At 37.8% G+C, this 56092-nt stretch carries 56 protein-coding genes and 1 pseudogene; 36 read left to right on the forward strand and 21 right to left on the reverse strand.

What is annotated here, in order from left to right:
• The first annotated feature begins 290 nt into the window (after positions 1–290).
• On the forward strand, positions 291–629 hold the full coding sequence (locus I6F53_RS12965; protein WP_165729431.1) for a carbon starvation protein CstA: 339 nt from the start codon (positions 291–293) through the stop codon (positions 627–629).
• A 132-nt stretch (positions 630–761) separates the two neighbouring features.
• On the opposite strand, the gene I6F53_RS12970 is transcribed toward I6F53_RS12965, so the two are convergent.
• Positions 762–1442, reverse strand: a complete 681-nt coding sequence (locus I6F53_RS12970) for an SDR family oxidoreductase (RefSeq protein WP_166421025.1) — start codon at positions 1440–1442, stop codon at positions 762–764.
• A gap of 275 nt (positions 1443–1717) precedes the next feature.
• Between I6F53_RS12970 and I6F53_RS12975 the strand changes: the two genes are divergently transcribed.
• From I6F53_RS12975 to I6F53_RS12985, 3 genes are all read left to right on the forward strand, one after another.
• Positions 1718–2572 carry a mechanosensitive ion channel family protein gene (locus I6F53_RS12975; protein ID WP_197239807.1) on the forward strand — a complete coding sequence of 285 codons (855 nt, stop codon included), beginning with the start codon at positions 1718–1720 and terminating at the stop codon, positions 2570–2572.
• Between the two features lie 353 nt (positions 2573–2925).
• Entirely contained in the window at positions 2926–5184 is a 2259-nt protein-coding gene (locus I6F53_RS12980; protein WP_231616594.1) for a thrombospondin type 3 repeat-containing protein, read from the forward strand.
• A gap of 5 nt (positions 5185–5189) precedes the next feature.
• Positions 5190–6239 (forward strand): hypothetical protein, encoded by a 1050-nt coding sequence (locus tag I6F53_RS12985; protein ID WP_197141914.1) that lies wholly within the window; start codon positions 5190–5192, stop codon positions 6237–6239.
• A gap of 44 nt (positions 6240–6283) precedes the next feature.
• Here the strand turns inward: I6F53_RS12985 and astB are convergent, their stop codons facing one another.
• The 3 genes from astB to I6F53_RS13000 form a co-directional block, all read right to left on the reverse strand.
• Positions 6284–7630: an N-succinylarginine dihydrolase gene (gene astB, locus I6F53_RS12990; RefSeq protein ID WP_197239809.1), complete on the reverse strand. Its 1347-nt coding sequence runs from the start codon at positions 7628–7630 to the stop codon at positions 6284–6286.
• 634 nt (positions 7631–8264) lie between these two features.
• Positions 8265–9371: an L-dopachrome tautomerase-related protein gene (locus I6F53_RS12995; protein WP_197239810.1), complete on the reverse strand. Its 1107-nt coding sequence runs from the start codon at positions 9369–9371 to the stop codon at positions 8265–8267.
• A 47-nt stretch (positions 9372–9418) separates the two neighbouring features.
• Positions 9419–9853, reverse strand: coding sequence for a MarR family winged helix-turn-helix transcriptional regulator (locus I6F53_RS13000; protein WP_197239812.1), 435 nt, complete (start codon positions 9851–9853; stop codon positions 9419–9421).
• A 123-nt stretch (positions 9854–9976) separates the two neighbouring features.
• Here I6F53_RS13000 and I6F53_RS13005 point away from each other — a divergent pair, with 123 nt between their 5' ends.
• From I6F53_RS13005 to I6F53_RS13025, 5 genes are all read left to right on the forward strand, one after another.
• Positions 9977–10405 (forward strand): organic hydroperoxide resistance protein, encoded by a 429-nt coding sequence (locus I6F53_RS13005; RefSeq protein WP_197141907.1) that lies wholly within the window; start codon positions 9977–9979, stop codon positions 10403–10405.
• 164 nt (positions 10406–10569) lie between these two features.
• Positions 10570–10923: a metalloregulator ArsR/SmtB family transcription factor gene (locus I6F53_RS13010; protein WP_165729438.1), complete on the forward strand. Its 354-nt coding sequence runs from the start codon at positions 10570–10572 to the stop codon at positions 10921–10923.
• 44 nt (positions 10924–10967) lie between these two features.
• Complete coding sequence (locus tag I6F53_RS13015; protein ID WP_197239813.1) at positions 10968–11978, forward strand: ArsJ-associated glyceraldehyde-3-phosphate dehydrogenase; 1011 nt, start codon at positions 10968–10970, stop codon at positions 11976–11978.
• A 24-nt stretch (positions 11979–12002) separates the two neighbouring features.
• Positions 12003–13220, forward strand: a complete 1218-nt coding sequence (arsJ, locus tag I6F53_RS13020; protein ID WP_197239814.1) for an organoarsenical effux MFS transporter ArsJ — start codon at positions 12003–12005, stop codon at positions 13218–13220.
• Between the two features lie 105 nt (positions 13221–13325).
• A complete protein-coding gene (locus I6F53_RS13025; RefSeq protein ID WP_197239816.1) occupies positions 13326–15446 on the forward strand; it encodes a methyl-accepting chemotaxis protein in 2121 nt (706 codons plus the stop codon).
• Positions 15447–15540: 94 nt separating this feature from the next.
• On the opposite strand, the gene I6F53_RS13030 is transcribed toward I6F53_RS13025, so the two are convergent.
• On the reverse strand, positions 15541–16128 hold the full coding sequence (locus I6F53_RS13030; RefSeq protein ID WP_166421033.1) for a TetR/AcrR family transcriptional regulator: 588 nt from the start codon (positions 16126–16128) through the stop codon (positions 15541–15543).
• 112 nt (positions 16129–16240) lie between these two features.
• On the opposite strand from I6F53_RS13030, the gene I6F53_RS13035 reads away from it, so the two are divergent.
• Positions 16241–16783 carry a carboxymuconolactone decarboxylase family protein gene (locus tag I6F53_RS13035; RefSeq protein WP_197239818.1) on the forward strand — a complete coding sequence of 181 codons (543 nt, stop codon included), beginning with the start codon at positions 16241–16243 and terminating at the stop codon, positions 16781–16783.
• Between the two features lie 67 nt (positions 16784–16850).
• Here I6F53_RS13035 and I6F53_RS13040 read toward each other — a convergent pair whose 3' ends face one another.
• Positions 16851–17381 carry a hypothetical protein gene (locus I6F53_RS13040; protein WP_197239819.1) on the reverse strand — a complete coding sequence of 177 codons (531 nt, stop codon included), beginning with the start codon at positions 17379–17381 and terminating at the stop codon, positions 16851–16853.
• Positions 17382–17432: 51 nt separating this feature from the next.
• On the opposite strand from I6F53_RS13040, the gene I6F53_RS13045 reads away from it, so the two are divergent.
• Complete coding sequence (locus I6F53_RS13045) at positions 17433–17816, forward strand: DUF1294 domain-containing protein (protein WP_197239821.1); 384 nt, start codon at positions 17433–17435, stop codon at positions 17814–17816.
• Between the two features lie 25 nt (positions 17817–17841).
• Positions 17842–18348, forward strand: coding sequence for a transthyretin-like family protein (locus I6F53_RS13050; RefSeq protein WP_231616595.1), 507 nt, complete (start codon positions 17842–17844; stop codon positions 18346–18348).
• 62 nt (positions 18349–18410) lie between these two features.
• Here the strand turns inward: I6F53_RS13050 and I6F53_RS13055 are convergent, their stop codons facing one another.
• From I6F53_RS13055 to soxR, 4 genes are all read right to left on the reverse strand, one after another.
• Positions 18411–19496: a rhomboid family intramembrane serine protease gene (locus I6F53_RS13055; RefSeq protein ID WP_197239822.1), complete on the reverse strand. Its 1086-nt coding sequence runs from the start codon at positions 19494–19496 to the stop codon at positions 18411–18413.
• Positions 19486–20127, reverse strand: a complete 642-nt coding sequence (locus tag I6F53_RS13060; protein WP_197239823.1) for a hypothetical protein — start codon at positions 20125–20127, stop codon at positions 19486–19488. The genes I6F53_RS13055 and I6F53_RS13060 overlap by 11 nt, the downstream gene beginning before the upstream one ends.
• A gap of 195 nt (positions 20128–20322) precedes the next feature.
• Positions 20323–21942, reverse strand: coding sequence for a methyl-accepting chemotaxis protein (locus I6F53_RS13065; RefSeq protein WP_197239824.1), 1620 nt, complete (start codon positions 21940–21942; stop codon positions 20323–20325).
• Positions 21943–22494: 552 nt separating this feature from the next.
• Positions 22495–22980: a redox-sensitive transcriptional activator SoxR gene (soxR, locus tag I6F53_RS13070; protein WP_197239825.1), complete on the reverse strand. Its 486-nt coding sequence runs from the start codon at positions 22978–22980 to the stop codon at positions 22495–22497.
• Positions 22981–23056: 76 nt separating this feature from the next.
• On the opposite strand from soxR, the gene I6F53_RS13075 reads away from it, so the two are divergent.
• The 5 genes from I6F53_RS13075 to I6F53_RS13095 all read left to right on the forward strand — a co-directional run bounded on the left by I6F53_RS13075 (position 23057) and on the right by I6F53_RS13095 (position 26943).
• Complete coding sequence (locus I6F53_RS13075; protein ID WP_197239826.1) at positions 23057–23530, forward strand: flavodoxin family protein; 474 nt, start codon at positions 23057–23059, stop codon at positions 23528–23530.
• Between the two features lie 64 nt (positions 23531–23594).
• Positions 23595–24104, forward strand: coding sequence for a DsrE family protein (locus I6F53_RS13080; RefSeq protein WP_197179043.1), 510 nt, complete (start codon positions 23595–23597; stop codon positions 24102–24104).
• Positions 24105–24112: 8 nt separating this feature from the next.
• Entirely contained in the window at positions 24113–24748 is a 636-nt protein-coding gene (locus I6F53_RS13085; protein ID WP_197239827.1) for an SGNH/GDSL hydrolase family protein, read from the forward strand.
• A gap of 79 nt (positions 24749–24827) precedes the next feature.
• Positions 24828–26366: an EAL domain-containing protein gene (locus I6F53_RS13090; RefSeq protein WP_197179039.1), complete on the forward strand. Its 1539-nt coding sequence runs from the start codon at positions 24828–24830 to the stop codon at positions 26364–26366.
• 55 nt (positions 26367–26421) lie between these two features.
• Entirely contained in the window at positions 26422–26943 is a 522-nt protein-coding gene (locus tag I6F53_RS13095; protein ID WP_165729403.1) for a hypothetical protein, read from the forward strand.
• Between the two features lie 70 nt (positions 26944–27013).
• Here the strand turns inward: I6F53_RS13095 and I6F53_RS13100 are convergent, their stop codons facing one another.
• Complete coding sequence (locus I6F53_RS13100) at positions 27014–29266, reverse strand: TonB-dependent receptor (protein WP_197239829.1); 2253 nt, start codon at positions 29264–29266, stop codon at positions 27014–27016.
• Positions 29267–29570: 304 nt separating this feature from the next.
• Here I6F53_RS13100 and I6F53_RS13105 point away from each other — a divergent pair, with 304 nt between their 5' ends.
• The 4 genes from I6F53_RS13105 to I6F53_RS13120 all read left to right on the forward strand — a co-directional run bounded on the left by I6F53_RS13105 (position 29571) and on the right by I6F53_RS13120 (position 34383).
• Positions 29571–30578: a LacI family DNA-binding transcriptional regulator gene (locus I6F53_RS13105; protein ID WP_165729405.1), complete on the forward strand. Its 1008-nt coding sequence runs from the start codon at positions 29571–29573 to the stop codon at positions 30576–30578.
• A 175-nt stretch (positions 30579–30753) separates the two neighbouring features.
• Entirely contained in the window at positions 30754–31992 is a 1239-nt protein-coding gene (locus I6F53_RS13110; protein WP_197239830.1) for an MFS transporter, read from the forward strand.
• Positions 31993–32006: 14 nt separating this feature from the next.
• The gene (locus I6F53_RS13115; protein WP_197179033.1) at positions 32007–33509 is read left to right on the forward strand and encodes a trehalase family glycosidase; all 1503 of its coding nucleotides are present in this window, start codon (positions 32007–32009) and stop codon (positions 33507–33509) included.
• A 184-nt stretch (positions 33510–33693) separates the two neighbouring features.
• Positions 33694–34383, forward strand: a complete 690-nt coding sequence (locus I6F53_RS13120) for a LuxR C-terminal-related transcriptional regulator (protein ID WP_197239831.1) — start codon at positions 33694–33696, stop codon at positions 34381–34383.
• A 77-nt stretch (positions 34384–34460) separates the two neighbouring features.
• On the opposite strand, the gene I6F53_RS13125 is transcribed toward I6F53_RS13120, so the two are convergent.
• The 4 genes from I6F53_RS13125 to I6F53_RS13140 are packed head-to-tail and all read right to left on the reverse strand — an operon-like array spanning position 34461 to position 37591.
• On the reverse strand, positions 34461–35234 hold the full coding sequence (locus I6F53_RS13125; protein ID WP_197239832.1) for a CsgG/HfaB family protein: 774 nt from the start codon (positions 35232–35234) through the stop codon (positions 34461–34463).
• Entirely contained in the window at positions 35234–35659 is a 426-nt protein-coding gene (locus I6F53_RS13130; protein ID WP_197239833.1) for a curli assembly protein CsgF, read from the reverse strand. The genes I6F53_RS13125 and I6F53_RS13130 overlap by 1 nt, the downstream gene beginning before the upstream one ends.
• Entirely contained in the window at positions 35649–36047 is a 399-nt protein-coding gene (locus I6F53_RS13135) for a curli production assembly/transport protein CsgE (protein ID WP_024598530.1), read from the reverse strand. Before I6F53_RS13135 ends, I6F53_RS13130 begins: the two co-directional genes overlap by 11 nt.
• Before the next feature lie 41 nt (positions 36048–36088).
• On the reverse strand, positions 36089–37591 hold the full coding sequence (locus I6F53_RS13140) for a curlin (RefSeq protein WP_197239834.1): 1503 nt from the start codon (positions 37589–37591) through the stop codon (positions 36089–36091).
• A 585-nt stretch (positions 37592–38176) separates the two neighbouring features.
• Between I6F53_RS13140 and I6F53_RS13145 the strand changes: the two genes are divergently transcribed.
• On the forward strand, positions 38177–40678 hold the full coding sequence (locus tag I6F53_RS13145; protein WP_197239835.1) for a S8 family serine peptidase: 2502 nt from the start codon (positions 38177–38179) through the stop codon (positions 40676–40678).
• Positions 40679–40748: 70 nt separating this feature from the next.
• On the opposite strand, the pseudogene I6F53_RS20630 reads toward I6F53_RS13145, so the two are convergent.
• Positions 40749–40949, reverse strand: a pseudogene (locus tag I6F53_RS20630) (allantoinase); the annotation flags it as partial.
• Between the two features lie 336 nt (positions 40950–41285).
• On the opposite strand from I6F53_RS20630, the gene I6F53_RS20635 reads away from it, so the two are divergent.
• From I6F53_RS20635 to I6F53_RS13165, 4 genes are all read left to right on the forward strand, one after another.
• Positions 41286–41471 (forward strand): hypothetical protein, encoded by a 186-nt coding sequence (locus tag I6F53_RS20635; RefSeq protein WP_231616596.1) that lies wholly within the window; start codon positions 41286–41288, stop codon positions 41469–41471.
• A gap of 140 nt (positions 41472–41611) precedes the next feature.
• Positions 41612–42148 carry an RDD family protein gene (locus I6F53_RS13155; protein WP_197239837.1) on the forward strand — a complete coding sequence of 179 codons (537 nt, stop codon included), beginning with the start codon at positions 41612–41614 and terminating at the stop codon, positions 42146–42148.
• A 74-nt stretch (positions 42149–42222) separates the two neighbouring features.
• Positions 42223–42687: a hypothetical protein gene (locus I6F53_RS13160; RefSeq protein ID WP_197239838.1), complete on the forward strand. Its 465-nt coding sequence runs from the start codon at positions 42223–42225 to the stop codon at positions 42685–42687.
• A gap of 465 nt (positions 42688–43152) precedes the next feature.
• Positions 43153–43788, forward strand: coding sequence for a trimeric intracellular cation channel family protein (locus tag I6F53_RS13165; protein ID WP_004334621.1), 636 nt, complete (start codon positions 43153–43155; stop codon positions 43786–43788).
• Positions 43789–43790: 2 nt separating this feature from the next.
• Here the strand turns inward: I6F53_RS13165 and I6F53_RS13170 are convergent, their stop codons facing one another.
• Together I6F53_RS13170 and I6F53_RS13175 are read right to left on the reverse strand one after the other, a co-directional pair.
• On the reverse strand, positions 43791–44135 hold the full coding sequence (locus I6F53_RS13170) for a GNAT family N-acetyltransferase (protein ID WP_197239840.1): 345 nt from the start codon (positions 44133–44135) through the stop codon (positions 43791–43793).
• A gap of 348 nt (positions 44136–44483) precedes the next feature.
• Positions 44484–45950, reverse strand: coding sequence for a DASS family sodium-coupled anion symporter (locus tag I6F53_RS13175; protein ID WP_197239841.1), 1467 nt, complete (start codon positions 45948–45950; stop codon positions 44484–44486).
• Positions 45951–46244: 294 nt separating this feature from the next.
• On the opposite strand from I6F53_RS13175, the gene I6F53_RS13180 reads away from it, so the two are divergent.
• The 3 genes from I6F53_RS13180 (at position 46245) to I6F53_RS13190 (ending at position 48237) form a co-directional block, all read left to right on the forward strand.
• Complete coding sequence (locus I6F53_RS13180) at positions 46245–47084, forward strand: DUF417 family protein (RefSeq protein ID WP_197239843.1); 840 nt, start codon at positions 46245–46247, stop codon at positions 47082–47084.
• A 17-nt stretch (positions 47085–47101) separates the two neighbouring features.
• The gene (locus tag I6F53_RS13185) at positions 47102–47353 is read left to right on the forward strand and encodes a Rho-binding antiterminator (protein ID WP_197239844.1); all 252 of its coding nucleotides are present in this window, start codon (positions 47102–47104) and stop codon (positions 47351–47353) included.
• A gap of 584 nt (positions 47354–47937) precedes the next feature.
• Positions 47938–48237 (forward strand): phage integrase N-terminal SAM-like domain-containing protein, encoded by a 300-nt coding sequence (locus I6F53_RS13190; protein WP_231616597.1) that lies wholly within the window; start codon positions 47938–47940, stop codon positions 48235–48237.
• A gap of 276 nt (positions 48238–48513) precedes the next feature.
• Here the strand turns inward: I6F53_RS13190 and I6F53_RS20850 are convergent, their stop codons facing one another.
• The 3 genes from I6F53_RS20850 to I6F53_RS13205 form a co-directional block, all read right to left on the reverse strand.
• Complete coding sequence (locus I6F53_RS20850) at positions 48514–48639, reverse strand: DUF2474 family protein (RefSeq protein ID WP_197239846.1); 126 nt, start codon at positions 48637–48639, stop codon at positions 48514–48516.
• Between the two features lie 73 nt (positions 48640–48712).
• A complete protein-coding gene (gene cydB / locus I6F53_RS13200) occupies positions 48713–49720 on the reverse strand; it encodes a cytochrome d ubiquinol oxidase subunit II (RefSeq protein WP_197239848.1) in 1008 nt (335 codons plus the stop codon).
• Between the two features lie 11 nt (positions 49721–49731).
• Entirely contained in the window at positions 49732–51132 is a 1401-nt protein-coding gene (locus I6F53_RS13205) for a cytochrome ubiquinol oxidase subunit I (RefSeq protein ID WP_197178992.1), read from the reverse strand.
• 135 nt (positions 51133–51267) lie between these two features.
• Between I6F53_RS13205 and I6F53_RS13210 the strand changes: the two genes are divergently transcribed.
• The 7 genes from I6F53_RS13210 (at position 51268) to I6F53_RS13235 (ending at position 55988) form a co-directional block, all read left to right on the forward strand.
• Positions 51268–52677, forward strand: a complete 1410-nt coding sequence (locus tag I6F53_RS13210; RefSeq protein ID WP_197178990.1) for an aminotransferase-like domain-containing protein — start codon at positions 51268–51270, stop codon at positions 52675–52677.
• A gap of 837 nt (positions 52678–53514) precedes the next feature.
• Complete coding sequence (locus I6F53_RS20810; protein ID WP_331460787.1) at positions 53515–53682, forward strand: GNAT family N-acetyltransferase; 168 nt, start codon at positions 53515–53517, stop codon at positions 53680–53682.
• A gap of 212 nt (positions 53683–53894) precedes the next feature.
• Positions 53895–54173 carry a type II toxin-antitoxin system RelE/ParE family toxin gene (locus tag I6F53_RS13215; protein ID WP_197178988.1) on the forward strand — a complete coding sequence of 93 codons (279 nt, stop codon included), beginning with the start codon at positions 53895–53897 and terminating at the stop codon, positions 54171–54173.
• Positions 54173–54466 (forward strand): HigA family addiction module antitoxin, encoded by a 294-nt coding sequence (locus I6F53_RS13220; RefSeq protein ID WP_197239849.1) that lies wholly within the window; start codon positions 54173–54175, stop codon positions 54464–54466. Before I6F53_RS13215 ends, I6F53_RS13220 begins: the two co-directional genes overlap by 1 nt.
• Before the next feature lie 369 nt (positions 54467–54835).
• Positions 54836–55153: a hypothetical protein gene (locus I6F53_RS13225; protein ID WP_197239850.1), complete on the forward strand. Its 318-nt coding sequence runs from the start codon at positions 54836–54838 to the stop codon at positions 55151–55153.
• Positions 55154–55438, forward strand: a complete 285-nt coding sequence (locus tag I6F53_RS13230; RefSeq protein WP_197239851.1) for a hypothetical protein — start codon at positions 55154–55156, stop codon at positions 55436–55438.
• A 151-nt stretch (positions 55439–55589) separates the two neighbouring features.
• Entirely contained in the window at positions 55590–55988 is a 399-nt protein-coding gene (locus tag I6F53_RS13235) for a hypothetical protein (RefSeq protein WP_197239852.1), read from the forward strand.
• Positions 55989–56092: the final 104 nt, after the last annotated feature.

Genomic DNA, 56092 nt, shown 5'->3' on the forward strand with positions numbered 1-56092 from the left:
CATCCACTTCGAAGGTAGGTTAGATGGTGTGCTAGATATTTAGCAATTTAGGCTGACACAGAATTCTGAACGCCCTCTTGCTACATATAACAGCCCACTGTTTCAGTCCGCTTATTGAGGCGTTGAGGCTGTAGAATTACTCTTTTTTAAGAAAAAAAGCTTGTTTTATGGGTTCAAAATGCATTACCTAATGCTTTAAAAATGCTTAAAGTTAATTACAGGATCTCGTTTTCTAATTGAATTTGGCTGTTGAAGTTATTTTACAGTCTCGTTAGTTGCCAAGGATAATTATGCGAACACTTCAGCTTTTAGGTTTTATACTTGCGATTGCCGGGTTTATTTTAGGCTACGTGATGCTAGCCCCAATTGATGGTGAAACATCCGACGCTTCAGCAGGAGGTGCAGGGATAGGCATTATGTTTATGGTGTTACCTATGCTTGGTTGGTCTGCGTTAATATTAGTACCCTCTTCAGTAGCATTGTTTTACCATAAAGTAAGAGAACGCACTTATTTCAGAGGTAATTTTTGGCTAAACCTTTGGAAAGTAAATCTAATTATTTCTTTTGGATATATTGCCGTTGCTCTATATTTTGCTTACATATGGTTTAAGGGCAGCATTGGCAATTAAAAAGCCCTTTAAATATCCAATACCTTTGCTTTACTGTTGCCTGCTAAATTCTAACCCAAACAAGGCACTAATAACCATCAGGTTTAACGCCATTGGCATTAAACCTGACAGCCCAAACTAAACCAAGCAACGTTAATTAGTCGGCATTAAATAAATCTCACGTACGCTGTTGCGCTGGTTTGCTTCAATAGCAAACAGTACGGCGTCGGCTACATCTTGCGGGTCGAGTTTATCGGGTTTTGCTTCATCAAAAAATGGGGTGTTTACCATGCCTGGGGCTATGGTGGTGCAGCGGCCATTCCACTCGCTCATTTCCTCAGCTAAGTTTTGCCCAAACCCATAAGCAAACCATTTAGTTGCCCCGTAAATAGAGCCGCCAATTGGTTTACGACCAGCGGCAGAGCTGGTTAATATAAAGTGACCTTTGTTTTGGCGTAAATGCGGCAGGGTTAATTTTGCAGTCCACAGTAGGGCTTTAATGTTTATATCGATCATAGTTGACCACTCATCAGGGTCGCCTTTTTCGGTGCCAGCGGTTGAAACACCCATACCCGCGTTAGCAAAAGCTACATCTAACCGACCAAATTTTTCAATGCCTTTGGCAACTACGTTTTCAAGCGCAGTAAAGTCGGTTGCATCTGCGGCTACGCTAAGTGCATTATTTGAGCCTAATGACTCTACTAACTCAGTTAACTTATCTTCGCGTCTAGCGGTAAGTATTACTTTATGACCATTATTTACAAGGGTTTTTGCGGTTGCTTCACCAATGCCACTTGAAGCGCCGGTTATGAGTACTATTTTCTCTTTTGCCATGAATAACCTCTTTAATGAACGTTAAAAACTTAAAATCACCATACCAATAAACGATTAACCTACATTGAATAGTCGCTATAAATTCGCCGTAAATAGGTGTGCTTTGCAACTTAAAAATCATGGTTTTAACAGTGTTTTTAAAATTGAAATAAGTGATTAAAAAAGATAGGTTTAAATTTTTTATTCTATATACTCGCGCCACTTCTTTTGAAGTCGGTTTTTATTAGATTTAACCATTATTTTGCTGAGTTTCAGCCACATTTATCGGAACAAACATGAAAGATAAACTTTTAGCGTTTTGGCAAAGCCATTCAGAAACAATCATCACTTTAGGTTACAAAGTGGTTTTAGCATTGGCAATTTTAGTTGCGAGCGCGCTTATTGCACGTTCGGTTAAAAAAGCGATTAAAAATTCTAAATCGCCATTAAAAAGAGTGGATAGTACGCTGCTTCCTCTTTTATCGAGCATTGCTGGTTATTTGGTTTATATAATTGCTGGGCTATTTATTTTAGATATTTTTGGCGTTAATACGGCAAGCTTAATTGCGCTAATGGGCGCTGCAGGTTTAGCTATTGGTTTAGCGCTTAAAAATACGCTGAGCAATATTGCTGCGGGTATTATGCTGCTAATACTCAGACCTTTTAAAATAGGCGACTTTGTTGATGCCAGTGGCACGCTTGGTACTGTGAGTGAAATAAACCTATTTACTACTATTTTTAAAACCACCGACGGCCTTTATATCGCATCGCCTAACGGTAAAGTATGGGGTGGCAATATTAAAAACTTTACCCGTAATGGCAAAAGACGAATGGATATAGTGGTGGGTATTTCGTATGCTGACTCTATTGACGTTGGCTTAAATGTACTTAAAGAATTAGCTGCATCAGAGAGCCGATTACTCGCAGAGCCTGCACCTAAAGTAATGGTGACATCAATAGGCGAAAGCGCAGTGAACATTCAATTACGTGCGTGGGCTGTTAATGGTGATTATTGGCAAACCGTGTGGGATCTAAATAAACGTGTTAAAGAAGCTATTGAAGGTGCTGGGCTGAGTATTCCGTTTCCGCAGCGTACGCTTCATATATCTGAGTCGATGGCATCGGCCATAACGGTTAAAAAAGACGTTTAAATTCTAGTAGCATAAGCGCAAATAAAAATAGCGAGCCTTTGCTCGCTATTTTTATTTATATAGACTGTACTAACTGAGCGATATATTAATTTCATTTTTAAAATACTTGATTATGTTTGTTAATAAATTGATAGTTAAATTTAAATAAGGCTATAATATACAAATACTTTTTAAATTAAATTTTGGTGTCAAGGATGGCTGCGAGAAACTCCCTACGTCTATTTTTTCTGTGTGTGTCTATAAATACTTTGCTTGCTTGCGGTGGTGGAGAATCTTCTGATTCTTCCCAACCCATCGAGAAATCTCCCGAAACAGTAACTCAAACATATACTATAACTGCTATTGATGGTTATTTGCGTTCTGCAGTTGTATGGCTAGATCTAAATAATAATGGAAGACAGGATACTGATGAACCTAGCGCTATTACCCAAGCTAACGGTAAAGGAGTACTGACTCTTTCATCTGAAATTAATCCTGAAGATTATAGTGTAATTTTATTTGCTGAAGAGGGTAAAACATTTGATGAAAGCTTAAATAAGGTTGTTAATGAAAACTTTATATTATCTTCACCGAAAGGTGAACAAGTAATTAGCCCTTTAACGACACTTGTTTATTTGAAAAACAGAAAAACGCTTGATATAAACTCCGCTATTTCTCAAATTAGTCAGTTATTAAATGTAGCTCCGCAAAGTTTATTAGAAGACTTTATTATTAAAGGTCATGCTCAGAATGAATCTGTGGCTGCTGATTTAGTTCGCCTTGCTATTATTCCTGGTTCAGAAGCGAAATTGCTTAGTGATATTAATAATAGTGAGAGTGTATTCAATGAACTAAATGAGTACTTAGTGTTAAAAGAAAAAGCGGACAGCCAAATATATATTATTAGAGATAGCACCGGTAAGTTGTCAGGCGATACAGATTTAGATGGTATTGCTGATAGTGAAGATTCAGATATTGACGGGGATGGTGTATTAAATACACAAGATGCTTTTCCATATAATATATCCGAATGGAATGATCTAGATAATGATGGTATTGGCGATAATAGCGATCCTGATATCGATGGCGATAACGTAGCTAATGCCTCAGATATGTTCCCATTTGATGCAACTGAATGGGAAGATTTAGATGGTGACGGTATTGGTAATAATAGCGATCCAGATATAGACGGTGATGGTATCCTCAATGATGAAGATGAAAACCCATACATAGCTGAATATAATTCGATTAAAAACCCAGGTGAGTTAGCTATAGAACAAATGATTGTAGGTGATATTTCTCAAGGTCAATGGCAGTATTTTATCGTTGAAGCACCTGAAAATAGAATACTAAATATTACGTTACTTAATTTATCGGGCGATATTGATTTATACGTAGAAGAAGATGATTTTCCAACCAAATTTGAGTATCAATGTCGTTCTAATTTAGGTACTACTCAAAATGAAAGTTGTGCAATACGTGTTCATCAGGCTACTACTTACAACATTGGTATACTCGCGAAAGAAGGCGCGACTTTTAATTTATTAGCGACGACAGAAAATATTATATATAAAAAGGCAATGCTACTTTTACACGGATTAGCTTCAAGTCCTAGTACATGGGATGCAATGGTAAATGACGATAGCTTTTTTAATGGTCAGTGCCAAATATTAACTAATGACGATAATACTCTTCCAGTAGTTGAAGCTAATAGTGACGGCATTAGCTGTTTTAATTTGGAGTTTGGAGCATTTGATAGAGAAGGCATTCATGCAAGAACAGGCTTAGATGCTAAATCATGTATTAATGCTTTGGGTTGTGATGGTGATTTTACCTCTTTTGAAGGCTTAGGTTACGAAGTAGAAAAGGCTGTAGAGAAAATAGTTGAGTCTTTAGGTGAAGATACTGAAATATTTTTATTTGGGCATAGCCGAGGTGGCCTAGCTGCTCGCTCTTATTTGCAGAATGATGAAGCTATGTATAAGTCTTTTGTTAAAGGGTTCGCAACAACAGGTACTCCACATCAAGGTTCTCCATTAGGGCGTTTTTATCAATATATGAACGACAATTGCATTCCAGAAAGTACTTATCGACAAGATAACGGAAAGTGTGAAGATAACTGGGAAGTTGTTGAGATGCTCGATGGTACAAGAACATATTTTGGGGTTGATTTCGGACTAGATTATCAAATGGACTTGCAATCCCCAAGTATCGATTTCTTATCGCCAGAGTCATCTTCAATACAATATTTAAACAGCGACTTAACGAGCCTTGATGATTTAGTAATAGGGCAACTGGCTTATCAAGGGACTGACTTCGGAATCCTTTCGAAAGACGCTGGTATTTCGGGTTATGATTTGTATGCCTATCGAGCATTATTTTCTGGTGACCATCCGCATCCAGAAACGCTAAGGTATATTGAAAATGGACAAACAAGAGCTTCATTTATTGGTGATGGAATTGTACCTGCTTATAGCCAAAAATTGAGTTTATTGTTAGAAAGACAAGGTATATCAATTACTAAAGAAGATACACAAACAGCTGTAAATATTTTGCACACAGAAGAAACTGAAAGAGTAACCGATATTTTCAGGTTACTTGATGCTTTATATACAGATTTAGGGTGGAAATAAGTATTATGAAAAAAGTGATACTTTTAACTTTTATATGTTTACTGATAGCGTTTACTTTTTATTGGTTTTTGCCTGTTGTTCAGTATGCAGAGTTACCGGTGAATACAGGTGCTAAACCTAGAGGGATTAAAGATACTGTATCTAATGTACAAACACACCAAACAGACACTACTTTGGCTACCTCTAAATCATCAAAAAATGTCAAAGATAATAATGTTGAAAAAAAAGAACTTAGTGATAAGGATGCTTTAACTATTACTAAAATGCTTTTAAGTCGTGTTTATAATAGTAAAGCCATTGATTTTAATGCTGAAAAAGAACTGTTAACTTATTTAAAAACTACAAATAAAGAAGGCGTTTATCAATTTATTGTTGAAAAACTACAATCAGCAATTAAGGGTAATAAAAATGATGATAGATTAATTGAATATACTTTAAGCCTTTTGGCCGCAATAGATACTCAAAGAGCGAGTGAAGTGTTTTTTGATTTTGTTGCCAAAAATGATTGGCAAGGATCGAGGGCTATATATAACGTTAAAAAGTCGATAGAAAAGCTAAATCGAAGTGGTGAATACACCGCTTTAGCGCAGCAAGCATTTACAATTGCGGATGAGGATAGCCCATTTATTGGCGAGTTAGCTACTACAATCGCTCGGCACGCACAGAGTGAACAAATAGAGTATTTGTTTGGTTTTATTGATGAAAAGTATGAGAGCAAGCGCCTGTTTGTTAAGCGTGCGATGAACACTATTCATGATGAATCTTTAGTTCCTCATATAACGGGGTATTTAAAAGATAGCTCAACCGCTATTATAAAAAATACAGCACTAAATACGCTTGCTAATATGGGGCAATATGAAGCGACTGCCGCTTTAATCAAATGGAGTTCTACGCAATCAAAAAATTCTGCTGAGCAAGTGAAAAAATTATTTGATATAGCAATTCAAAGAAGTCCTTCTACAAAAAGAGCAATAGAAAAAGAACTACATATTCAAAATTTTGTAAGTGCAGATATAAAAGTAGTGATTGCAACTGCTGCGGATAAACAACATTGAAACAATAATGCAGCGACACTTATGTCGCTGCATTATAAAATTGATTAACCCTCTAATTGAAAGTCGTACACTGAGCCTAAATTAAGTAGTTGTGTAAGCTCATCAAGTGCTTGGTAGCTTTCGGTGAGTAGGGCTGAGTCTGCAAAGTCACTTGCGCCTAGCTTGTCGCGGTAGTTACGCTTTGCCCAGTCACACAGTTGTGTGTATTTAGTATCAGTTAAAATAACCTCTGGGTTTACTGCAGCAAGTTCTTGCTCGTTAAGGGCTACACGTAAACGCAAGCAAGCAGGGCCGCCGCCATTTTGCATACTTTGGCGTAAATCAAAAAACTGTACTTGGTTTACTGGGTTATCAGCCATAATCATTTCTTCAATGTAGGCGTTAACCGCGCTGTTGCGTTTACACTCTTGTGGTGCCACTAACAGCATTGAACCATCGGCAAGGCTTACAAGCTGGCTATTAAATAAGTAACTACTTACTGCATCGGTAATGCTTACTTTATCGGTTGGTACTTCAATAATGTAAAATTCTTTTTTGCCCACATACGCTTCACGAATATCTTGCAGTGCCAAAGCTTGGTTTAAAAATGCTTGCTGGTGGCACAGTAATACATTGGCGTTACCTACTGCAATTACATCGTTATGAAACACGCCTTGGTCTATTACGTCTGGATTTTGCTGTAGTAAAATTTGGCTTGAATCTTTTAAGTTATGTAAGCGACAAATTGCTTCTGAGGCTTCGAGTGTTTGCCTTGCAGGAAACTTAGCGGGTTTTGGTAATTGGCTGTTAAACGCGCTGGCACCAAATACAAACATTTCAAGGCCTTGCTCGCCGTGGCTGTCACAAAAACGAGTATGGTTTGCTGCACCTTCGTCACCAAAAAAGCCTTGGTCAGGCAAATGGGTATGGTGCGCAAAGTATTTGTCGTTATTAAACATGGCTTTTAATAAGCGCGTAGTGGTTGCAGGCTCTAATGAACGATGAAACTTATTATTTAAATTAGCTGAAGTGAAATGTACTTTGCCGTCGGTTGTATCAGGAGAAGGCGATACTGTAGCGGCATTGGCTGTCCACATTGCAGATGCTGAATAACACGCGCGTAATAAAATAGGATCGGCTTTAAATGCTTTATGAATGACTTGTGCATCATTACCGGTAAAGCCTAAGCGGCGTAGTACGTTTAAGTCGGGGCGCGCATGAGGGGCAAATACACCTTGAGTTAGGCCTTTGTCATGCATGGCTTTCATTTTTTCGAGGCCTTGAAGTACCGCCTCTTGAGGATTTGAAAAGCTTGCTGCGTTATTCAACGAGGCAACATTACCATACGATAAACCAGCGTAGTTGTGAGTAGGACCCACTAAGCCATCAAAATTAACTTCCAAAGCGTTCATACACGTTCCAACTAAAAATTTTCAATAGGGTGCAACAATACAATGCAATTGAGCTGCTTGCAAAGTTATAAACGCAGTGTTTTTACTAATTTTTTGATGTTTTTAAATGTGGAGTTTATTACAAGGGGGTTGTTTTTATATTGAACGGTTAATTTGAAGTTTAATTAAAATGTACACATAAATTTCATAGTGTGCAAAAGCTTAGCCTAAAGTAGGTTTATACATTTAAGCTTTATGCTAAGCCTTTACACAATACGATGTTACTTAACATAGGCGCGTTCTTTATCAGCGGTAGTGCGGGTATTTGTAGGGTCGTTAACTTGCCAAACGCTAATGTCTAAACGCCATAAAAGGTAAAGGGTATGATATAAGTTGAACATTGTTTTTCCTTGGTATTTTCACTGAACACATCAGTCTATAGGAAGAAGTATGCCAACATTAACTTGAATATTTTATGAATAGAAATCAGGTATTTAGTATTTAAGTGTAAATACATACTTAAGGGTTAGCACCAAAGTGGTGAAGCATTATTAAAAAGTGCACCAGCGTGGTGTTTTTTCTAATAAAAGCCCTGCAACTATTGGGGTCACTTAAATGTGCAAGGCTTTTAAAAAGTACAGGTATCAAAAAGTAATTAACGGCCTACTTTTGCTTTTACTAAAGGCTCAAACGACATTACTTTAAACTTACCGTGGCTTTTATTTTTACCATTATTAAGTACAGGCGAGTTGTGTAAATCGTCAACGGTAAAGTATATTTTATCATCGGCTCCATAGCTAAAACCATCTGGCCAGCTAAGACGATTGTCTTTAAATAATACTTCGTAGTCGCCAGTAGGTTTAACTACGCCAATTGCACCGTTGGTTATGTCGGTTACGTATACGTTACCGCCGCCATCAACAATAATACCGTCTGAAATTGGCTTAGTGCCGTAACGCGTTACTTTGTCTTCAAGTGCTTCAGCCGAATGGCTCTCGTTATTTATATCGCTGGTGGCAATACGGTAAACCGACGTGCCCGACATAGATCCAAAGTAAAGCCAGTCTTCGTTAGGGTCAAGCGTAATTGGGTTAACACCTAAGCGGGCAGGTTGTCCGCCAATGCTCATAGTGCGGCCATCAATAACCATATCGATATTTTCGGCTGTAGTGTAATGGCTATCTTGTAATACTCTGCGTGCAACACCTGTTTTAAGGTTTACCGTAATAATAGCGGCTTGGCTGCCTTGGGCTGTGTCGGCAATGTATACAACGCCATGTTTATTATCGATGACTAAATCGTTTAAAAATGAGGTGTCGGTAATCATTGGTTTTGCGAGGTAAATAATTTTATGCAGTTGCTCTTTATTTGTATCCCAACCCACTAAGCGCCCAGCGTGATCGGCCCCTGAGGTGTCAAGCATCCATAAAACGCCATCGCTTGATACGTTTATGCCAAGTACATCGTAAAAACCTTTACCGTTATTGTACGCGTAAGCCCATTCTTCATTAGGGTAGGGTTTAGTTGTGCCATCGCTTAAAAGCTCCATAATTTTTTGCTTTTGGCCAAAAAAACCATGTACCGATAAAAACTTTCTACCCGATGGCGTAATAGCAATGTTACCCGGTGGGTGCTGCGCATCAAATGTGGCTACTGTTTTTAAATCAGCATTTTGATTAGCGGTATTAGCAAGTACGGCGTTGCTGCCTAAAAGTGCAGTGCTACATGCCGCTGCTAAGAGTAATTTTTTAATATGAGTCATTTAATATATACCTTTTAAAGTAAATTGATTGGTTAACTATAAAGTGCCTAATTGGCTAAGTCGTTTACTACTAAATCGAGCAGTTGCATTAACTGCTGTGCTTGAGCCGTATTAATACTGTCGAATTTACATTGAATGTTTTTAGGTATATCAGCCGCTTTTAACTTAAGTGATTGACCACTTTGGGTAAGCTGAATTAGGCGTTTACGCTTATCGTGCTCATCTTTAATAACAGCAAGTAGTGATTTGTCTGTCATTTTTTTGAGTATTTGGGTCATTGCGCCGCCATCGATCGCGGTTTTATCTATCAGCTCTGCAATTGTTATTTCGTCTTGCTCCCACAGCGCCATCATTACTACGTATTGCGGATAAGTTAAATTTAGCTCGTTTAAAGGCTCGCGATACGCACGCGCAATGCTGTTAGATGCCATGTATAACCGATGGCATAACTGATTTTTTAACTTTAATTGCTCAAACGACATAACTTTATCCTTTATTTCGATACATGTTATTTTAATTTGCATGCAAAGTATTTGCAATCTCTAATTACTTGATCTATTATTTTGCACACAAACTAAATTGATTACTAAACTTTGGAGTTCATTATGAATGTATTACAAAACGTAGCTTACACAGCAAAAGCAACTGCAACTGGCGGCCGTGAAGGCGTAGCTAAATCAGATGATGGCCGTTTAGATGTAAAACTATCAACACCTAAAGGTTTAGGCGGCGATGACGGACAAGGCACTAACCCAGAGCAATTATTTGCCGCAGGTTATGCAGCATGTTTTATTGGCGCACTTAAATTTGTAGCGGGTAGCGAAAAAATAGATTTACCAAGCGACACACATATTAATTCAGAAGTGTCTATTGGCGCGATTGAAGGCGGTTTTGGTATTGCTGTAAAATTAGCTGTATCACTAGGTGATATGGATAAAGCAGCAGCGCAAACGCTTGTAGATAAAGCGCATCAAGTATGCCCATATTCAAACGCAACACGTGGCAATATTGAAATAGAGCTTTCTGTTATTTAACACTAAATAACGTAATTATTAAAAGCACACAACGGCAAGCAGTCGTTGTGTGCTTTTTTGCGTTTTAAAGCAAAATAATTTAAATATACAAATAATCGTATATTCACTATTCCATATATTTGGTTTTTGTTTTATTGTATATGCACTAACACTGCGAGGATACTATGGAACAATTCAACCCACTTCAATTTTATAAATGCCTAGCGGACGATACGCGTTTAAAAGCAATGCTATTAATTAGCGACCAAGAAGAGCTGTGTGTGTGCGAACTTGTTGCTGCGCTTGAATTAAGCCAGCCTAAAGTGTCGCGCCATTTAGCACAATTAAGACAATGCGGATTACTGAGCGACCGTAAGCAAAATCAATGGGTTTATTACAGTATTAATAAAGCCCTGCCTGAATGGGCTAAAAACGTATTAACGCAAACCCTGACTGCTAACCCTTCATTTTATGAAAACGATTTAACGCGGTTAAATACTATGGGTAATCGCCCTGAAAGAGCAGCTAGCTGTTGTTAACTAACTAATTAGTAAATAAATTAACTCATTAAAGGTATTTTATTATGACGATTAAAGTAGGTATTAACGGTTTTGGCCGTATGGGGCGTTTAACACTGCGTGCAGCAGTCGATTGGCCAGAAATAGAGTTTATTAAAGTAAACGATGTAGCGGGCGATGCTAAAACCCATGCTCATTTAATTGAGTTTGACTCGGTACACGGGCGCTTAGCACAACATATTACCAGCGATGAAAACTCATTTAGTGTAGGTAAACACACTATTTTAGTGACGAATAATAAAACCATAAATGAAACTGATTGGTCAGATTGCGATGTAGTAATAGAAGCCAGCGGAAAAATGAAAACCACCGAATTGCTAAAGCAATATTTAGAACAAGGTGTTAAGCGTGTTGTAGTAACGGCGCCAGTAAAAGAAGACGGCATACTAAATGTTGTAATGGGTGTAAACGATGATTTTTATAACCCAAGCGAGCATAAAATTGTTACGGCAGCCTCGTGTACAACTAACTGTTTAGCGCCAATAGTAAAGGTTTTGCAAGAAAAAGTGGGCATTAAGCACGGCTCAATGACCACTATTCACGATATAACCAATACACAAACTATTATTGATGCCCCTCATAAAGATTTACGTCGCGCGCGCTCGTGCGGTACTAGTTTAATACCAACCACAACAGGCAGTGCAACGGCTATTACGCATATATTCCCTGAGCTTAAGGGCAAGTTAAACGGCCATGCTGTACGTGTGCCTCTTACTAATGCGTCAATTACCGATTGCGTATTTGAGCTTGAGCGCGGCGTTACACAAAGTGAAGTGAACACTTGGTTTAAAAACGCTGCAAATAACGAGCTAAAAGATATTTTAGGCTACGAAGAAAGACCGCTTGTATCGGTAGATTACAAAACTGATCCGCGCAGCTGCACCATAGATGCCCTTTCAACCATGGTAATTAATAACACTCAGCTTAAGTTATACGCTTGGTATGATAACGAGTGGGGTTATGCAAATCGTACTGCTGAGCTAATGCTTAAAGTTGCAAAAAGTGATGTGGTTTAATCTCGTTTAAAAAGGTTTAACGCTATGTTTGCTCAGTTAGCTAGTTTACCGAGTTCTATAAAACAATATTTAATAATTACCGGTAATTACTGGGCATTTACTTTAACGGATGGTGCACTGCGCATGCTGGTGGTGCTGTATTTTCATCAGTTAGGGTATGGTGCATTTGCGATAGCCATGCTGTTTTTGTTTTATGAAATTTTTGGTGTGATCACCAATTTAGTCGGTGGTTGGCTTGGGGCGCATTTAGGGTTAAACAAAACCATGAATGTAGGGCTAGGGCTGCAGCTTGTCGCTTTGGCCATGCTTTGCGTGCCTGGAGATTGGCTAACTGTTGCCTACGTAATGGCAGCGCAAGCACTAAGTGGTATAGCTAAAGATTTAAATAAAATGAGCGCAAAAAGCGCTATTAAGTATTTAGTACCGCAAGGAGACGCCGGGCAAAGCCAATTATATAAATGGGTTGCCATACTTACGGGTTCTAAAAATGCGTTAAAAGGAGTGGGCTTTTTTTTAGGTGGCTTGCTACTTACCGTATTTGGCTTTGTAGGTGCGCTAGTAAGTTTAATAGCTTTACTTAGTGTTGCGTGGGTTATTAGTTTAATTTATTTAAAAGGCGATATTGGCAAAGCCAAAAATAAACCTAAGTTTAAAGAGCTATTTTCTAAATCGCGGGCAATAAACCTACTTAGCGCAGCGCGTTTATGTTTATTTGCAGCGCGCGATGTGTGGTTTGTAGTGGCATTGCCTGTTTACCTAGCCGCTCAGTTTAACTGGGATCATTGGTGGGTAAGTGGCTTTATGGCCTTATGGGTTATTGCTTATGGATTAGTGCAGTCGCAAGCGCCACGTATAACCGGGCAAAGTGATTCAAACTTACACACAGTCAAAAAAGCGTATTGGTGGGTTGCTTTATTAAGTGGCGTAACCAGTATTTTAGCGTTACTGATGCAATTTGATATAGCGGTACATTTTACGCTTGTAATCGGCTTACTTATTTTTGGCGGTGTATTTGCTGTAAATTCATCATTGCATAGCTATTTAATAGTAAGCTTTGCTAAAAACGACGGGGTGTCGCTCGATGTTGGTTTTTACTATATGGCCAATGCAATAGGGCGTTTGCTTGGTACAGTGCTCTCTGGCTGGGTTTTTCAAGTATATGGGCTGGTGGCGTGTTTATGGGTAAGTGTGTGTTTATTAATTATGGCTACAATTACAACTGCATGCTTGGCTAAGCGTTAAAAACTCAACTTATTGTATTAATTTAAATTTGTTTAACGATATTCATAGCTTCGTTGGTTAGATCTACTAAACTGTATCAGTAGTTTTAATTAAAGGGTGAGATGAATGCGGGAAATATCGCTAGCAAAAAAATTACTGTGGCTTACTGTCGGAAGTATATTTATTACCGTATTGATGCTTTCGAGCATTTTATGGTGGCAGTTATCTGCAAGTAATGAAGAGCTTGCAAGCAAGTCAGAAAATTATATTGTTGCTGAAGTAGAAGAAAAGTTAAATGCGAATGCCGCAATATATGGTGAAAAAATAGCGGGCTTTATTAACGAAGCTTACCGAGTACCATACTCTTTAGCCGCTTTATTAGGTGATACCGCAAAAAGCGAAACCCTTAGCCGCGATACGGTAGTAAGTATAAATCGCTCTATTTTAGAACAAAACACATTACTCTCATCTATCTATTCTCAGTTTGAACCAAACGCGTTTGACGGGCAAGATTCGAGCTTTAAAAAAGGCTACAAACACTCCGTTAATGGCGATGGTACCTTAGAAGTTTACATAACACGTGACCAAAACGGTGTAATTGAGCAGCAAAAAGTAGCTAATGCCGCCGATAAATACATTACCTCTTTAAATGAATTTGGTATCCGCGAAGCGCATTGGTACCTATGTGCAAAAGACACGCTTAAGCCTTGTATTATGGAACCGTACTTATACGAAATTCCTTCGGGCGATTCAGTAATGCTAACTTCGTTAACTGTGCCTATTTTAAAAGCGGGGCAGTTTATTGGTTTAGCGGGTGTTGATTTAACGTTACCTACTTTTCAAACAATGACTGAAGAGCTTTCTAAGCAGCTTTATAATGGCCAAGCCAAAGTAACCGTGCTTAGCAATACTGGTTTAGTTGTAGGCAGTAGCCATTATAAATCTAAATTAGGACGCCCATTTAAAGAAGCCGTTAGTTCTGATTTATTTAAAGAGCTTGAAAAATTTAAAGGCCAAAAAGGCATATTTAAAACATCGTCTGAGTACTTAGTTAATTACCCTATAAATATAAAGCTAGCTAACACAGACTGGTCTTTAATTATTGAAGTACCAAGTAACTTAGCTTTAGCTGGTCCTGATGCTTTATCGCAAGATATGACTGACACAGCAAACGACTTAGGCGCAATGATCTTAATTACAGGTGCTGTAATTGCAGTAATCGCGTTTATCATTATGAAAATTGTTATTGGTAGCGTGGTTGCACCGCTTCAGCAAATTCAACAACGTGTAGATAACCTTGCAAGCTCAGAAGGCGATTTAACGCATACACTCCATGTTGAAACCCACGCTGAACTCATTGCTCTGGCGGGGGGCTTTAATGCCTTTTTATCAAAGTTACGTATTTTAATTACAGAACTTAAAGATGTATCTGATCAAACCAAGCAACAAGGTGAAATAGCGCAGCATATAGCTATTGATACTAAACATAATGTGCAATCGCAGTTTCACGAAATTGAAAGCGTTGTAACGGCTATGAACGAAATGAGCGCTACAGCACTCGAAGTTGCAAGAGCATCAGAGCAATCAGCCCAGCAAGCCGATGAAATAAATGGTTTAGTTGTTAGCAGTGAATCGAGTTTATCGTCAGCAATGACACAAGTTAAAACCATGTCTGAAGAAATTAAAGAAGCTAACCAAGCAGTCGAAAAAGTAGCTTCACGTAGTAAAGATATTACACAAATATTAGATGTAATTCGCACTATTTCAGAGCAAACAAACTTACTGGCACTAAATGCCGCAATTGAAGCTGCGCGCGCTGGCGAACATGGCCGAGGCTTTGCAGTTGTAGCAGATGAAGTACGTGCGCTTGCTTCTAAAACACGCTCATCAACTGATGACATAAGTAAGTTAATTGATAGCTTATTACACGAGGTTGGTAATGCTTCAACGGTAATAGAAAAAGGCGTAGTACGAGCACAAGATGCCGTTGATGAAACGTCAGTAGCTTTTGATGCACTGCACAGTGTTGTTGTTAAAGTTGATGAAATAACCAATCAAATTACGCACATTGCTACCGCCGCTGAAGAACAAAGCTTAGTGACTGAAGAAATTAACCGTAATCTTACGCTTATATCTGATGCCGCGTCGCAACTTGCTGACCTATCAACTCAAGCTGGGGATAGCAGCGAAGCACTTAATGCGCTTGTTGCCCAGCAAGATAGCGAGCTAAACAAACTTAAAACTTAATTTTAAGTTTTAGGTATAAAAATGGCCAGCTTATGCTGGCCATTTTTATTTAGTGAGTAAGTATAACTTGTTGATAATAAACGCCAATCAATGTTTATAACTTTTTAATCAACATAAACATTTGGTTGATCATCGGCTGCGCTAATTGCTCAACACCAGGGCGGTTAAAGTAGCCACGTAATCCTGTAAATTGCACCTGAAAAAAGCGCGCATATTCAACAGCGGTTAACGTATCACCTAACTCACCTTTGTTTATTGCTTGTGTAAACAATTGCGTTAAATAAGCTTCAAATTGAGCTGCTAACTCTAAACTTAACTCGTATAGGTTTGAGTCTTTTTCTGCAAATTCACTGTTTGCTTTAACTAACATGCAAATTGCACTTGGGCTGCAATCTTTTGTTTTAATTACCACGTTTTCTACAAATGCACGCAATCCACCAAGAACCGTATCGGCACTTGATAAAAACCCTTCTATTTGGTTTTTCATTTGTACGGTGTAATCTTTCAGCGATTCGCTGTATAGCCCTTCTTTAGAGCCAAACGCAGAGTAAATACTACCCGGGCGCATATTAACGGCTTCTTGTAAGTCACGCGTTGAGGTTGCGTGAAACCCTTTTTGCCAAAATAGCTGACTAGCAACGCGAACTACATTCTCGCGTTCAAATTTAACCTTATTAGCCATATCATTCTCAATCAATTTGAACATTTGCTCAATTTTAACTTGAACAGTCGCTCAAAATCAAATACTATGTGTCTCGAAGTTACTTAAAACTAATTAATTATTGGAGCTAGATATGACAGAATTTACTTTATACACAGCAGAAAATGCACCTGAAGAATCAAAATCTCTAATGGCTGATTCAGTAGCTGCATTTGGTATGGTACCTAACTTACACGCGGTAATGGCTGAAGCACCAACATTACTTAAAGGTTACCAAGTACTGCATGAGTTGTTTCAAAAAACATCGTTCAACGCAGAAGAGCTAACAGTTGTATGGCAGTCAATTAACGTTGAGCACGCGTGTCACTACTGCGTACCAGCACATAGTGCAATTGCAGCTTCAATGAAAGTTGACCAAGATATTGTTGATGCACTTGTAAACAAAACACCACTAGCTAACCCTAAGCTAGAAACTCTTCGTGAAACTACACTTGCAATGACACGTGAACGTGGCGTGATCAGCGATGAGCAAATCGAAAAGTTCTTTGCAGCAGGTTACGGCAAGCAGCAACTACTTGAAATTATTGTTGGTTTATCTCAAAAAGTAATGAGCAACTACACTAATCACCTTGGTGATACACCAGTAGATGCACCATTTAAAAAATTCGTAAAATAATTTACGATTTTTAAAGAGTGAAATAACAAAAAGGCAGCCTAGGCTGCCTTTTGTATATAAATTGCGGCTATTTAAATTTAACCGCTTTTGTACTGCGGGTATAAGTACGGCTTTCAGGTTTAGTCCATTCACCTTTTTTTAGATATGAGGTCGACACTTCAAACTTACCGTTTTGTAAGTTACTGGTCGATTTAACCTTAGTGATCCCATCTTTGCTGCCTGTAACATCTTCATAAGCGACAAATTGAGTAGGGCTTAATACCTTCATAATCCCTTTTGTATAAAATCCTGCGGTGGTGAAGTAGTAAAATACGAGTGACTGCTTTTTAGTATCGTAAAAAATCATCGACTCGCCGCCATACTCACCTTCGTTAATTGAGTGCATAGTACGTATAGCTTTACCATTTAGCGCGCGCTCCCACTTACCTACATCTTGCACAGGTTTTGCGCCTTCAGGTACATTAAAGTCAGCTTGCCACGTTCCTAGGTAAGGTTTAAACACTTCAAGCTCTTTATCGAGATTACTGGCAGTTTCAGTAGCAAAACTACTAAATGTACATAAGCATAATACTAAGAATAGCGATTTAAAGTATGTCATAATTTGGTTCTTATTTTTATAATCGTAGTGCCCAGTATAGGTGATAATTAATTGATAAAGAAAATATTAATCACGTTCTCATTGCTTTATTTAGCTGTCATTTGGTTGGCTTACCCGCTGCAATACTTACCCGTTTATATACCAATATATGTACCAGGTTATGTAAGTGTATTAAGTGCTATAACCTTTTTAATGTATGCATGGGATAAGCGACAAGCTAAACGCTCTTCACATACAAAAGTGAACCGCACACCAGAGCGCACGCTGCAGCTACTTGCATTATTTGGAGGATGGCCGGGGGCATTGCTTGCTCAACAATTACTTCGTCATAAATCGCAAAAGCGACGCTTTATTATTGTGTTGTGGTTATGTATTTTAGTTAATGTGGGATGTAGTATTATCGCTATTTATTTTCCAGATTTATTGTTAGGTTAAAGTATAAATAGGAAAAGGACTTTTTATGACTAATACAAGATCGGCTGGCGTGACTTTAACGCTTATTTTATTTTTATTAATACCAATGCAAGGATGTGCAGACATGTTTGGCTTTTTTAATAAACAAGACGTTACGTTGTCGTTGCCTGTAAAAGGCAGACTATTAAACAAGGGTGAGCCCCAACAGGGCGTTAAAGTAACAAGAGAGCTGATTCATGGTGATACTTATATTGATGAAGCCATAAGTGATAACAATGGTTACTTTTATTTCGATAATAAAACAATACGTACTTCAAAGCCTTCAAACATGTTTTTTAATAGCTCTTTACTACAGAGTATTTATATTGAAAACAAAAAAGATGAAGATTCAATCTTGTGGTACACCACAATACAGTTCACCGAAGAGCAAGCACTGCTGTCTGATATATTAAATAACTTTGAATGCGAACTTAGTAAAGAGGCTATAACGTACGATATACCGATAAAAAACACGGGTCAATTTTATACAGTTTATACACGTTGCAAGTTATAGAAATTAGTGAGAAGTTTTATAAAGCCACTAATGTTCATCTATTAGTGGCTTTAATATGACGATTAACGTTTTAATTGTGCTTCTTTTTGGTTTAGTAAACGAATTATAGGGTTTTGCTCTAATATTTTACTTTTCAAAATATAACCAATAATTAGTCCAGCTATAAAGCCACCAATATGCGCACCATAATCAATGCCATCAGGGCCTGTTACTGCACCAAAAATGTTAAATCCTAACCAAATAGCAAAAAACCATACTGCAGAAAGTTTCTTCTGATAAATTACAAACATAAAAGTAAGGCTTGCATGTCTAAACCACATTAAGTACATGCCAAATAAACCTGCTATGGCGCCACTTGCCCCCACGCCTGGTATATCCGACATTGGGCTTACAATGTAGCTTGCAAACGATGCGAGTAGTCCACAGGTCAAATACCACAACAGAAAGCGTTTATGACCTAAAACATCTTCTAGGTTATCGCCAACGATATATAAAAAGTACATATTGCCGACTAAATGCATTATAGAGCCATGTAAAAATACGCAAGTTAATACAGTCCATAGCTCATTACCTTTGCTTAAATCTGCAGGTGTCATAGCAAAGTTATCAATAACATAGCTAAATGAGCTTGGGTTTAAAAAATAAAGTGCAAAAATCAATGTATTTAAAACAATAAGGCCGCGAGTAACCCAAGGTGTTTTTTGTGGTTTAATATTATATTCAACAGGCATTTGCGTTAAAAATTGGAACAGATAGGTTTTCCAACTTACTTTTTGATTTAGTTCGCCTAAACTCGCTTTTATTTCAGGGCTTTTTTCTACACTTTCAAGCTCATCTTTATCAATCCAGGTGCCATCGCAGTGTCTACAAACATCAATTTCGGTATGAAAAGCTTCAAGTAAATGAAAACGCTCTAAACTTTTTTTACAATCAGGACAGTCAAGCTCAGAAATTCCTAATGGTTCACCAAAGTGAGTTTCAAATTTATCTCCTTCAGGACCGTCATTTATCTCTGAAATCATCCTGTTTACTTCATTTTTTTCGAACCATAAACCGCCACACTCACGGCAAATATCTATTTCTTCACCTTGATAATTGGTTGCTTCTAATGGATGGTCTTTACAATGAGGGCAGTTCTTAGTTAGCATTTTCAAGTTCCTTTAACGAACCAACAGAAATATCATTCTGCTGTAATTCCATTTTTAATTGTTTAGCGCTATTTTTTAATGCTGGTAGTGTTTGAGTTTTAATTAAGTCTGTTATTTTTGCTAATTCGATAGAGGCTTGCTTAGCAGACATTTTGCGATTTATTGCGGCATTGATGATAAAGTCGGCTCGAGAATAAAACCGACGTATTCTAGTTAAAAACTCACTCGGTGTTTCAAGCGTAGTAGGAGAAAATTGCATGGTTTTCCATATATACTGCTCAAGTGTCGGTTTAAAAAACTCCATCTCTGATGTTGGTGGGCTCTTCGCTAAGCGTTCTGCATACTCGGCCACCGTGTTGGCATTATCATTAACTTCGTCATAAAGTGATGTACGTAAATAGTAGTTATCTTCCATTTTACTAAACGAATCAAACTTAAGCGCTTGTTCTAAACCGCTTTGAGCCGCTAAAAAAACACCAAATACAGTAGAAATAACCATAAAAAATTGATTTAACCAAAAGCCAGTGTTTTTTAGTTCTTTATGATCGACCGTTTTAAGGGCTTGAGTGAATTTTTGAGTAACTATAGGTGGTTTTGTATTGTGTTCTGGGGGGGGATTAGTTGGTTCCAATAGCTTATTCCTTAAAGTTTTGCTTCCTTTTTAGGCACGCAAGAATACTTAAAAATTAGCCAGTTAGCAATACCGCTTCTCATATTGGGGATATTTTTAAATATATATTCCAGCATATACAAATAGCTATCCGGTAGGTTTTTACTCAGCTTAAATACCTAATAAAGCGAGTATTTAAGCTAAGGCAGAATTATTTTAAACTTTGAATTGTTTGATTAAGTCATCTAGCGAGTCGGCTAAACGAGAAAGTTCATGGCTCGACATGTTAGTTTGTGTAGCGCCAGAGGCTACTTCTGCAGCTACGTCGCGTATTACTAGCAAGTTTTTATCAATTTCACGAGATACATTTGCCTGTTCGTGAGCTGAAGATGCAATTGTCGCATTTTGACTGTTTATATGCGCAACAGCAGTCGTTATCTCTATTAAAGCTTTGCCTGCTAACTGTGATATATCTAAGCTTTTTTGTGCTTTGTCATGGCTGCTTTGTACTGAAATTACTGTGTTTTTAGTTCCACTTTGAACTGACTGAATCATTAGCTCTATTTCTTTTGTTGATTCACTTGTTCTATGGGCTAATGCACGAACACCATCCGCTACAACAGCAAAGCCTCGGCCATAACTACCTGCTCTTGCTGCTTCAATCGCGGCATTGACAGCCAGTAGATTTGTTTGATCGGTTACATCTCTGATCACATCAAGCACCGATCCTATTTTATTGACCTCTGTGGCTAAGTTTTTGATACCGTCTTGAGTTTTATCGATTTCACTAAGAAGAGCGGTAATAGTAGTTACTGTATCTTCTACTTGTTTTAAGCCAGCTAGCGCTTGTTCATTTGCTGAGTCTGACTCTCGAGATGTGTCGGCTGAGCTTTGCGCAACGTGTTCAGCTGAAACTGTTAACTCGGTAACTGCGGAAATAGCCTGCTCTAACTGCTCATTTTGCGAAATGATACCCTGCGTTGATTGCTCAGTAACAACACTCAGCTCTTCTGATGTAGAGACTAAGTTATGAGATGAGTCTTGAATTTTATTAATGGTATTTCTGAGCGTTTGTTGCATCTGACTCAGTGCTATAATCATGCTTGTGGTTTCATCATTCCCTTCATCGCTAATCGGTTGGGTTAAATCGCCTCGGGCTATGGACTGCGCTAAATCTAAAACGTTGCGCATAGGCTTTATAATACTTCTGGTAAACGACCAAGCAAAAAACCAAACTAAAATAATGGCGACAATTAATGTGATCCAAGCAAAAAAAATGGATTGGTCAAAAACGTATTGTGCTTTAATTTTACCATCACGAATATTTGCTTGCTGACTTTCTACAATATTACTAATAGCTTGCGTTACGCCATCACGAACCTGCTTCATCTCATTCTCTTGAAGGCTTTGAACGCCTTGTAAGTTATTTTCAGCTAATAATTTAATTTGCTGATTTTGTAGAGATAAAAATTTATAAATATCAGATTCAATCACTTCTAATTGGTGTTTTTCATTTTTAGTATTAAGCAGTGGCGCCATTTTTTTTATATTATCGAGTAACGTGCGTTTTGTATTATCGAAAATTTGTTTGTATGAAAGTTGATTCGCTTCAGTTGCATTAATTACATTGCTATTTTGCAACCTTAAATTATAAAAGTCTGAAAGGATAATTAGAGAGGTTTCAAGTGCTGGCACGTTAGTTTCTGCAATCGTATTAATCTCGGTATTTAATAGGTTAAGTCTAAATATTGAAAATAAGCCAACAATAATAACTAATAACCCTATAAAGCTAAAGGCGAGCGCCGAGCGCAGTCGGATTGATATTTTTCTAAGCATGTATAAAACCCAAACAAAAGTGAATAATTTCGAAATATAAAATTATAGATAGGGATATATTAAATATTTATTAATATAAAAGGCGTTTTTATTATTTAAGTTTTATTATAAGTTGTTTTTTATTTATAGAAATAGAGTTTTTGCTTAAAACTCTAAGTGTCTGTTATTTATGTGTTTTAAGTTCGGGTTTTAAAGGGTGGTTGGTTTGTTATGATTTTTATATTGCTTCTTTAAAAATTAATTACTGCACAAAAATGGATTAAATATATTAATTAAAGAAATGGTTGCAAATGTAATGGCGAGACTACAAAGTACTACAAAAAAGATACATATCTGGTGCGGATATAATTGATGAATGACCTATGTATTTGACGGGGTTGGTTAACTGTTAAGCTAAAAATAAAATAAGCGGGCATGATATTATCTAATTTAAATGTAAGTAATTAATATGTATGAGCAAGGCTTTGTTTATCGCATAAGGAAAGTATATTGATCATTATATAATTGATAATACTGAGATTATGGATAACCTGTTTTCACTTTAGCTAAAAGTTAAGCTTTATTTTTCACAGATAAAGGAGCTGACTTTAAAAGCACAGCACCGCTTTTATTCTCGCCTAAATGATCATCCTTATTATAAATAGGGCAGCTTTTGAGCGATAAACAGCCGCAACCTATGCAACCATCAACGCGGTCGCGTAAACGCTGCATATGCGTAATGCGCTCATCAAGTTGCGCTTGCCAATGTTTTGAAAGTGCTGACCAATCTTGTTTAGTTGGTGTGCGGTTGTCGGGTAGGGTGGCTAAGGTGTTTTTAATTTCATCGAGTGTAATTCCCATCGCTTGTGCCGCTTTTATAACCGCTACTCGGCGCAGAACATCGGGTTTATAACGTCGCTGATTACCACTGTTTCGCCAACTACGTATCAAAAATTTTGTTTCGTAAAAGTGAAGAGTAGATACTTTCACACCGCTTCTTTTTGCTACATAGCCAACGGTTAGATTGGCTTCGGTTAATTTTTTTTGTGAAGCGTCCATTATTTTAATCCTTTAGTTGACCTCAATATAACTTGAGGTTTTAAGCTCCTACCACATTAAAAAAGGAGCTAACTAAATGCAACAAAAACTTGAGCGTAGTACTGTTATTATTTATTCAAGCGCACGAAAAAACGGCAATACCACAGCCCATGTTAATAGCTTTGCCGAGCAAAATGATGTGCGTGTAATTTGCCTGGATAATTATAAAATTGCGCCGTACTGTTATAACAAAAACTATAAAAATGATGATTTTTACGCCGTATTTGAAGCGCTTTTAAAGTATGACCATTGGGTGTTTGCCTCACCCGTTTATTGGTACAGCACCACAGTACAAATGAAATTATTTATTGATAGAATAACCGATTACATGGACGATGAAGTATTAAAACCAAAGCTTCGTAGTTTACGTGGTAAGCATTTTTCAGTGCTCTCAAATGCGTCATCAGCCGAAGCTCCCGCTTGTTTTATAGAGCAGTTTAAGAATACGTTTTGCTATTTAGGTATGCAGTTTATTAACCATAGCCATAAAAGTACCCAAAAGGTTGCTTAAATTGCAGCCTTTTTTGGTTGTCTCTGGTAGTTTAGTAATAATCTTAAAAAACACAGGATTGTTTATGAAATACCTATTAATACTTTTACTTATTAGCCCATTTTCGCAAGCGGGTGAAAACCTTATTAAAGGCTTTGGTAGCTTTTATAATGTACCTCAGCATGCACCGATTAATGATTCCACCGTATTTAAAATAGCTTTTGATGTTGGTGATGGTGCTAAAAAAGGTGATCAAAACAATTCAATGAATTCACTTGCCCGCTTTATTAACATGCATGTAGCACACGGTGTAAAACCAGATAACATTCAATTAGCGTTAGTAGTTCATGGTAGTGCTAGCGTTGATGTATTGGCTAGCAGTGAATATAAAGAACGTTTTAAAATGGACAACAAAAATCAAAGTTTAATAAAACAATTGTTGGCCAATAACACCGTAGTTTATGTATGTGGGCAATCGGCTACGCATTATAAAGTAGCGCCAGAACAACTAATAGAAGGTGTGCAAATGTCACTTTCGGCGATGACAGCGCATGCTCAGTTGCAACAACAAGGTTATACACTCAATCCATTTTAATGACTCAAATGACAAAAAACATACTCTGCTTTGGCGATTCTAATACCTGGGGATTAAACCCTATAACGGGTAAACGTTTTAATGAAAATACCCGCTGGACATCGCTATTAGCTAAAAACTTAGGGTGTGACTTTACTGTAATTGAGGCGGGGCAACCTAATCGTACTTTAGTGCATAATCCGCCTTTTGATGGTGTGCTTAGTGGTGTAAGTTATTTAAGGCCTTATTTAGATAAGCACGAGCTCGACTTTATTATTATTGCTCTTGGTACGAACGATCTTAAAAAGCGCTTTAACTTAACACCTCGTTTAATAGCCGATGGCTTAAATGATTTAATTAACTCTATACATATTTATTATCAGCAAGGTAGTACTTTAAAATCTCCTAAAATTATTATTGCTAGCCCACCTAAAATAAGAATTACCGAGCAGTACTCACGTATTTTTGAAGGGGCCGATATAAAAGCAATAGAGCTATCTAACGAATTTAAGTGCGTGGCAGCTAATAATAAATGCGATTTTATTGACCTTAATGCATATATTAACGTGTTTGGCGGTGACGGGATCCATTTTGAAAGTAGCCAACACTTAACGGTAAGCTTTGAAATTACTCAATTAGTTCAAGAATTGTTAAAAATTCCTTAAATCTACCTGTTTGAGTTTAATGCAACTTATGCAATCATCTAAATAAAGTAGTGATATAAATTAATAAGCTCGGGATGCTATGAAAAAGTACCAACAAAAATCGATTATAGCTATTTTAACCGGAGGGTTAGTTTTTGTAACTGGCTGCTTTATTTTGCTTAATTTTTCAGCCCAGCGGTTAACAGCACAAACAAAATCTGATGCTGAGTATATTCTAACTCATATAGATGGTGCAATTGCAGAGAGGCGTCGAATTCTTACCCCATTAAATAAGCTGGCATTTAAACAGTGTGATAACGCGACTCTTCTTGAGATGCGCCGCGCTTTATTTGACGCAAAATATGTAATTGATATAGGCTTTTTTAAAGATAACCAGCTAGTTTGCACTACTGGCGCGGGCTTATTAAGTAAACCAATTAATGACAAACAGCCTGACTTTATTCGAGATGATGAAGAGGTGAGAGTTCGTTTTGAGCCAGAGCTTTATTTATTATTATTTAGTGAACGCCCTATGGAAGTAATTATAGTCAGGCAAGGTGACTATAATTTAATTGTGCAGAGCACGCCTTTTACCAATATCGGAATTATTGCGCCAGATTGGGAGGTTATTTATAAAGCACCAAATGCTTTACATCATTTAGCGGGTAAAGAGGGGGTATATCAGCAGGTAAAAAGTAATGTTTTCTTTCCTTACTCAACTAATTCAGTTTGCAGCTCTACAAATAGTCATTATTGTGTGGTAGTGCACTTACCTTGGAGTCTGTTTTTTTCTAATAATCACTTATTATTAATAATTTCGTTAATTTTAACCTGTTTAGCGGGCATATCGACTGCACTAATTGTTGATGCAAGAATTGCTGCACGTCGCTCTACTAACCAGCGTATCCGTAAAGGGCTTAAAAAGGGATCATTTTATTGGACTTACCAGCCCATTATTTGTTTACAAAGTGGCAAGCTGATTGGTTGTGAGGTACTTGCGCGTTTTGAAGATAAGTACGGGGCTTTATTTCCAGATGAGTTTATTCCGGTTATCAGAAAAAACAATTTAACATGGACTTTTACTAAGGCAATGATTGCTACAGCGATAAAAGAGTTGACCGCTATAGAGGCATTACCTGATGGCTTTAAAGTATCGCTTAATATATTTCCGTGCGATGTAGAGCAAGGTAATGTGTCGTTACTGCCGCAAATTACAGAGCTAACCAATTCACGCTTTATTATTTGTTTAGAGATAACCGAAGACGAATACCTTGATACAAGCATTGCGCATGCTCATTTTAGAACATTAGTTGAATCGGGGTTTAATTTATCATTAGATGATTTTGGTACGGGTTACTCAAATTTAAGAAACTTACAAAATTTAAGTTTTCACCAACTCAAAATTGACCGTACGTTTGTTCAAGATATAGCAACTGAGGGCTTAAAAGCTTCTATGATCCCAAATATTATGGAACTTGTGCATAAGTTTAATTATACCTGCGTAGCCGAAGGGATTGAAACCACAGAACAAGAAGCTATTTTAAAAACAGCGGGTGTACATTACGGACAAGGTTGGAAATATGGCAAGGCTATGACCGCGTCTAAATTTAAAAGTTACATAGCTAATCAACATTTTTAGATCTCAGCTGCCATACTAAACGTATCGTTATGAAATTTAAAAAATTAGGTTTATTATGATCAAATTAATATTAAGTGCTTTTGCATTTTTACTACTTAGCGCATGTACCACGCAATACCCAAACCAACAAATAACAGGGAAGCAGTTTCCAATTATTAACGGCGAAAGCTTAGAACAAAATATGGTAACTATACCTAGCGACTTTAAAGCAGATAAAACACTGCTGCTTATTGGTTACAAGCAAGACAGTCAGTTTGATATAGACCGTTGGTTAATTGGCTTAGACATGGCGGGCGTTACGCTTCCTACCTACGAGCTACCTACTATTGCGGGCATGGCGCCACGCATGTTCAGTACATTTATAGACAGTGGTATGCGCAAAGGCATCCCTAAAGAATTATGGGGCGGAGTAATCACTATTTATAAAGATGGTGAAGCGGTTCAAAAATTTACAGGTAATGAAAGTCCAAATAACTCTCGCGTAGTACTTATTAATAACAGTGGCGAAATTTTATATTTTTATGACCGAGGTTTTTCGGTAGATGCGTTAAATAAATTAAAAGCGAATATTGAGTAGCCTTTAAATTCATTTGTTTAGGTTAATTAAAGTGAAAGGGAGCGAATGCTCCCTTTCTATTGTATTTTATTTAAAACGCGTAACTTACACTAAAACGCGTAGTGCGAGGCATAATGTAGCGACCATTTGGTGAATCTGCATTACGTGGGTCACCCTCCGTGATGCCTTGCTCATCAGTTAAGTTATCAATTGCTACTTGAAGCTTAATACCTTCCATTGGTTCTAGGATGAAACCTAAATCAACTTTCTCATAGCCATCGAGTGTTACCGTATTTTCGTTATTGCCAAAGCGATCATCAACAGCTGAAAGTGTACCGTATAAAGTTGCATACATACCTTGCAGTTCAAAGTCGTAGCTTGGTGTTACACGTACTTGCCATTTTGGTTGGCGCTGCGACTGGTTACCATCGTTTGTTGGGCTCTCTGTAATTTCAGCATCTTGTAAAGTCGTATTTAAATTAACAGAAAAACCAGACTCATGATTAAAGTTGTAATCAAGCTCTATACCGTATGCTTCGTTTGTTAAAATTTCAGCAGGTACGCCAGGTCGTCGTACAAATGTGTCGCCTTTAACTTCATTTACAAATACGGTTGCATAAAAGTCGGTTGATTCAGTAATTAACTTATAGCCAAGCTCGCCTTGAGTTATTTCTTTAATAAGCTTTTCGCCGCCTTCGTAAGCATCAAAGTTATCTCTAAAGTCATCAAAGTACGGCATTTTATAACCACGGTTAACACGGGCAAACACACCTATATCATCATTAATTGAGTAGTTTAACCCTGTAGTCCACGATGTTTTACTTTCATCATAGCTAACGGTTTTAGTAATAATACCGTCAAGGCCCTCATCTACACTGTATTCTACTTCGTGGTTTTCTTGACGTACGCCAACATCAAGCGTAAACGCATCAGCAAATTTGTATTCACCGGTGACATAAAACGCGTTAGTGCGCGCATCACCTGTTGAGCTTATGTCGTAGTTAAAATCACAACCATCGGTGCTTTGATTACATTCAATCCCCGTTAATGCTTCTCCGCCTGATTCAAGTACATGGTATGCAGTGTTACCTAAGCTCCACCAATCTTTTGCTGAAGTACTTGCAGTGTAATACCCAAAGGTTGTTGATAGGTCGCCAAATTTTTTCGAAAAAGCTAAATCATTAGTAAATGAGCTGATTTCTTTAAGTACGACCCATCGACCAAGTTGTTGGACTGGGGTATCGCTTGCGTATTCAGTGTTTGTAACTGCTCCAAATGCAGTTTGGCCGTTATCAGCAACGGCTCCAACCGTTGTTGCTGAGCCACTAGGTACTAAACCGTAGGTATTTGCATCGCCTTTAGTAATGTTAAAGCGATCTGAAAAATGCCAACCATCTTTTAGCTCTAGCTTAATACTACCGCCCGAAACATGGCCGTCCCACCCTCGGCCATCACCTAGGTCAATATCAAGTGCTTGTGCATCGGGGCCTGTAAATATTGTTGCTTGACGATTTAGCGTACCAAGTTGCGTATATTCTGCGTCAATACCATCAACATTAAGGGGTGTTGGTAAGTACCATGCACCGTGATCGTCTGTTTGGCGGGTATAAAAGTTAAGCTCACCGTTGTCTAAATCTTTAGTAATGTTGATTGTAAATTGGCTACCTTTTTCAGAAGTAAAGCCCGCATCACGAATACCCGGAGAGCTTTTTACGTAACCGCCAACCATAAAGTATAAATCGTCAGTAATTTCACCACTCATCACAGCATCAACTCGCTGTAGGTCGTAATCAGATGTTGTGTATTTAAATAAGCCTTCTGTTTCTTCGCCACCACGTTTTAATCTAAAATTGGTTGTTAATCCTGGTTGTCCGTTAGATAAAACAGGATTAGGTCCACCACGTAGAGCTTCTACTGTATCAATAGTTTCATCAATACGAAACATTGATGAGTTTTCTAAAAATGACAATGTTGAAGCAGGATAAATAGGTGAGCCTTCAATACTGAGTGTTAAAAATGGGGCATCACCACCACCAGGAAAACCACGAACAAATACATTAGCGCCCGATTCACCACCTGAGCTTTCTACCCAAACACCAGGTATTGCTTTAAACAAGTCAGCGGTGCTTTTTGGAGACAGTTTAATAATTTGTTCACTATCGATATTAGTTACCGCATAGCTGGCATCTATTTTTCTAACTCCAACACCCGTAGGTGTTCCCGATACCACAATGCGCTCAACTTTCTGTTTTTCTTGTGTTTGCTCTGCTGCAAATGCGCATTGAGTGCTAAGCGCTAAAGTAATTGCACACGCTAATGTGCTTTTTGCTTTATTGATTTTCATGTGTGTGATCCCGTTTAGTGTGTGAAACAGTGTGATTTTTCAGCCTTATCTCTCAAAATTTAATGTAAATAAGCTGTGTATGTTGAAACCTTAGAGATAAATGCAAACGTTTGCAATATTTATTTGTAAATTATTTATGAATTTATATGGTTTATTTATTGAGCTTATTTATCAGATAAACATTTTTTAAGACGTTGTTCGCGCCAGTAAAAAATAATAATGCTATATTGTCAGCAGGTTAGATAATTGTATTAAGCAACCAGAGTTCAGGCTAATTAGTGGCAACCGGCGATTTAGGGAAATCATGAATAATAAAAAAATTAAATTAATTGATTTAGCAAAACTAGCAGGTGTATCGACTTCAACAGTTTCGCGTGCGCTTAATGATAATCCGCTAATTAAGCAAGAAACCCGCGACAAACTACAGCGCTTAGCTAAAGAACATAATTTTAGCCTGAATACTGCTGCAAGCCGCTTGCGTACACAAAAAACCAATGTTGTGGCAGTTATAATTAACCTTGATGAACAAACAGAGCAGTCGATTAGCGACCCATTTTTACTTAAAGTGGTGAGCGAAATTAACCTTGCGCTTAATCAACAAGGGTTAGAGCTTTTATTATCAAACTCAATAATGGCGCAAGACGATTGGGCTAATTACTTTATTAATAGCCGCCGTGCAGACGGCATTATTGTGGTAGGCCAAGGTAAAAACCAAACCAATATAGAAAATGCGGCTAACGCAGGTGTTCCGCTGGTAGTATGGGGGGATCCTAAAACACCCAGTAATTATGCCATTGTAGGAAGTGACAACTATTTAGGGGGCTTGCAAGCAACTACGCATTTAATAGAACATGGAGCTAAAAATATTGTATTTTTAGGTGACCCAGAACACGGTGAAATTAGCGAACGTCATCGAGGGTACTCTGCTGCATTAGCATCCCACAAGTTAGAGCAACATGTTGTATCTATTGATATTACAAGTAGCTCTGCGTACCAATCTATTAACCAATTACTGCGTGAAAAAGGCCTTTATTTTGATGGTATAGTTGCATGTAGTGACATGGTTGCTTTAGGGGCAATGAAAGCCTTAAAAGAGCGCTATGTAAGTATTCCTAACGATGTAGCCTTAGTGGGCTTTGATGATATTGCTATGGCCGACATTAGCCATCCTTCATTATCGACCATCCGACAAAACACACAGTACGCAGCCACGCTATTAGTTCAAAAGCTAATGCAACAACTCGCTGGTGAAAAAGTCGAATCACAAGTCATTGATATTGAATTAATTACCCGTCAATCGAGTAAACGTTAACTTATAAATGATGTTGAGTTAATGTTAAAATAAAAATGCAAACGATTGCATTGGCGGTTATTCTAAATTAAACTCAAACCTCACTGATATAAACACACACAGTGTATGCACTCATTATGGGCATACAATAAGGGTCGTTATAGCGTTTTAATAACGCTCTAAAGCGAGGGCAATTATGAGTAAAACAAAAGTCACACTGGCTATTGCAGCAAGTTACTTTATTTTCGCTATTTTATTAAATAGTGTAGGTACCGTTATTTTGCAGGCAATAAATACCCTAGGGGTAAGTAAAACAGAGGCCTCAGTTCTTGAAGGGTTTAAAGATTTATCCATTGCGGTAATGTCATTTTTAGTGGCTTCGTTTATTCCTCGCTTGGGCTATAAGCTTGCCATGCTTGGGGCACTTACTGTTGTTGCACTTGCTTGTGTAAGTACTGCTTTAATTAGTGACTTTTATGCATTTAAAATTTTATTCGCAGCCATTGGTTGTGGCTTTGCTGTGGTTAAAGTATCGGTTTACTCTATTATTGGCCAAGTAACAGATGATGTTAACAGCCACTCTTCATTGTTAAACACCATTGAAGGCATTTTTATGGTTGGTGTATTAAGCGGCTATTGGATTTTTACTGCTTTTATAGATCCAGACGATTCAACCGCGTGGCTTAACGTTTATTATTTGCTGGCAGCTCTAACCCTAGTTGTTATAGCGAGCGTCATTGCTGCGCCTATAAAGCCTGCTATTGTAAGTAAAACTAAACGCTCAAGCTGGTATGACTTTATAGCTATGCTAAAGCTAACATATCAACCATTAGTGCTCATATTTATAATCAGCGCTTTTTTATACGTGCTAATTGAGCAGGGCGTAGGTACTTGGTTACCCACATTTAATAATGAAGTTTTAAAACTCCCTGTCGCTATTAGTATTCAGTTGGCTAGTATTTTTGCTGCAGCACTTGCGCTTGGGCGCTTAGTGGCAGGGCAAGTACTTAAACATATTAATTGGTTTGCTGTATTGTGCAGTTGTTTAATTGCTATGGCTGGTTTAATACTCATTACCTTGCCACTTACCGAAAATATTACTGAAAATAACGTAACGAGTTTATTTGACGCTCCTCTTGCTGCATTTGTTTTGCCGTTAATTGGTTTTTTTATGGCACCTATTTATCCGGTACTTAACTCCGTTATGCTCAGCGCACTTGAAAAACATCGTCATGCCGCTATGACTGGCTTAATTGTAGTTTTTTCAGCACTTGGTGGCACAACAGGCTCAATAATAACGGGTTATGTATTTGAGCACTTTAGTGGCCAGCATGCGTTTTACCTTTCTTTGGTTCCTATTAGTTTAATTTTTATTAGCGTGGTTTTTTTCAAAAAACGGACAGATGCTATCTCACAACACACAACCACAGCTTAAAAGTAAGGAAAGTTATGAGTTTTTTCGAGAGCCAATTATTTAAAGATGTTCAAACACAGCATGTATTTAGTGACTGTAAAACATTTGCAGATGCAATTGCGCGTGTTAATTGGCAAAGTGCATGTAAAAGTTATGAGCAACTAGCTCCTTTAAATAATGCGCAGCTTAGTGAGTTTGTAAACGCACACTTTATTACTTCCCCCGTGCTAACAATGGACACTGAAGTTGATACGTCATCTGTTAAACAGTATATAAATTCGTTATGGACTGGCCTTAGAAGAGAGGCCGATATTCCAAAGCAAGACTCATTACTTGCACTAAAACACAGCTATATTGTGCCTGGTGGACGTTTTCAAGAAATTTACTATTGGGATAGCTATTTTACAGCCTTGGGTTTAATTGATGCAGATAAAGGTGATGTAGTTGAAGATATGCTACTTAATTTTATCGATTTAATTAACGATTATGGCAGTATTCCAAATGGTAACCGCCGTTATTATTTGTCACGCTCGCAACCACCTGTTTTAGCACTCATGGTCGAATTATTATGGGAGCATACACACCGTAAGTCGCTTAATATGCAATGGCTAAATATGTGTGTGGCAGCGCTTGAAAAAGAATATAGGTTTTGGATGCAAGGCGCGCAGTTGCTTTCAGATAATATGTTGAGTTCAAACCGTGTGGTAAGAATGCCTTGTGGCGGTATTTTAAATCGTTATTGGGATGATGCGGGCGAGCCAAGGGCTGAGTCACTACGAGAAGATTTAGAGTTAGCACAAGAGTTGGCTGATGATCAAAAAGCTGATTTTTATCGTAATATTCGTGCTGCGTGTGAGTCGGGGTGGGATTTCAGTTCTCGTTGGTTGGGGGAGTCTAATTTGCTAAGCTCTATTCAAACAACCGATATTGTTCCTATTGATTTAAACTCCCTTATGTATAACTTAGAAAATCAGTTAAGTAAGTTTTTTAAACTGCTCGGCAATAGTAAGCAAGCTGAGCATTACAAATTACTTGCTGGCAATCGTAAAGTACTTATAAATACGTATCTTTGGAATGAATCTATCGGTTTTTTTGTTGATTATAATAGCCGTAAAGCCACTCAATCTCAGGTACTTAGTGCTGCAGCCTCTACCGCTTTGTTTGTTAATCTAGCCAGTAATGACCAAGCTACCAAAGTAGCAACATTGTTAGCCAATGATTTTTTAAAAGAGGGTGGTATTGTTACAACCATTACTCATACATCACAACAATGGGACAGCCCAAATGGTTGGGCACCATTACAGTGGTTTGCTGTAAAAGGGCTTAATAATTACGGTATTACACAATTAAGCTCGAATATAATGCAAAACTGGATAAAGATGGTTGAGCAAAATTTTGAGATAAATAAGTGCTTGCTCGAAAAATATAATGTGTGCACCCCTAACGTTTTAGCAAGTGGTGGGGAGTACCAAGTGCAGCAAGGTTTTGGTTGGACAAATGGTGTAACAACTCGATTTTATAAGTTACTAAACGACTAATCCGATCTGTTATTTATCTTATAAAAGCAATTTAATTGACTCGATTTTTAATTTTAAGCATTGATTTTATTCTGTTTTATTTATTTAAGGATGAGAAGCGATAACTGTATTTTAATACCAAAATCTCATTGTAAGTTGTATTTGATTTAGGTAATGTGGTGTAAATGTTTCAAGGAAGAAATTTATGCCCCATACAAACTCGGTATTTGTAAAAACAACGTTTCAATCATCTTTTCATTCGCATAATTACACCGCTATTTTAAGAACACTGCAAGCTCTATTCGGTGATATTAAAATGGATGATGTTGTGCCTAAAGTAGAGCAGCGAGCTAATTATGATTTGTTTTTAATAGATGGTGCTAAAAGCAAATGGCAAGACCTCATTCCAGCAGACCTTATTTGTTTAGCTAAACATTATAGCGTCGTTATTTTTAATGTTGATAAAGACGATGTATGCGAGCAAAACTTATTGCTTAACCATTTTAATGGCGTTTTTTATAAATCTGATGCACCAGAAGATATTTTTAAAGGGTTAGTTCGGGTTAATAGCGGCGAGCTTTGGTTTACGCGTAAAGTAATTTCAAAAGCATTTAGTGATATTTTAGCTGTGGCATCGTCGTTTAATGGTCTACACGATGATATTGAATTAAAGCAGGACGATTACGATCATTTAACAAAGCGAGAAAAGTTTGTTATTCATCTAATTGCACAAGGTGCAAGTAACCATACCATTGCAGATAAACTCAATATTAGTGATCATACCGTAAAAACACATCTATACAGTGCGTTTAAAAAAACAAACTCACGCAATAGAGTGGAGCTTGCTAATTGGGCTCAGCGCTACGTTTCTGTATTATTGCCAATGGCTAAATAGCTTATTTAGCATTAAATTTCCCTATAAAAAAGGCTACTTTGCGTAGCCTTTTTTATTTGTTATGACTGCCAGTGCGATTAGCTTACTTTTTTAGCCCATAAGCCTTTATCAATACCTTTTGTTATAAGGTCTGTAAGTGCTTTTTCTATTGCTTGTGTTACACAAATGCTCATAGGTTCGTTGTCACTAAAGCCCGCTTCTGCTTCGGCTAAACGTTTGTAGCTCACGTATCTAAAAAATCCTGCACGCATTTCTTGGCTTAATACTTTTTTACTGGTGGCTACACTCAGTAATACTTGGCCTGTGCGAACATCAACAGCACGTAGATATATTGAAATAGCATCTTCACGATAAAGCTCAGAGGCACCTATTCCAAAATACTCCATGCCTAAGCCACCTGTTTTTACATTGGTGTCGTAGCTTATAATACCGCCTTCTAAAATAATTTTAGCGGTGGTAAGTGGAGGTAAATCAGCTTGGTTAGGATTATCTCCTTGGCCCGCTCGAATAATTTTTCGCTCAGTTAAAATATTTTGTAAACCCTCGCGCTCTACCGGCGTGAACCAATCTGATTCGTGCAGTGCTTGTACAAGTATTGAATTAGCACCTTGAGTAACGGCCGTCGAAAATGAGCTTACGTTAGTTTGCGGCTTATACTGGCCTGTTTGATCTCTAAATGAGTAAACAGATACCGGAATACTACCGACAGGTTTAGGTAGGTTTTTTAGATCTGCAAATAATTCAGTTGACTCTAAGCTAATAGCTTTTTGCTGTGATGGTGGAATAAGATTTCCCAAACTTGCACAGCCGCTCAAACCCAGTAATATTATTGTTATTAGTAGTTTATACATTATCCAAACCTCGGTACTTCAATTATCACAACAGAGTCATCTAATATATTTGTAATTTTTACTGTAATAGAATCGGTTGTGCTGGTTATAACTTCAATTTGATAATCACCACTCATAAAAATAGAGTCTTGATTAAAAATACTATCTTCAACATCTTCACCAAACGCCATATCGGTAATTTCTCTTACCATGCGGTTTAAGTAGGTGCGCTCTAAAGAGTCTTGAAATTGTTCTGCGTAGCCTTTTTCGATTACCGGTGCTTTGTGCTTATTTTGAGCTTGTGCTTTGCTTAACAGCATATTTGCATTTAGTGGGTTACCACCAAAGCTTGGATTAATTGGAGTATAAATTATTTCAGTCGCTTGGGACGAAAAGCTTAATATTGTTATTATTATAAGGGCCGTTTTTTTCATTTTACCATCCATCTTTAGCCATATCTGGGGTTGATGCAGCCATGTTTGAGCGAGCCATTGCGTCTATTACTGTATATACAGCTTGCTCAACACGCTCATCAAGGGGTTCTAATCTGCGACCTAAATAAGTCGCGTAAACAAGTTGGTTATTCATTATTAAAGAAAGTTGTGTACCCGCTTTTGGTATTACGGTTTCTTTTATTTCGATATTAAAACCAGCCGTAGAGGGGAGATCTCGCCAATAGTTCGAAAATTCATAATAAAATTGATGACCAAAGCGGCTAATACTTCTATCGAGTAATAAGCCATCTATTTCTAGTTCATCAGCAGCATGAGTTGCTCCAGAAAAACATAGGAAGAGTGTGAGTAGGTAACTATTAAAGCTAATGTTTTTTTTCATAATTTAAAATGAGGAGAGGGTCGCTCTCCCCACCTCAATAATTACATTTGCGTAATTGTTGCTGTGTTTCCGTCACCCATTTGGGTAACAGATACAGTGCTGTTAAAGCCAATTACAGAGCCTTCAACAATGTTATCGTTACCAATTTGAGTAACACTAAACGATACGTTTTCACCACCAACTAAAAATGCTGATTGTTCAACGCCTGTAACCCAGTTACCTTCGCCTGTTTGTGAAATATCAATACTATGGTTATTGCCTTCAACCATCATATCAATAAGATTTAACATGCCATTTTGTGCAATATCAATTTGGTTATCGTTACTGTCTAAAATGCCAGCGAGCGTAACGATTGCTTCATTTTGCGAGCCACTTTGCTTAATGTCGATATCGTTATTGTTAGATGTAAGCGATACATCGGGGTATGACGATTGCACTAGCATTGCATTTTCATCACCAGACTGAGCCAAATCAACATCGTTACCTGTGCCATTAAAGTTAGCTAAATGAATAGAGTTTAAATCGCCAACTTGATTAGCCATAAACTCATTATCAGAACCAATAACACCCATATAAGTTTCGTTTAAGTCACCCATTTGGATTGCAGTAACTTCGTTATTATCACCAATAATATCGGCAGTTGTTAAGTTTTCAGCGCCAACTTGTGTAGCAGAAACTTCGTTATTTGAGCCTTCAAACAAGTTAGATTCAATAGTATTCATTGATCCTTCTTGATCTAAATCTATTTCGTTATCATCGCCAATAACGGCTGCAAATGTTACTGCGTTTGTATTACCATCTTGTTCAACTGAAAGCTCATTAGCATCACCTGAAATAGAACTAAATGTTGCTGTATTGCGATCGCCCAGTTGCTCAACCTCAAGTTCATTTTCATTACCTTGAAGACTACTTACCTTGAACGTACTCCAATATCCATCTTGAACTAAATCGAGAACATTTTCATCGCCCGTAAGCATGGTGATTTCAGCTTCATGCCATTCACCTGTTTGTAGTGAGGTGATTTCATTTGCGTTTCCTTGCATATCCATGTTGTAGAACCAGTTGCCACCAGTGCCTTGTTCAACATCAATGATATTATCATCGCCAGTTACCGTATTAATTGCTTCGTTATTTACAAAAAAGCCTTGGCCAAATTGCGAAACCATTAACATATTATTATTGCCAGTCAGCTCAGTAATAAAACCATTAGCAACCCCATCCTGGGCGTATACCTGCGCGTTGTTATCACCAATCGTGGTAACTTCGCCGTAGTTTCCTGATTGAAGTTGAGAAACTTCAGTTTCATTGTAGTTACCTGTTGTAGTAACAAGCATGGTATTGCTGTCGCCGTCTTGAGTTAGTAGCGCGGTATTTTCATTAAAAGTTTGTGTTAAAGTCATCGAGTTTTCAATACTTGCTACAGAAACGTTAGTAGCAAGTTCTGAGTTTGATGCTGATTTGCTTGATGTATCTGCATAAGAGGCAAAGCTAGTACCCATTGCAATTGCTACTGCGCAGCTTAAAAGTGATTTGTTTAACTTCATTATTTTTCTCCTTGAAATAGTAAAATAAAATACCTTAGGTGTTATAAGTTTTAAAAAGGTATCTTTTGTTTCAGCATGCCGTGCCGATATAATGTTTTGTGATCCGCTTGAAAAGCTCTCAAAGTAAAATTTACAATGTAATTAATAATTATTAATAAACGTTTTGTCATTATTTTTAACTTACGTTTAATAACTGTTAATTATTAAGTACCCAATTACTGTATTCCTCTAATGTCATTTCTTAAATCATCATTTTTTACCAATTATTTAATTGTTATTTTTCAGTTGGTTATTAGGGTTTTTGGTTTTTATTCTTAATTCGATACAAAAAGCAGTAAAAATTAACGGCCCTGTATTAGGTAAGTTGTCGAGTGTTAATTTCATTAAAAGGTCTGTGTTTAGTGTTTTTTTTATACATGAACTGGTCAAAATGGATGGTTTTTTAAGCATTTTAATTTTTTAACTTGTTTAATTATCAATTAGGTTGTTTTCTAAATGTATGCCATGTGATCCCTTGTACTCGAAATAGTGAAAGAACGTGCTTAGAGCATCTAAGCTAACCCAACAAAAACTATGGATAGAACAATGAAAACAAAATTATCTATTATTACGCTCGCCTTACTTCCTTGTTTAGCCGCTGCAAAGGTTCCTGATGTGGGTGTAAAGCAATCGGCAACCGCTAGTAGTGATTCAATAATTGTTAAATATAAAAGTAATGCTACGAAAGAAATGCGTAAGCAGGCTCGTTCATTAGTTAGAGCTAAAATTACTGATATAAATAAAGATGAAATTGATGATAACTATACGTCCTTGCTGTCGGGGCGTTTAGCTAAGTTTAAAGTGTCAGGAATGAGCACTAAAGATGCTATTGCACGTTTGAAATCTCACCAAGCTATTGAATATGTTGAGCCTGATTATCGAGTGAGCATGGCAAGTACCCCAAACGACCCTCGCTTTGACGAGCTATGGGGCTTAAATAACGAAGGTCAGACTGGTGGTACTGTTGATGCTGATATTGATGCGGTAGAGGCATGGGCTATTTCTACGGGTAGCCGAGATGTAGTTGTGGGTGTTATTGATACCGGTGTTGATTACACACACAGTGACTTAGCAAGTAATATTTGGGTGAACAGCGCTGAAATTGCAGGTGATGGTATTGATAATGACGGTAACGGCTTTATTGATGATATTCATGGTATTAATGCAATTACAAATACTGGTGACCCAATGGACGATCAAGGTCACGGCACCCATGTATCAGGAACAATTGGTGCAAGTGGTAATAATTCAGTTGGGGTAGTAGGTGTAAATCAAGAAGTATCAATAGTGGGTTGTAAATTTTTAGACTCAGTAGGTGATGGCTCAACTTCTGATGCCATAAAGTGTATTGATTACATGGTTGGCCTTAAAAATTCAGGCGTTAATTTACGTGTATTAAATAATAGCTGGGGCGGTGGCGGATATAGCCAAGCACTGGCTGATGCTATCGAATCGAGTGAAGCAGCTGAACTACTATTTGTAGCAGCGGCTGGTAACGATACTATTGATAACGATGTAAACCCTCACTACCCATCAAACTACGAAAACGCAAGTGTGTTATCGGTTGCTAGTACGAATCAAACTGATGATATTTCATGGTTCTCTCATTGGGGCTTAACCAGTGTTGATATGGGCGCTCCAGGTACTGCTATTTTATCTACTACTCCGGGTGAAAGCTATGCATCTTATTCGGGCACATCAATGGCAACGCCGCATGTAGCGGGTGTCGCCGCATTAGTATTATCAGTGAACCCTGATTTAACAACACAAGAGTTAAAAGCGTTATTAATGAGCAGCGGTGATGCAAATGCAGCCCTTCAAGGTAAAACTGTGGCCGGTACACGCCTTAACGCAAATCAAGCATTGTTAGATGCAGATCCAACACCTGGCTTTAAAATTTCAGCAAGCCCACTTACACAGCAAATTGTAGCCGGAGAAGCTGCACAGTATACATTTACAATTGGCTCAATTGCCGAGTGGGATGAAGAAGTAACGCTTGAACTATCAACAACATTAGGTGGTGCTTATTTATCATCGCTTACAGCGCGCCCTGGTGATGAAGTAAGACTTAACGTTGAAACCGACACTGACACTCAGTGGGGCGATTACGAGCTAATGGTAACCGCTACAGCGGGTGATATTGTTAAGCAGCAATCAGTTAAGTTAATGGTTCAACCAGTTGGTTTAAATGACTTTACTTACAGTAGCGCTGCAAGTATAGAAATACCAGATAATGATCCTGAGGGTGCAAGTTCAGTAATTAATATTTCTGATGATTTAACTGTATTTGGCACAACTGCTGATGTTGATATTACTCATACATACTCAGGTGATTTAGTTGTAAAACTAATATCAGCACAGGGTACTGAAGTAACATTACAAAGTAGTGTAGGTGGTGGTAACGATGATATTGTTAAAAGCTTCAGTTCAGATGCGTTTAACGGTGAAGTAGCATCTGGCGATTGGACACTACAAGTGGAAGATACTGCCGCAGCTGATACTGGAACAATTAATGGTTGGTCACTAACATTAAGCGCTATTGGTGAAGTTAGCCCACAACCACCACGCGCTGGTTTTGAGGCTGAAACTCAAGGTTTAACAGTTAATTTTACAGATTCTAGTACTGATGCTAATAACGATATCACTCTATGGAGCTGGGACTTTGGTGATGGCGCAACATCAACTGATCAAAACCCTATGCATGTATATGCAGCATCAGGGAACTACGATGTAGTGTTAACAGTAACCGATAGTGAAGGTAATACAAATACATCAACTCAAAGCGTTGTTATAAGTGATGTAGAGCTTGAACTGAGCTTAAAACGCGCAAATAAATCTCGATTAGATACTATGCGTGTAGATTTAAGTTGGGAAGAAGTAGGCGCTGAGTCATTAAGCGTATACCGTAACGGTGAGCTAGTAGATACAACGTCAGATAACGGCAGATACCGTGATTATGTACGTGGTGCTACATTACCTTCGTACGATTACCAACTTTGTGTATCTGAAAATGTGTGTTCTAACATCATCACAGTTTCATTTAACTAAATAAACCACTACTCCTAAAGTGACCTTAAGCCCAGCATTGCTGGGCTTTTTTTGTTTTAAAAAATATAAACTACGTTTTGTTATACGGGTGTGTTTTAAGCCAGTGCTTGGCCATTTGTACACGCGTGGCAAACCAAACCTGCTCATGCGATCGGGCATATTCTAAAAACCGTGCTAATGCTTTTATTCTTCCTGGTCTGCCAATTAAGCGGCAATGTAAACCTATCGACATCATTTTTGGGGTGTTTTCACCTTCTGGGTCACCTTCTTTTTATGGATAGACTAAGCAATCCTAATGAAGTGTAGGGTGAGCTAAACATAAACCCTATTCTTTACAAGCCACAAAACAGCTTTGTCAAAGAGGTATTTTTAGGCCTACAAACAGAGTATGGCTCGGGCGATACCGATCAAAATAATTATTTATTAGGGGCGGTGTATCGTTAGATGTACCAGGATTTCAATACTTTAACGTGGCTTATTACCTTCGTTTTCAAGACGATATAGATTCGAGCGTGAAGATAACAACCAAATAACCGTTACGTGGGGTTATAACAAAGGCAACTTTAGGTACGATGGCTTTTTAGACATTACTGACAGCACCGACACCATGTTTGGTAAAAGTGAAGGCGGTTTTAACTTTACCTCGCAACTTAAGTATAACATTGCCCCAATGCTTGGCCTAGACACAGGCCGCCTAGATGTAGGTATTGAATACGTATTTTGGAAAAATAAGTTTGGTGTAGATGGTGAAACAGAGCACAACCCAAACTTGATGGCTAAATGGCACTTTTAACAGTAAATTAAATAAATATTTAATGAGTAATTAAAGGCTACTACTTAGTAGCTTTTTTATTTTATTGTTGTAAGTAATTGAATATCATAAATTAATTGTGTTAAATTACTTTTTAATAATACTATATGGATTTTGTTTTCATGGACTCTGAAATAGATTTTTCTACCTACACTTTAGATGAGCTTTACTCCAGCGCACAAGCAATTGACCGAGAACGCTTTCCTGAGCGCGCAAAAGAAATAGACGAGCTCATTAAAACTCGAGAAGCGCAAGATCCCACACAAAATTCCGACTCAAAAATAGTTGGCGAAAAAGCATCACGCGCAGACAGGCTCGTTGCAGCCATTATTGATGGCCTATTATCAATAGCACTTTTCATACCTTTAATAATGTATATAGGTTTTCATAGTTTAAGCCAACCAACCCTTACTTTATCTGCATTTTTATTAGGCTACGGTGTATTTTCTACGTTAGTACTTCATGGCTACTTTATGTATCACCATGCGCAAACTATTGGTAAATACTGTGTGTCTATTCGGATAGAAAATCTTGACGGCACAAAAGCGAGTTTTGCAACTATTTACTTTAAACGCATGTTACCTATGCAATTGTTATCACTCGTTCCTTCTGTAGGTCAGTTTATAGCTGGTTTTGTTAATCCATTATTTATATTTTGAAAAGATAAACGCTGTTTACATGATCATTTAGCGGGAACAAAAGTGAGTTATGTAGATTAATCAGGATATTAATTATGGCAGCTTTGCCTAGGCAAAAAAAATTACCCGGATTTAAAATAGTCTATAGCTTGGCTTTATCAGCATTATTTATTGTCATTTTGCTATTTTACATGGAAGTAATTAACGAAAAACCTTTATTGCATCAGTTTTTATATTTATTTGGATTATCTTCTTTAGGAGTGGTTATTGAATGGCTATCTACAAATAATAAGCAATCACAAGCTATTGATATTTCGAATGGTGAATTTAAATTACTTGGTATAAATATAAAAGTGTCTGAGCTAGAAGAAGTACTTTATTGTCAAACGAAACGGTTTGAACATACCTTAAGGTTTAAGTTTAGAGACGCGACTTACCGAGACATAGAAATATCAGCCCCTGACTTGATTGATGATTTGCGTTTTTATCACTTTATGGTCGGTAACGGTTTACCAGTAAAAATGACAGACGATAGAGGGCGTTTTTTTGAGGGAACTTAATGAAAATTAGGATGTCATCCATTCTAATTACCAACACAATAAACTCTCATTTTTGTTTATAAATTAATTGTCGGATGGCATGGCTTCGCCATTTATCCGACCTATGTCAACAATAAAATTAGGGTAGATGTCAGCGTTATTTTTTATGTAATTCTGCAAGTTGGATAGGTATTAGCTTATTAATCTTTGAGTCAATTTTTGTAGGCTATCTTGCTTATTTTGAGTGGATAAATAGCGTTATCTTAATTTATGGGCCTACTTATAAACAACGTGTAAAAAATACCTACTTTTAAAATAATTACCTTCTCAAATATTACCTTTCATAAAACCTAACCTCAAACTACATTCAGTGTAAATTACAGCGTTGTTTTTAAATGTATTTTTTAAAGTTAATTCAACTTTTGAGGGATGTTTTTTGGCACGTAAGTTGAAACAACTCCTTATAAACTTTAAAAAGGAATTACCATGACTGCTGAATACTTTATGGTACTAGGGTTACTCGGTGTCGCATTTTTTGCTGTTGCAGGGGCATTGCTTGGGTATGAAAAAAACATTAGTGGCTTTGGCGTAGTAGTGGTTGCAACCGTTACAGCATTAGGGGGCGGTACCCTTAGAGATATACTTTTAAACAAACCGGTATTTTGGATTGCTACCCCAGAGTATTTATATTCAACCTATGGGGCCGTTATAGCAACAATTGCATTTATTCGATACTTACCGCGCGTTAATAACTACTACTTTTTATTGGTAGACGCTGTTGGTATGGCGCTATTTAATATTATGGGGATAGAAAAAGCACTCATTAATGGCTCTGGCATGGTGGTCGCAATTACCATGGGTATCACTACAGGTATATTTGGTGGTTTAATACGTGACGTAATTTGCCGTGAGGTGCCAACTGTTATGCGCAGCGAACCTTACGCCTCTGCGTGTTTAGCGGGTGGTGCAGTTTATGCCGCTTTATTTAGCCTTAATGTAGATTACATTTGGTGTATTTTAGGGTCATTTTTCACGACTATTTTTTTAAGATTAGGCTCTTTGCATTGGGGTTGGCATTTAACTATTTTCAGAAAAAAAGACTTCAGAGATCAAAGCGACTAATTTTAGCTACGAGTAGCCCGCGTTTGCATGTGGTACTCGTAATTATTCTCATCCGTTATAGTAAAACCCAGCCGCTTATAAAGTTCTAATGCTGGGTTGTTTTTAAGTACTGTGAGTTTAATCGGTTTTGACTGCGCACTTGTAATAACTTGTTCAATAACCGCTTTCCCATACCCTTTATTTTGATGCAGTGGATGTATTTGTAATTGCATTATTTCAACGTATTGAGCGTACGTTTGGTATTTTAAAGTACCAATTGGTACCTCATTTATAACTATAAGATGGGAGCAGTCATATTGGTCATCAAGCCTTAAAACATGCTGTTGCTCAGTTATACCAATCCGCAATAATACTTAAGCATTGTGCGGGGCTAAACGTGTCGCTACCTGCGTTAAAAGATGCTCATTTAGAACAACTAAATAGCGAATTTTTTGCCTAGCTATCAACACGTTTTTCCAGCCTCAAAATAGATCACTTAATTAAGCGAATTGGTATTAAAAATAACCCGGCATTTTAAGTGTTCAATCATAGTCAGTTTTCTGAGGTTTAATAAGTAGTCTCGGTCTGAATATGCTGCCTTTATGAATTTAAAAACCATAATGCTCCCTTGCAACAGCCTTAATGTTTATATTTGTAGAACGAACCAAAATAAGTGCGCAGTATTAAATGTGCAAGCCAAACTAACAAAGGCAATACTACCAATACCCAAGTGCTTTCCACCAAAGCCCGCCAATAATTCCCCATACACTTAAATTAATAACGCTCATTATAAGGCCCATTACCCACCAGTCTTTTAACGATACATAGCCTGAGCCAAACACTATGGGGGATGTGCCTGTGGCGTAATGCGTTAACGACATCATGAGTGATGAAGCGCCTGCTAACAGTAAACCTAAAAATAAAGGCGGTGCGCCAAGCGCCAAGCCTGCGGCGTAAAATGCGGCAAACATAGCAGTAATATGTGCTGTGGTACTGGCAAAAAAGTAATGAGCGTAAAAATACACAGCTACCAATATAATGGCCGATACAATCCAGTCAAAACCCAGTTGTGCAATGTTGCTCTCAACAAGTGTTGAAAACCACGTTACCAAACCTAGTTTATTTAAAAAAGTGGCCATCATTACTAATGCTGAAAACCAAACAACGGTATCCCACGCAGACTTTTCTTTAAGTACATCGTCCCAGCTTAATACACCAGTCACTAATAAAACCGATAAACCTAAAAAAGCCACTGCGGTTGTGTTAACTGCGTAGTCAGCCCCTAAAATCATTGCAGGTACGCCGGCCCATAAAATAAGCAGCATGGCAAAAACTCCCACCATTATTTTTTCGCTATAACTCATTGGGCCCATTTCAGTTAATTTAGATTCTGCATAGTTTTTAGCGTCGGGAGTACTTTTAACGTCAGGTGGGTAAATGGCATAAACAACCAAAGGCACAAGGGCAATACATAGCAAACCAGGAACAAGCGCTGCGAGCGCCCACGTACCCCAAGTAATACTAATATTTGCACCGGTAGCATCAGCAATAAGCTTTACAATTAGAGGGTTTGGCGCAGTCGCTGTAATAAACATAGCGGATGTAATAGGGTTTATATGGTAGCTCACTAAAGCAAGGTAGTGCCCAATTTTACGAGAGGTGCCTTCCTCAGGGGATGAGCCAAAGCTTGTTGCTATCGACTTCATAATTGGGTGAATAATAGCGCCGCCTCGCGCGGTATTACTTGGCGTTACAGGCGCTATAACAAGTTCAGAAAGTGCGAGTGCATAGCCAATACCAATTGTTTTTTTACCAAAAAGAGAAATAAAATTATAGCCGATACGATTTCCCAAACCGGTTTTAGCTAAACCCCGAGAAATAATAATCGCAATACCAATTAACCAAATTAATGAGTTAGAAAAGCCACTTAATGCATCTTTAATAGCGCCAGAAGGACTGTCATTAGTTACGCCCGTTAACGCAACAGAGGTAATAGCTAAAATAGCAATGGCGCCAATCGGCATAGCTTTACCAATAATGGCAACTACAGTACCAACAAATAAAGCGAGCAAATGCCATGCGTTTTCGGTAACACCTTGTGGAGGCGGTACAGCAAACCAAAGTAATAAAACAATGGCTATAGAAATCAGTCCAGAGGTAACTCGAATATCAGTACCCTTCATTAAAAATGTCCCTAAGTTTTAGAAATGCATGCATTCTGTGTATTGAAAAGGCAACGTTATTCTACTTCATTTAATAATAAAAAAAATGACACACATCATATGAATAACTATGAATATTAGACTTATTTAATTTTATTTATAAAGAGGTAACAAACCATAAACTAAAGTGAATGATTAAATTACCCGATAAGAGCTTACGTTGTGCTTAATCAACTCTTATTTTTAAGAGTCAGTTTGAATTGTTTTATCAACTAGCAAGGTCTTTGTAAGTCTTAATGAATACTTGGAAATACAATGAACTTAAAACTAACCAACAACGTGATTACTTTTTTATTAGCGAGTAGCTTTTTACTACTTGGCTTGTCGTTTGCGTTAGGAGCAAACCCTAATACGTTAACGGCTACGTTTAGTTTTTATGGCGTTGATTCGCTAATGTCTGTATCTGCATTAGGTTTGATTAGTGGCTCATTTATGGTTGCTTTAGCGTTTGCCTCCGTGCTCGCTCACCTTAAGCTAATGAAACCTACGCCAGCACTTTTATTTGCAGCAATTATAAGTTTAGTAGCATTACTTACCTTGTTTGCCAGTAACCGTTGGATGGCGCAACTAGGCGGCTTTCCAATCATTGGTAGCGGGCAGGGCATAATTAAATACTTTGCTGTAGTGCCTTTATATTTATTTTTGTTTTATAAAAACAAACTTACCGACAAACAACACGTACTTTTAAACTTTATACCGGTTGCTATGGTTTTACTGTGGATTGGCGGCATGAAGTTTTATGAATTTGAAGCAAAAGGAATTGTAAGTTTAGTAGAAACCTCACCGTTTATGTCGTGGTTATACACGGTATTTAGCGTGCAAGGCGCATCTAACGTGATTGGCGGGTTTGATGTATTATTTGCTGTGTTATTGGGCTTAGGGCTATTTTTAAATAATAAAAAGCTAATTATTGTAAGTGGCTTAGCGTGTTTAAGCGTATTTATGATGACCCAAACATTTTTAATTACCGCAACCGGCGCATTTAGTTCTTCCACTTTATTGGAGCGTTTAGGGCAATTTGTAATTAAAGATCTTTGGTATATAGCCAACCTTGTTGTTATTGCTTTTTTAATGATTTTTAAACCGACTAAATAACATATAAAGAGGACGTTATGATCAGTTGCAACCAATACGACTACATCGAAATTGCCTGTATGCACGATTTAAGCATTGAGCTTATATTAAAAAATGGCGATGGTGTATGTGGGGTAGCAACTGATACAAAACGCAATGCTAATAGAGACGAATGCATAGTTATTAACGTAAATAGCGAGCTGCATCTCATTGTGCTCACTACAATCAGTGTACTTAAAGCGCGTGAGAAAAACCCATACTTTGACCACGTGAACTTTGATGTAAAGTAGATACCTCATTCATTCGTTTTTATTATAAACATCTCAGCGAGCCTGTATCATTAATATGTTAAGGCTCGCTTATCTAACCAATGTTTTAGCTAATTACACGATAAATACATAAAGCCAAAACTTCCTACTACTTTCCACTATCTTTTACTCGAGTTTTTCCATAGAACAAGACGAAACGGCAACTATTAAGCGTATAAAAATGCTAAACCAGTATAAGTAAGCCTCAATAAGCCTTAACTAGCGCTTAGTATCCGTCAGTTTGTTAATTATGGCCGTAAAGGTAGCTACATAAATAAAGCTAACTTACAGAAGTAACTGTTTATATAAACAGCTAATTTAATTTTGTCCAATAACATTATTAAACGCCGTTTAGGTGCAAAATAACAAAGGGCTTTTTATAACATGCCTTATCACTTGTTTACATCAAAGTTATTTAGTGGAATTATTGAACAAAGTAATACACGCTGTTTTGGGGGGTTATAACCCCCAAAGTGTCCTCTGATAAAGCTGTTGAAGCGGAGATCCTATTCTGACCATTTGAGCCACACTTGCCTTGAGGTTATCCCTTCAGTTGGAGGTAAGTCATGAATACACTCATTGAACAAGTTAAAACTGAAATAGCCTACCGAGGCTATTCACAAAGTACCTGTAAAAGTTACTGCGAGCATTTGCTTAAACTCAGCCATTATTTTAATAAACCACTCGATTTAATCACAGATGATGAGCTGAATATCTTTTTTAAAGATCCCGCCATTCGCAAACTCTTCAGAGCGAGTCAAAGAATACAAATAAACAGCATTTGGTTCTTGTTTAAGAATATTTTACAGCGCCCACTGAACTTAGACATAAATACACGGCAGCCAACGCCTTTCATTTTTGGATAAAACGGTCAAAATACCTAGGTTGGAATCTATCATATTTGGTCACAAAGCTTCGTTCACAAGGCGTCAATGCTGTTGCTAGCCCAGCATTTTCGGCAGATAACAATCCACTATAAGCATTAAGAATTTGCTTTGTTGACCCATCTTCAGACAACATTGCCAAGAGGAATGACTATTTTATCTGAACTACTCAATCAGTCTGCGTACTTAGCCAAAGTCATGCATTAAAAGGGAGCGTGTTAGTGCTCCCTTCTACATCTATTTATTTAAAAGAGGCCTTTACTTTGATTCCATTCCAGCCAAGGTCATACCAAAACGTATAATCGTCGCGACTACTAAAAGCGAACCAACGCCAAGCATCCAAAAAATCAATAACCATTTAAATTGATGAAGAGTTTTTTTCATCGTACTTTTCTCCAAACTTACTCATAGAAAAGACTGACTCACTGTAAACACCAGTCCATTTGCTCTCTGCTTTCTAATGATAACCGTCAGTATCTACGACTTTTCCACGGAACACTCGATAAGACCAGAATGTATAAATCAAGATGACAGGCACAATAAACACGACGCCAACTAAGGTAAATTTAAGGCTAGAGGTTGGTGCTGCAGCCTGATAAATAGTAATACTCGGTGGAATAATATTGGGCCAAAGGCTGACGCACAACCCTAAATAACCCAGAAACAACATGCATAACGTACATATGAAAGCACGATATTCGTCTTTAGAATGCGCCGCTCCCATGAGCAACAACGCAAAAGTTGCAGTAAAAATAGGCAAAGGCGCCAGATAGATAATATTTGACAAGTTAAACCATAAATCACGCACGCTTTCATTAACCATTGGTGTGTAAATGCTGATGATAAACATACAAGCCGAGAGCAATAGAGTTAATGGCTTAATAAATGAGCGCATTTTTTTCTGTAAACCGCGCTCTGTTTTAATGACCAACCAAGTGACACCGAGCAACCCATAAGCAAACAACAAACTAAAACCGGTGAACAGGCTAAATGGACTCAGCCAATCTAATCCACCGCCTGCGAACTCGAAATTTTTCACCTGAAACCCAAGGATTACAGCCCCCATTGCCACACCCTGAGCAAAGGTGGCCATTAAGGAGCCAACAAAGAATAGCTTGTCCCACATTGGGCGATGAGACTCCGTGGCTTTAAAGCGAAACTCAAAAGCGACACCACGTAAAATCAAACCAAATAGCATCAGCAGAATTGGCCCATATAAGGCTGACAAAATGACCGAATACGCCACAGGAAACGCGGCCAATAAGCCAGCGCCACCCAATACAAGCCAAGTTTCGTTGCCATCCCAAACGGGGGCAACCGAGTTAACCATAATATCTCGTTCATGTTTGTCTTTAATAAAAGGAAACAGCAAGCCAATCCCTAAATCAAAGCCATCTAAGAACACGTACATCATCAAACCAAAGCCAATAACAAAGGCCCAAATAGTCGGTAAATCAAAATGCATGATACTGTCTCCTAAATTTCTACGCCATCAGCGGCAGATAGCGGACGGGCTGGGCGTTTATTTAAATGCTCATCGTCTTCAAGTGAATAATCGTCAGCTGGACCTTTGCTAATTAGCGCTAACATGTAGCGCACGCCTACACCAAATACACAGACATACACCAACACAAAAATTAGCAATGATATACTCATAGCAGTAATGCTATTGGGCGAGCCTGCATCCACAGTGCGTTGCAAACCATAAACTACCCAAGGCTGACGACCTGTTTCTGTAACAACCCAGCCTGTAAGCATGGCAATTAGGCCGGATGGTCCCATCGCCACACAGAAGCGCAGAAACCATTTTCTCTCGTATATTTTGCCCTTTTTACGCAGAATCAATGCGGTAACGGCCAGCACAATCATCAAGATACCAAGCGCCACCATGATGCGAAAACTAAAGAAGACCACAGGAACATAAGGACGATCTTCTGGTGGGACAGAAGTAAGCGGTGGAATATCCCCATCCAAAGAATGAGTCAAAATCAAACTAGCAACATTTGGAATCTCAATCGCAAAATCATTTCTTTCCTTTTCCATATTCGGCCAACCAAACAAGACCAGCGGAACGCCTTCACCTTTTTCAGCTTGATGCCAATGCCCTTCCATTGCAGCCACTTTAATTGGCTGATGCTCTAAAGTGTTTAAACCATGTTGATCACCAACCATAACTTGCAAAGGCGCCGAAATAAGCAGCATCCACATTGCCATGGACAACATTTTTTTCGCTACCTGTGTATGAGATCTTTTCAGCAAATGAAACGCGCCAGAAGCACCGACCAACAAAGCGGTTGCTAGGAAAGCAGCCAAGCCCATGTGAACTAAACGATAAGGAAAAGAAGGATTAAAAATGATCTCAAACCAATCGACTGGTACAACGCGGCCGTTAACAATGTCGTAACCTTGAGGGGTTTGCATCCAACTGTTAGACGCCAAAATCCAAGTCATCGAGATTAAGGTCCCAATAGCGACCAAAATAGTAGAGGTAAAATGTAGCTTTTCGCCGACTTTTTTCCAGCCAAACAACATAACACCCAAAAATCCAGCTTCAAGGAAGAAAGCCGTCATAACTTCATAACTCAGTAATGGGCCAGTAATGGACCCAGCAAAGTTAGAAAACTGGCTCCAGTTGGTGCCAAATTGATACGCCATCACAATGCCAGAAACAACGCCCATAGCGAAGTTAACAGCAAATATTTTCATCCAAAACCGGCATAAGGTCATGTAAATCGGCTTTCTTGTATACAGCCATAAACCTTCTAATACTGCCAAATAACTGGCAAGACCAATGGTAATAGCAGGAAAAATAATATGGAACGAAATTGTGAAAGCGAATTGTATTCGCGCCAAATCAATAGCATTTAAATCAATCATTGTGCTCTGTCTACCCTTTACACTGTCAGAAAGCTAAAAATAATTACGTTGTTAAGTGTAAGGCTTAAAAAAATACAGAACAGGCACAATAAATTAATTTATAATAGGCACAGATTTATTATTAAGGGCACAGCCATGAGTCAATTTAAATACCTAGAGCTGGAACACTTATTACGTAAAGACATTAAAGCCAATCATTTTTTGCCAAGTGGAAAGCTTCCTTCTATCCGAGAAATGTGTCAGAGCTTGGGCTTTTCCAAGGCCACCGTGCTACATGCCTTGCATCGACTCGAAGCAGAGGGATTGATCTTTTCTAAACCAAAATCAGGTTACTTTGTCAAAGCAGCGACACTAGGTGAGCGCCTATCACCAAAGCGCATTGACCCACCAGCAGCTCCCAGAAAGGTAACCGTTCCAGCCATCTTAAAAGACATCATGACACGCAGTGCCGCCTTCGATATTTTACCAACGATTGGCACGACTAATGATGCGAACCACCTCATCACGTTGAACCGACACTTAAGCAAAGCACTGCGCTCCAAGCCCTCTCAAAAAGCTCTGTACTACAACGACTCTAGCGGCGACATACGCTTAAAAGATGCCATTGTAAATCACTATCGCCACCGTAGTTTGAACCAAGACCTATCACAGGTTTGCATTACCGGTGGTTGCCAACACGCCTTATTCATTTCCCTCATGGCAACATGCTCACCTGGTGATACTGTGGCTGTAGAATCGCCTGCATTTTATGGCGTACTGCAAATAATGGAGCAACTCAAACTGAAAATTATCGAAGTTGCTGCTGACCCCGTAGAAGGTTTAAGCGTTGAAGATTTGGCCGAAAAAATAATAGAGTGGCCAATTAAAGCCTGTATTGTGTCCCCAAACTACGCCACCCCCACAGGGGCATTCATGCCTGAAAAGGCACGCCAAGCATTAATCAACTTAGCGGTCGAGAAAGATTTTTGTATCATAGAGGACGATATTTATGGGGATTTGGCTTTTCCGCCTTTTACCGCTGAACCATTGAAGAAATTCGATACTAATGGTCAAGTTATTCTGTGCAGCTCTTTTTCGAAAAGTTTATCACGAGATTTAAGGATTGGTTGGGTGTTTGGAGGTAAATGGCACGACAAGATTACTCAATTGAAACTGGTTACCCAGTTATCCTCTAGCGAATCCACTCAACAAGGGCTTGCGACATTTTTAGAAGAAGGCCATTACCGTCGCTACCTTTCTCAACAGGTCAATAAGCTAAAGCAACAACAAAGGGAGTTGATGATTTTATTAGATACCCATTGGAGTGACAAAATTCGCTATACCCACGCCCAGGGGGGGATTTCTATGTGGGTAGAATTAGAGGAATCCATCAACACACAACACAGTTATAACAAAGTATTAGAGCAAGGTGTGATCATGACCCCTGGTTCACTTTTCTCGGCATCGGGTCAATATAAAAACTTTTTACGTTTAAGCTATATCCATCCGTTAACCGAACAGAGGCAAGCCGCTATCAAAAAGCTATTTAGCGTACTGCTTGGATAAGTTTTTTTACAACGTTAAACCCGCTTACTTGGCAACCAATGTGGTCACAGAATATTTGTGATCATGTGCATCATGGTTTTTTATAAACCAAAACAAGCAAAGGTCAAAAAACACTTAAAAAATAAATGAAATGGTTATTTAATGAGAAATACAGAAACAAAATTAAGATGAAGCCTATTCTGGTTTTTAAGTAAATTGCAATAATATCAGCTGGTTAGGTTTGGTTCATAAAAATGAATCACGTAAAGGTCTAAGCTACATTGACAAGATGAAATCAAAATAGGTAGCTCGATAGGCGACAGTAACTATTATTAAAAAATGGTAAACAACTCGGCTTTATTTAGCCTGCTTACCTTTAATAAAAAGCGGAATATTATTGTGAAGAAAGGCGTGAATAGAGGGGTGAATAAATTGACCTAGCGAGGACAAACGAAAGTGTTTGCCTTTACCTTACGCTGCGGCAACTGTACTGCCTTGTTCATAATATAGAAAAGCTGAAAAACACGATACTTTAAGAAGGGTAAGCCCTTTTAACCTAAATTAAAGCTACTCAACCACCCGTAATACCTTCCAAAACGCCAATTAAAACAACACCAAACACTTCTTTATATGCTGCGTAAAAGCATAGTAATAGATTGAACCAAAATAGGAACGCAGCTATTGTTTATTTATCAATAAAAACAAATAAAAAACGAGTTAATCTACAGGCTCTTTATATGCTCAAATGGAGTTCGTAGCATAATCATGGAATTAACTAACCCGCTTCCACCTCAAGATCATAAATTTTAATCATTAAAAGCTGGTTTAACAGAATATAATGAATCATACACAGGCTCAGTGTTTAGAGAGAAGGTTTCATCATTCGTTAAAAATGATTCAGGTATAATTGTCGGTGGAGTCTTAGGTGAAATAAATTGGAATTGGATGCATATTCAAGGTCTTTGGATTGATGAAAATATCCGTAAAGGTGGCTGGGGAACTAAGTTACTCTCTTGTATGGAATAATATGCTTTATCCCAAAACACCACTAATATTCGTCTTGAAACAACTACTTTCCAAGCTCTAGATTTTTACATCAAAGCTGGTTACTCAGTTTTTGGCGAATTACCTGATATGCCTAAAGGTCACACTAGTTACTTTTTACAGAAGCAACTGGGCATATAACAGGGCGTTATATTTTTATCGACGAGTGATGCGCATCACGCTATACTCATTTCATGATTAAATCTTTCAAACATAAAGGCCTCAAAAAATACTTCCAAACAGGAAGTGTTGCTGGAATTCAGGCCAAGCATGAACGTAAATTACGTATGCAACTCACAGCAATAGATACTGCGCAAGCAATTGATGATATCAATTTACCCGGTTTCAAATTGCATCCTCTAAAAGGGGATCGTGACAGGGTTTGGTCTATTACTGTAAATGGTAATTGGCGCATTACTTTCGAATTTATCGATGGTAATGCTTATATTCTCAATTATGAGGACTATCACTAATGACTATGTATAACCCACCACACCCAGGCGAATTTATTTATGACGTTTACCTTGAGCCAGCTGGCTTTAGTTGTCGTTACTTAGCTAAACAATTAGATGTCGCATCTTCAACTTTAAATCGAGTTCTTAAAGGTCAAAGTGCTATATCTCCTGAAATGGCACTTCGTTTGTCTAAAGCAATAGGTAGAACACCTGAGAGTTGGTTGTCTATGCAAGATAATTATGATCTTTGGCACGCTAAACAACAAGTCAATTTAACAAATGTCCACTCAGTAAACTTTGCTGTAGCATAAAAATATAATAAGAGACTATGGCGTCAATAGTTAATTTATAACTTTTGGCGCTTCCCATAAAACACTATCTCTTGGCACAGGGCAAGATCACGGACTTTACCTTGACCTAAAAGTATGATCTTATACCCCTTTTATCAAGGAGCATTCTCATGTTTGATATACAACTATTCAAATATTTCGAATCAATCGATGTTCCTCGCCAACAAGGTAAAGTGGTTCATAAACTATTTGATATCATATTCTTAGCCGTCAGGCAGTTAGGGGATACCCACCCTAACTGTTAGATTTTTTCTGTAACGTCGCTTATTTTAACAAATATATTTTGCCTAATTAAGGCAGTACTAGATATAAAAATACAAGGATGCATAATTGAATTATTTAAATTGGTTACAAAAAACATACCCAAAGCTAAACGAGATATCAAATGAAACTATTAACTCTCATATCGACAAAGCAAAGTCTGATACAGAGCTTTTTAGGGAATTCATTAAAGTACTAGGTAGCTTATTTTTTATTATCCCGTTTAACTTATACCTTTATATTTCGGGTATTCAGGCATCTAACAGCTTTTTATATTGGTTTTTGGTTGTGGCTTCAATTGCTGTTGGTGGTTTTATCGGGCTTTATTGCGAGCAAAAGGTCATTAAAAAACGTCTTAAAAAAATAATACAGTTAAAGGCGTTTTAAATGACTAATGATGAAGTGGTTTCAAAGCTACGCAGTGCAAAAGTTAAAGTTGTACTTTATGTTTCGGGCTTATTTTTACTTTTGACCTATGTTGATTTTTATTTGGCTGACACTTCAGAAAAAACAACACAAAGCATGCTATCAAGTTCACCGTTCTCCATTGTTATTTTTGTTTGCCTACAGTTAGCAATAATGCTTACTTTTACTTATTTGGAGAAAATCCTTATTGGTATAAATCAAACAAAAATAATGCCGATATATCGAATTGAGATGACAAGCTTTTGAATTATTACCTGAGCCGTTTTTTAAAATTTATGCATAATTGAGTAACCGATTGAACCAAAATAGGAGCTCAGCTATGGTTTATTTATCAATAAAAACAAATAAAAAACGAGTTAATCTACAGGCTCGTTATGTAACTACGTGAGGAGAGATGATGAACAAGGAAACTATAGGGAAATACGTCGCAGTTTTGGGATTATTGCTTTTCTGGGCACCACTTTGGGGAATTGTTGATTCGTATTTAATTATGTCCTCTTCATTTCAAGAGATAACGCTGTTTGGAAATAATGAACCTAAAATATCACAAGAAGAAATGTCATCAACAGCTTTGTCTACAGTAACAGGGGTCATCTTATTTTTAGTTGCGCTTTGCTTTTTAACATTTTCCGTTGTGGGCTTAAACTATCGAACTGAGTGGCTTTTTTGGGTACTAATAATATATTCAACATTGTTACTCTTCATGTTCCCTGTTGGTACAGTGCTAGGAGTAACTGTGCTGGCAGCGCTAGTTTTAAACAAGAAAAAATTTGGACTTGACGGTGACGCTATATAACAAAACCATTAACCGGATTAGTACAAGAGCCCTCTCTGTCAGACTAGTTGTCGCGCTTAATATTTAATCATTAAAATTAAGTAGAGGGCGTGGAAAAACAATGC

Origin of the sequence: Pseudoalteromonas sp. SWN29 (assembly GCF_015864465.1) — a bacterium.
Taxonomy (GTDB): Bacteria; Pseudomonadota; Gammaproteobacteria; order Enterobacterales; family Alteromonadaceae; genus Pseudoalteromonas.

What these genes read in the sequence shown, in the direction of transcription:
- I6F53_RS13110 (WP_197239830.1), top strand. Translation starts at nt 30,754, where the DNA reads ATGAGTAAAACAAAAGTCACACTGGCTATTGCAGCAAGTTACTTTATT.
- I6F53_RS13180 (WP_197239843.1), top strand. Translation starts at nt 46,245, where the DNA reads ATGAACTTAAAACTAACCAACAACGTGATTACTTTTTTATTAGCGAGT.
- I6F53_RS13015 (WP_197239813.1), top strand. Translation starts at nt 10,968, where the DNA reads ATGACGATTAAAGTAGGTATTAACGGTTTTGGCCGTATGGGGCGTTTA.
- I6F53_RS13055 (WP_197239822.1), bottom strand. Translation starts at nt 19,496, where the DNA reads ATGCTAACTAAGAACTGCCCTCATTGTAAAGACCATCCATTAGAAGCA.
- I6F53_RS13220 (WP_197239849.1), top strand. Translation starts at nt 54,173, where the DNA reads ATGACTATGTATAACCCACCACACCCAGGCGAATTTATTTATGACGTT.
- I6F53_RS13075 (WP_197239826.1), top strand. Translation starts at nt 23,057, where the DNA reads ATGCAACAAAAACTTGAGCGTAGTACTGTTATTATTTATTCAAGCGCA.
- I6F53_RS13215 (WP_197178988.1), top strand. Translation starts at nt 53,895, where the DNA reads ATGATTAAATCTTTCAAACATAAAGGCCTCAAAAAATACTTCCAAACA.
- I6F53_RS13115 (WP_197179033.1), top strand. Translation starts at nt 32,007, where the DNA reads ATGAGTTTTTTCGAGAGCCAATTATTTAAAGATGTTCAAACACAGCAT.
- I6F53_RS13165 (WP_004334621.1), top strand. Translation starts at nt 43,153, where the DNA reads ATGACTGCTGAATACTTTATGGTACTAGGGTTACTCGGTGTCGCATTT.
- I6F53_RS13235 (WP_197239852.1), top strand. Translation starts at nt 55,590, where the DNA reads ATGAACAAGGAAACTATAGGGAAATACGTCGCAGTTTTGGGATTATTG.
- I6F53_RS13175 (WP_197239841.1), bottom strand. Translation starts at nt 45,950, where the DNA reads ATGAAGGGTACTGATATTCGAGTTACCTCTGGACTGATTTCTATAGCC.
- I6F53_RS12995 (WP_197239810.1), bottom strand. Translation starts at nt 9,371, where the DNA reads ATGACTCATATTAAAAAATTACTCTTAGCAGCGGCATGTAGCACTGCA.
- I6F53_RS13230 (WP_197239851.1), top strand. Translation starts at nt 55,154, where the DNA reads ATGACTAATGATGAAGTGGTTTCAAAGCTACGCAGTGCAAAAGTTAAA.
- I6F53_RS13185 (WP_197239844.1), top strand. Translation starts at nt 47,102, where the DNA reads ATGATCAGTTGCAACCAATACGACTACATCGAAATTGCCTGTATGCAC.
- I6F53_RS13125 (WP_197239832.1), bottom strand. Translation starts at nt 35,234, where the DNA reads ATGTATAAACTACTAATAACAATAATATTACTGGGTTTGAGCGGCTGT.
- I6F53_RS13090 (WP_197179039.1), top strand. Translation starts at nt 24,828, where the DNA reads ATGAAAAAGTACCAACAAAAATCGATTATAGCTATTTTAACCGGAGGG.
- I6F53_RS13120 (WP_197239831.1), top strand. Translation starts at nt 33,694, where the DNA reads ATGCCCCATACAAACTCGGTATTTGTAAAAACAACGTTTCAATCATCT.
- I6F53_RS13010 (WP_165729438.1), top strand. Translation starts at nt 10,570, where the DNA reads ATGGAACAATTCAACCCACTTCAATTTTATAAATGCCTAGCGGACGAT.
- I6F53_RS13040 (WP_197239819.1), bottom strand. Translation starts at nt 17,381, where the DNA reads ATGACATACTTTAAATCGCTATTCTTAGTATTATGCTTATGTACATTT.
- I6F53_RS13205 (WP_197178992.1), bottom strand. Translation starts at nt 51,132, where the DNA reads ATGATTGATTTAAATGCTATTGATTTGGCGCGAATACAATTCGCTTTC.
- soxR (WP_197239825.1), bottom strand. Translation starts at nt 22,980, where the DNA reads ATGGACGCTTCACAAAAAAAATTAACCGAAGCCAATCTAACCGTTGGC.
- I6F53_RS13210 (WP_197178990.1), top strand. Translation starts at nt 51,268, where the DNA reads ATGAGTCAATTTAAATACCTAGAGCTGGAACACTTATTACGTAAAGAC.
- I6F53_RS12975 (WP_197239807.1), top strand. Translation starts at nt 1,718, where the DNA reads ATGAAAGATAAACTTTTAGCGTTTTGGCAAAGCCATTCAGAAACAATC.
- I6F53_RS12965 (WP_165729431.1), top strand. Translation starts at nt 291, where the DNA reads ATGCGAACACTTCAGCTTTTAGGTTTTATACTTGCGATTGCCGGGTTT.
- I6F53_RS13100 (WP_197239829.1), bottom strand. Translation starts at nt 29,266, where the DNA reads ATGAAAATCAATAAAGCAAAAAGCACATTAGCGTGTGCAATTACTTTA.
- I6F53_RS13000 (WP_197239812.1), bottom strand. Translation starts at nt 9,853, where the DNA reads ATGTCGTTTGAGCAATTAAAGTTAAAAAATCAGTTATGCCATCGGTTA.
- I6F53_RS13130 (WP_197239833.1), bottom strand. Translation starts at nt 35,659, where the DNA reads ATGGATGGTAAAATGAAAAAAACGGCCCTTATAATAATAACAATATTA.
- I6F53_RS20850 (WP_197239846.1), bottom strand. Translation starts at nt 48,639, where the DNA reads ATGAAAAAAACTCTTCATCAATTTAAATGGTTATTGATTTTTTGGATG.
- I6F53_RS13025 (WP_197239816.1), top strand. Translation starts at nt 13,326, where the DNA reads ATGCGGGAAATATCGCTAGCAAAAAAATTACTGTGGCTTACTGTCGGA.
- I6F53_RS13160 (WP_197239838.1), top strand. Translation starts at nt 42,223, where the DNA reads ATGGCAGCTTTGCCTAGGCAAAAAAAATTACCCGGATTTAAAATAGTC.
- I6F53_RS13135 (WP_024598530.1), bottom strand. Translation starts at nt 36,047, where the DNA reads ATGAAAAAAAACATTAGCTTTAATAGTTACCTACTCACACTCTTCCTA.
- I6F53_RS13105 (WP_165729405.1), top strand. Translation starts at nt 29,571, where the DNA reads ATGAATAATAAAAAAATTAAATTAATTGATTTAGCAAAACTAGCAGGT.
- I6F53_RS13190 (WP_231616597.1), top strand. Translation starts at nt 47,938, where the DNA reads ATGAATACACTCATTGAACAAGTTAAAACTGAAATAGCCTACCGAGGC.
- I6F53_RS13145 (WP_197239835.1), top strand. Translation starts at nt 38,177, where the DNA reads ATGAAAACAAAATTATCTATTATTACGCTCGCCTTACTTCCTTGTTTA.
- I6F53_RS12985 (WP_197141914.1), top strand. Translation starts at nt 5,190, where the DNA reads ATGAAAAAAGTGATACTTTTAACTTTTATATGTTTACTGATAGCGTTT.
- cydB (WP_197239848.1), bottom strand. Translation starts at nt 49,720, where the DNA reads ATGCATTTTGATTTACCGACTATTTGGGCCTTTGTTATTGGCTTTGGT.
- I6F53_RS13155 (WP_197239837.1), top strand. Translation starts at nt 41,612, where the DNA reads ATGGACTCTGAAATAGATTTTTCTACCTACACTTTAGATGAGCTTTAC.
- I6F53_RS13140 (WP_197239834.1), bottom strand. Translation starts at nt 37,591, where the DNA reads ATGAAGTTAAACAAATCACTTTTAAGCTGCGCAGTAGCAATTGCAATG.
- I6F53_RS12970 (WP_166421025.1), bottom strand. Translation starts at nt 1,442, where the DNA reads ATGGCAAAAGAGAAAATAGTACTCATAACCGGCGCTTCAAGTGGCATT.
- I6F53_RS13095 (WP_165729403.1), top strand. Translation starts at nt 26,422, where the DNA reads ATGATCAAATTAATATTAAGTGCTTTTGCATTTTTACTACTTAGCGCA.
- I6F53_RS13005 (WP_197141907.1), top strand. Translation starts at nt 9,977, where the DNA reads ATGAATGTATTACAAAACGTAGCTTACACAGCAAAAGCAACTGCAACT.
- I6F53_RS13050 (WP_231616595.1), top strand. Translation starts at nt 17,842, where the DNA reads ATGACTAATACAAGATCGGCTGGCGTGACTTTAACGCTTATTTTATTT.
- arsJ (WP_197239814.1), top strand. Translation starts at nt 12,003, where the DNA reads ATGTTTGCTCAGTTAGCTAGTTTACCGAGTTCTATAAAACAATATTTA.
- astB (WP_197239809.1), bottom strand. Translation starts at nt 7,630, where the DNA reads ATGAACGCTTTGGAAGTTAATTTTGATGGCTTAGTGGGTCCTACTCAC.
- I6F53_RS13080 (WP_197179043.1), top strand. Translation starts at nt 23,595, where the DNA reads ATGAAATACCTATTAATACTTTTACTTATTAGCCCATTTTCGCAAGCG.
- I6F53_RS13085 (WP_197239827.1), top strand. Translation starts at nt 24,113, where the DNA reads ATGACAAAAAACATACTCTGCTTTGGCGATTCTAATACCTGGGGATTA.
- I6F53_RS13030 (WP_166421033.1), bottom strand. Translation starts at nt 16,128, where the DNA reads ATGGCTAATAAGGTTAAATTTGAACGCGAGAATGTAGTTCGCGTTGCT.
- I6F53_RS20635 (WP_231616596.1), top strand. Translation starts at nt 41,286, where the DNA reads ATGTTTGGTAAAAGTGAAGGCGGTTTTAACTTTACCTCGCAACTTAAG.
- I6F53_RS13035 (WP_197239818.1), top strand. Translation starts at nt 16,241, where the DNA reads ATGACAGAATTTACTTTATACACAGCAGAAAATGCACCTGAAGAATCA.
- I6F53_RS13065 (WP_197239824.1), bottom strand. Translation starts at nt 21,942, where the DNA reads ATGCTTAGAAAAATATCAATCCGACTGCGCTCGGCGCTCGCCTTTAGC.